The 57,671-nt window shown below is 32.5% G+C and carries 41 protein-coding genes and 1 tRNA gene (2 of these 42 only partly in view); 14 read left to right on the top strand and 28 right to left on the bottom strand.

Annotation, left to right across the window (positions count from 1 at the left end):
- The 9 genes from LJY17_RS11870 to LJY17_RS11830 form a co-directional block, all read right to left on the bottom strand.
- Positions 1–51, bottom strand: partial view of a GNAT family N-acetyltransferase gene (locus LJY17_RS11870; RefSeq protein WP_264544037.1) — the 5' end (the start) only. The gene continues 399 nt to the left of window position 1, outside the view; 51 of the gene's 450 nt are visible here — the first part of the coding sequence; its start codon is at positions 49–51; its stop codon lies beyond the left edge, outside the window.
- A gap of 61 nt (positions 52–112) precedes the next feature.
- Complete coding sequence (locus tag LJY17_RS11865) at positions 113–2,137, bottom strand: LysM peptidoglycan-binding domain-containing protein (RefSeq protein WP_264544036.1); 2,025 nt, start codon at positions 2,135–2,137, stop codon at positions 113–115.
- Between the two features lie 104 nt (positions 2,138–2,241).
- On the bottom strand, positions 2,242–3,429 hold the full coding sequence (locus tag LJY17_RS11860; RefSeq protein WP_264544035.1) for a phosphoglycerate kinase: 1,188 nt from the start codon (positions 3,427–3,429) through the stop codon (positions 2,242–2,244).
- Between the two features lie 24 nt (positions 3,430–3,453).
- Positions 3,454–4,446 (bottom strand): PorP/SprF family type IX secretion system membrane protein, encoded by a 993-nt coding sequence (locus LJY17_RS11855; RefSeq protein WP_264544034.1) that lies wholly within the window; start codon positions 4,444–4,446, stop codon positions 3,454–3,456.
- 19 nt (positions 4,447–4,465) lie between these two features.
- Positions 4,466–15,103, bottom strand: a complete 10,638-nt coding sequence (locus LJY17_RS11850) for a T9SS type B sorting domain-containing protein (protein WP_264544033.1) — start codon at positions 15,101–15,103, stop codon at positions 4,466–4,468.
- A 108-nt stretch (positions 15,104–15,211) separates the two neighbouring features.
- Positions 15,212–18,706, bottom strand: a complete 3,495-nt coding sequence (locus LJY17_RS11845) for a PorP/SprF family type IX secretion system membrane protein (RefSeq protein WP_264544032.1) — start codon at positions 18,704–18,706, stop codon at positions 15,212–15,214.
- Between the two features lie 3 nt (positions 18,707–18,709).
- Positions 18,710–20,206, bottom strand: coding sequence for a gliding motility-associated C-terminal domain-containing protein (locus tag LJY17_RS11840; protein ID WP_264544031.1), 1,497 nt, complete (start codon positions 20,204–20,206; stop codon positions 18,710–18,712).
- A gap of 118 nt (positions 20,207–20,324) precedes the next feature.
- A complete protein-coding gene (locus LJY17_RS11835; RefSeq protein WP_264544030.1) occupies positions 20,325–21,605 on the bottom strand; it encodes a hypothetical protein in 1,281 nt (426 codons plus the stop codon).
- A 49-nt stretch (positions 21,606–21,654) separates the two neighbouring features.
- Entirely contained in the window at positions 21,655–22,095 is a 441-nt protein-coding gene (locus tag LJY17_RS11830; protein ID WP_264544029.1) for a hypothetical protein, read from the bottom strand.
- A gap of 408 nt (positions 22,096–22,503) precedes the next feature.
- Between LJY17_RS11830 and LJY17_RS11825 the strand changes: the two genes are divergently transcribed.
- Together LJY17_RS11825 and LJY17_RS11820 are read left to right on the top strand one after the other, a co-directional pair.
- On the top strand, positions 22,504–23,652 hold the full coding sequence (locus LJY17_RS11825; RefSeq protein WP_264544028.1) for an ATP-binding protein: 1,149 nt from the start codon (positions 22,504–22,506) through the stop codon (positions 23,650–23,652).
- Positions 23,653–23,657: 5 nt separating this feature from the next.
- Complete coding sequence (locus tag LJY17_RS11820) at positions 23,658–24,041, top strand: DoxX family membrane protein (protein WP_264544027.1); 384 nt, start codon at positions 23,658–23,660, stop codon at positions 24,039–24,041.
- Positions 24,042–24,110: 69 nt separating this feature from the next.
- On the opposite strand, the gene LJY17_RS11815 is transcribed toward LJY17_RS11820, so the two are convergent.
- The 6 genes from LJY17_RS11815 to LJY17_RS11790 form a co-directional block, all read right to left on the bottom strand.
- Entirely contained in the window at positions 24,111–24,689 is a 579-nt protein-coding gene (locus tag LJY17_RS11815; RefSeq protein ID WP_264544026.1) for an OmpH family outer membrane protein, read from the bottom strand.
- A gap of 306 nt (positions 24,690–24,995) precedes the next feature.
- Positions 24,996–25,844, bottom strand: coding sequence for a class I SAM-dependent methyltransferase (locus LJY17_RS11810; protein WP_264544025.1), 849 nt, complete (start codon positions 25,842–25,844; stop codon positions 24,996–24,998).
- Between the two features lie 22 nt (positions 25,845–25,866).
- Positions 25,867–26,217 (bottom strand): SH3 domain-containing protein, encoded by a 351-nt coding sequence (locus tag LJY17_RS11805; RefSeq protein ID WP_264544024.1) that lies wholly within the window; start codon positions 26,215–26,217, stop codon positions 25,867–25,869.
- A gap of 30 nt (positions 26,218–26,247) precedes the next feature.
- Positions 26,248–28,119, bottom strand: coding sequence for a tRNA uridine-5-carboxymethylaminomethyl(34) synthesis enzyme MnmG (mnmG, locus tag LJY17_RS11800; protein ID WP_264544840.1), 1,872 nt, complete (start codon positions 28,117–28,119; stop codon positions 26,248–26,250).
- Positions 28,120–28,237: 118 nt separating this feature from the next.
- Complete coding sequence (gene ybeY / locus LJY17_RS11795) at positions 28,238–28,660, bottom strand: rRNA maturation RNase YbeY (RefSeq protein ID WP_264544023.1); 423 nt, start codon at positions 28,658–28,660, stop codon at positions 28,238–28,240.
- The gene (locus LJY17_RS11790; protein ID WP_264544022.1) at positions 28,653–32,003 is read right to left on the bottom strand and encodes a DUF4175 family protein; all 3,351 of its coding nucleotides are present in this window, start codon (positions 32,001–32,003) and stop codon (positions 28,653–28,655) included. The genes ybeY and LJY17_RS11790 overlap by 8 nt, the downstream gene beginning before the upstream one ends.
- Before the next feature lie 163 nt (positions 32,004–32,166).
- On the opposite strand from LJY17_RS11790, the gene gltX reads away from it, so the two are divergent.
- Entirely contained in the window at positions 32,167–33,669 is a 1,503-nt protein-coding gene (gltX, locus tag LJY17_RS11785) for a glutamate--tRNA ligase (protein WP_264544021.1), read from the top strand.
- A gap of 26 nt (positions 33,670–33,695) precedes the next feature.
- Here gltX and LJY17_RS11780 read toward each other — a convergent pair whose 3' ends face one another.
- Positions 33,696–34,283: a hypothetical protein gene (locus LJY17_RS11780; RefSeq protein WP_264544020.1), complete on the bottom strand. Its 588-nt coding sequence runs from the start codon at positions 34,281–34,283 to the stop codon at positions 33,696–33,698.
- Positions 34,284–34,416: 133 nt separating this feature from the next.
- Positions 34,417–35,058: a PorT family protein gene (locus LJY17_RS11775; protein WP_264544019.1), complete on the bottom strand. Its 642-nt coding sequence runs from the start codon at positions 35,056–35,058 to the stop codon at positions 34,417–34,419.
- 105 nt (positions 35,059–35,163) lie between these two features.
- Between LJY17_RS11775 and LJY17_RS11770 the strand changes: the two genes are divergently transcribed.
- On the top strand, positions 35,164–36,150 hold the full coding sequence (locus LJY17_RS11770; RefSeq protein WP_264544018.1) for an SPFH domain-containing protein: 987 nt from the start codon (positions 35,164–35,166) through the stop codon (positions 36,148–36,150).
- A 294-nt stretch (positions 36,151–36,444) separates the two neighbouring features.
- Here the strand turns inward: LJY17_RS11770 and LJY17_RS11765 are convergent, their stop codons facing one another.
- The 3 genes from LJY17_RS11765 to LJY17_RS11755 form a co-directional block, all read right to left on the bottom strand.
- Complete coding sequence (locus tag LJY17_RS11765) at positions 36,445–37,080, bottom strand: hypothetical protein (RefSeq protein WP_264544017.1); 636 nt, start codon at positions 37,078–37,080, stop codon at positions 36,445–36,447.
- Positions 37,081–37,096: 16 nt separating this feature from the next.
- On the bottom strand, positions 37,097–37,690 hold the full coding sequence (locus LJY17_RS11760; RefSeq protein WP_264544016.1) for a hypothetical protein: 594 nt from the start codon (positions 37,688–37,690) through the stop codon (positions 37,097–37,099).
- Between the two features lie 216 nt (positions 37,691–37,906).
- Positions 37,907–39,592, bottom strand: coding sequence for a glutamine--tRNA ligase/YqeY domain fusion protein (locus tag LJY17_RS11755; RefSeq protein ID WP_264544015.1), 1,686 nt, complete (start codon positions 39,590–39,592; stop codon positions 37,907–37,909).
- A gap of 119 nt (positions 39,593–39,711) precedes the next feature.
- Between LJY17_RS11755 and folB the strand changes: the two genes are divergently transcribed.
- A complete protein-coding gene (gene folB / locus LJY17_RS11750; protein ID WP_264544014.1) occupies positions 39,712–40,071 on the top strand; it encodes a dihydroneopterin aldolase in 360 nt (119 codons plus the stop codon).
- A gap of 33 nt (positions 40,072–40,104) precedes the next feature.
- Here folB and LJY17_RS11745 read toward each other — a convergent pair whose 3' ends face one another.
- Positions 40,105–42,054, bottom strand: coding sequence for an LTA synthase family protein (locus LJY17_RS11745; RefSeq protein WP_264544013.1), 1,950 nt, complete (start codon positions 42,052–42,054; stop codon positions 40,105–40,107).
- A 136-nt stretch (positions 42,055–42,190) separates the two neighbouring features.
- Between LJY17_RS11745 and LJY17_RS11740 the strand changes: the two genes are divergently transcribed.
- A tRNA-Cys gene (locus LJY17_RS11740) sits at positions 42,191–42,261 on the top strand.
- Between the two features lie 115 nt (positions 42,262–42,376).
- Here the strand turns inward: LJY17_RS11740 and LJY17_RS11735 are convergent.
- From LJY17_RS11735 to rnr, 5 genes are read right to left on the bottom strand one after another with little or no spacing between them, the layout of a single operon-like run.
- Positions 42,377–43,030, bottom strand: coding sequence for a GldM family protein (locus tag LJY17_RS11735; protein WP_264544012.1), 654 nt, complete (start codon positions 43,028–43,030; stop codon positions 42,377–42,379).
- A gap of 15 nt (positions 43,031–43,045) precedes the next feature.
- Positions 43,046–43,708, bottom strand: a complete 663-nt coding sequence (locus tag LJY17_RS11730) for a GldM family protein (protein ID WP_264544011.1) — start codon at positions 43,706–43,708, stop codon at positions 43,046–43,048.
- A 39-nt stretch (positions 43,709–43,747) separates the two neighbouring features.
- The gene (locus LJY17_RS11725; RefSeq protein WP_264544010.1) at positions 43,748–44,437 is read right to left on the bottom strand and encodes a LysE family translocator; all 690 of its coding nucleotides are present in this window, start codon (positions 44,435–44,437) and stop codon (positions 43,748–43,750) included.
- Between the two features lie 50 nt (positions 44,438–44,487).
- On the bottom strand, positions 44,488–45,159 hold the full coding sequence (locus LJY17_RS11720) for a head GIN domain-containing protein (protein WP_264544009.1): 672 nt from the start codon (positions 45,157–45,159) through the stop codon (positions 44,488–44,490).
- Between the two features lie 10 nt (positions 45,160–45,169).
- Positions 45,170–47,350, bottom strand: coding sequence for a ribonuclease R (rnr, locus tag LJY17_RS11715; protein ID WP_264544008.1), 2,181 nt, complete (start codon positions 47,348–47,350; stop codon positions 45,170–45,172).
- A gap of 801 nt (positions 47,351–48,151) precedes the next feature.
- On the opposite strand from rnr, the gene rpiB reads away from it, so the two are divergent.
- Both rpiB and LJY17_RS11705 read left to right on the top strand, forming a co-directional pair.
- A complete protein-coding gene (gene rpiB, locus LJY17_RS11710) occupies positions 48,152–48,583 on the top strand; it encodes a ribose 5-phosphate isomerase B (protein ID WP_264544007.1) in 432 nt (143 codons plus the stop codon).
- A 61-nt stretch (positions 48,584–48,644) separates the two neighbouring features.
- The gene (locus LJY17_RS11705; protein ID WP_264544006.1) at positions 48,645–49,559 is read left to right on the top strand and encodes a cation diffusion facilitator family transporter; all 915 of its coding nucleotides are present in this window, start codon (positions 48,645–48,647) and stop codon (positions 49,557–49,559) included.
- On the opposite strand, the gene LJY17_RS11700 is transcribed toward LJY17_RS11705, so the two are convergent.
- Positions 49,556–50,236: a trimeric intracellular cation channel family protein gene (locus tag LJY17_RS11700; protein WP_338441358.1), complete on the bottom strand. Its 681-nt coding sequence runs from the start codon at positions 50,234–50,236 to the stop codon at positions 49,556–49,558. The genes LJY17_RS11705 and LJY17_RS11700 overlap by 4 nt on opposite strands.
- Before the next feature lie 27 nt (positions 50,237–50,263).
- Here LJY17_RS11700 and LJY17_RS11695 point away from each other — a divergent pair, with 27 nt between their 5' ends.
- Positions 50,264–51,307: a hypothetical protein gene (locus LJY17_RS11695; protein WP_264544004.1), complete on the top strand. Its 1,044-nt coding sequence runs from the start codon at positions 50,264–50,266 to the stop codon at positions 51,305–51,307.
- On the opposite strand, the gene LJY17_RS11690 is transcribed toward LJY17_RS11695, so the two are convergent.
- On the bottom strand, positions 51,304–51,564 hold the full coding sequence (locus tag LJY17_RS11690; protein ID WP_264544003.1) for a DUF1294 domain-containing protein: 261 nt from the start codon (positions 51,562–51,564) through the stop codon (positions 51,304–51,306). The genes LJY17_RS11695 and LJY17_RS11690 overlap by 4 nt on opposite strands.
- 54 nt (positions 51,565–51,618) lie before the next feature.
- Between LJY17_RS11690 and LJY17_RS11685 the strand changes: the two genes are divergently transcribed.
- The 5 genes from LJY17_RS11685 to argG form a co-directional block, all read left to right on the top strand.
- Positions 51,619–53,742: a Tex family protein gene (locus tag LJY17_RS11685; RefSeq protein WP_264544002.1), complete on the top strand. Its 2,124-nt coding sequence runs from the start codon at positions 51,619–51,621 to the stop codon at positions 53,740–53,742.
- A 40-nt stretch (positions 53,743–53,782) separates the two neighbouring features.
- Positions 53,783–55,069 carry an AAA family ATPase gene (locus LJY17_RS11680; RefSeq protein ID WP_264544001.1) on the top strand — a complete coding sequence of 429 codons (1,287 nt, stop codon included), beginning with the start codon at positions 53,783–53,785 and terminating at the stop codon, positions 55,067–55,069.
- Between the two features lie 7 nt (positions 55,070–55,076).
- Entirely contained in the window at positions 55,077–55,910 is an 834-nt protein-coding gene (locus tag LJY17_RS11675) for a hypothetical protein (RefSeq protein WP_264544000.1), read from the top strand.
- Between the two features lie 203 nt (positions 55,911–56,113).
- Positions 56,114–56,686, top strand: coding sequence for a GNAT family N-acetyltransferase (locus tag LJY17_RS11670; RefSeq protein ID WP_264543999.1), 573 nt, complete (start codon positions 56,114–56,116; stop codon positions 56,684–56,686).
- Positions 56,655–57,671: the 5' portion of an argininosuccinate synthase gene (gene argG, locus LJY17_RS11665; protein ID WP_264543998.1), read on the top strand. It continues 195 nt past the right edge of the window; only the first 1,017 of its 1,212 coding nucleotides appear in the window; its start codon is at positions 56,655–56,657; its stop codon lies beyond the right edge, outside the window. The genes LJY17_RS11670 and argG overlap by 32 nt, the downstream gene beginning before the upstream one ends.

Genomic DNA, 57,671 nt, shown 5'->3' with positions numbered 1-57,671 from the left:
CTCAACTGTAGAAAGTGCCTCAAAAGACTTTATTTTAAATTCTATACTCATTGGGGATATATTTTAATCAAAGTTATAATAAAAAAGGGAATCTAAATAGATTCCCTTTTCTTTATCCTTTTATTTTAAGCTTCATTCCTGGCTTAATGTTTTCGTCTTGTAAATCATTTAACTTTTTAATTTCAGCAACCGTAGTTTTATGTTTTTGTGAAATTATAAATAATGAATCCCCTTTTTGTACTACATACATTTTTAGATCTTCAAAACGACTTTTCTTTTTAGTATTTTCTACCACTGTTTGAGTTGATCCTTTTACAACTTTCAATTTGTCTCCCACTTTTACGTTTGTTGAAACTAAATTGTTCCATTGTTTTAAATCTTCTACTGTAACATTATTATTGTTGGCAATTTCGATAAGGTTGTCTCCTTTTTTTACAACATATAGATCAGATGGTTTTTCAGTTTCAGTTGAAGCAACTTCATCTTCTGATGCTTTTAATCTTAACTTATCACCTAATTTAATGTTAGAATCTTTAAGATTGTTCCATTTCTTCAAGTCGGCTACATACAAATGATAAGTTTTAGCAATTGCAGTTAAAGTTTCACCTTGTTTTACAATGTGCTCTTCTGCTTTACCTTCAGTAACTGTGTTAGACTCAGATTTAGCAACTTTATCATTTTGAGCAATTGATTTATCTTGTTTTGTTGTTTTTGTTTTATCAGCTTTTGTATTTTCAGCTAAAACAGGATCAACATTCGAAACAATTTTCAATCTTTTCCCTAACTGAACATTATTTCCTTTCATTTTGTTCCATTTCTTAATATCAGCTATGGAAACATCATATTTTTCAGCTATATCACCCAAGACATCACCACGTCTAACCGTATGATATTTAGTTTTGGTTATGGTTTTAGTAGTTTCGACTTCAGCAACAGCCTCCTCTACTTTTTGCTCTACGCCAATAGAATCCCTAACAATTCTAACTCTTGGTTTTGGCGCATATTGTTTTTCGCGTTTGCTTTCTTCATAATCAACATAAGCATACATTTTATCTTCGTTTGAAGTAAAGACAGCAACTTTATCTTTAGGTAATGTTATAAAATTAGTTTGATTCGTTACATAAGGAACCACTTTCATTTTATATGACGGATTTAAAAACTCTATCTGTGAAACAGGCATATCTAATAAATCAGCTAATTGCTTGAAAGACATTTTCTTTTTAATTGCAATTGTATCTGTTGCTAAATGATTTACAATAGCTTTATTAGGCGTAATTCCGTGTTCTTTGTGATATTCGAAAATATACATTGTAGCTAAGAAAGCTGGAACATATCCTTGTGTTTCACGAGGTAAGAATTTTTTAATGTTCCAAAAATTTTGATGACCACCAGAACGACGAATCGCTTTTGAAACATTTCCTGCGCCCGAATTATATGAAGCAAGGACCAATTCCCAATCACCAAATATTTTATACATTCCACTCATATAGCGAGCAGCTGCATCACTAGCTTTTAAAGCATCACTTCTTTCGTCTAAATAAGAATCGATTTTTAAACCGTATTGCTTGCCTGTTTGAAACATAAATTGCCATAAACCAGTAGCTCCAACACGTGAAACGGCTTTTGAATTTAAAGCAGATTCTACAATGGCCAAATATTTAATTTCAAGAGGAACATTATACTTTGCTAATGCCTCTTCAAACATTGGAAAATAGTATTGCGAAATTCCCATTAATCTTTCAAACGATCGTTTACGATTTTTTAGGAAGTTTTTAACCAGATTTTCTAACTGAGGATTATACTCGATGTTAAACGGAGATTTCTCGTCCATCAAACGTAATCTTTCTTTGAAAACTTCAGTAGGAAGTTCATAATCGACTGGTGTATTTGTATCGATGTTTTTAACATCTGCATACATTTCGTCAAAATTTTGAAGACTAGTTACTTCTTTCAACCATAAACTATCCACACAAGTAGTCATATCGTCTACTACGAAAGTCGTTTTTAATGAGTCTAAGTAAGAAAGTTTTAAAACAGGCTTTACAGCATTATTTTCAGATTGAAAATTATCTTGCGCAGTTACTGATAAAGCCGGTAATGTAGATAGCAATGCTAGGTAAAAAATCTTTTTTATCATAAGCTGTGATTATAAGTTATTGACATTCAATGATTTGGGTCAGAAATGCAAACATATAGGCAAATAATTTAAAATTTGTTAAAAAAAAGTTAAAAGAGTAATTTTTAACTTAATATGGCAGCGATTCCAGGTAGTGTTTTTCCTTCCAACATTTCAAGCATTGCACCACCGCCAGTAGAAACGTAACTCATTTTTGGTTCAAAACCAAACTGTTTTACTGCTGCTACGCTATCACCTCCTCCAACTAATGAAAAAGCACCGTTTTGAGTTGCTTCTGCAATGAAATTACCTAATTCGATAGTTCCATTAGAGAAAGAATCTATTTCGAAAACACCCAAAGGTCCATTCCAAAGAATTGTTTTAGAATCTAAAATAACATTTTTAATTAATTCCAAAGATTTTGGTCCCACATCAAGTCCTTGCCATCCATCAGGAATTGAATTAACATCAATCACTTGAGTCTCTGCATCATTTGCAAACTTATTGGCAGCAATAACATCGACGGGTAAATGAATTTGAACTCCTTTGGCTTTAGCTTTATTAAGTATATCAAGTGCAAGCTCAAGTTTGTCATCTTCACATAATGAGTTACCGATTTTCCCACCCAATGCTTTGATAAAAGTAAAAGTCATACCTCCACCAATAATCATGTGGTCAATTTTATCTAAAACATTTTCGATAACTGTAATTTTAGAAGACACTTTACTACCTCCTAAAACTGCAGTGACTGGCTTAACACTGTTGTTTAAAACCTTGTTAAGACTTTCAATTTCTTTTGCTAATAATAATCCGAAACATTTATTTTCAGGAAAAAACTGAGCAATTATTGTAGTTGATGCGTGAGCTCTATGTGCTGTACCAAAGGCATCGTTAACATAAATATCACCTAGTGAAGCTAGCTTTTTAGAAAACTCAACATCACCAGCTTCTTCTTCATTATAAAATCTAAGATTTTCTAAAAGCAAAACTTCTCCTTGTTTTAAATGATGAGCTGCATTTTCAGCAACGTGTCCAATACAATCTGAAGCAAAAGTTACTGGCACCTGTAAAATTTGCGCTGTAGTATCAACAATATGTTGTAAGGAAAATTCCTCTTGTTTCCCTTTTGGCCTACCTAGATGCGACATCAAAATCACGCTGCCTCCTTCGTTAAGAATTTTATCGATAGTAGGTTTAGCAGCTTCAATACGTGTTGCATCAGTAACGTTATAGTTTTCATCTAATGGAACATTAAAATCAACACGGATTATTGCTTTTTTATTGTGAAAATTGAAATCGTTAATTGTTTTCATTAAGGTATTATTTATTTTAAAATATTAATCTACTGCAAGAGAAGATTGCGTACATGGACAATTACTTAATCCTTGGAAGAAGTCCCACCCTAGAGTAATCATGTGCGTCCCAGAATTGTAACTAGACAATTCATTTGTTGTGATTTGATAAGCATATCCAGCATAAAAACCACCTTTTTTAAGTCCAACCATTGGACCAACAGTCAAAGGTTTAAAAGGTTGGTCAATTAGCATACGATACGTTGCACCTAACCAGAAATAGCCAGTTCGTTGATTATCTAGATATCTGAATTTAGCATTTAAATCCAAGAATGAACGTCCATCACTTTCGAAATGTTGAAAATAAGCCGACGGTTCAATTTCTAATTTACTGTCACGGTAGCTTTTATATGTATAACCTGTATATACTTGATAAAAACGCAACAAATTTGGCTCTTCTTTAAAATAGTTTTTAATATCCTTATTTAATAAGTTACTTGCGTTGAAATTAACCCAAAATTCTTTATTACGGTATAGTAAACCAACGTCAAAGTTATCATTTGCAGTATATCTGTCGTTAAGAATTTTACTGTCAAAAGTTTTAATTTTATCAGTTTCTATTCTAAAATTATTTAAATTATATGATAAACCAAAAGATAAATATTGACGTGATGGATAATCTAAAATAATGTGATGCGCAAAGGTTAATTTACCACCTGTTTGTCTTGTGTATCCATTTTTATCATTATACAAAGATATCCCTAAACCAGATTGTTCAAAAACTCTAAAATCAGCATAAATAGCTTGGTTTTGGGGAGCATCTTTAATTCCTACCCATTGCGAAAAACCATTTACACGTATACGAATATTATCTCCTATACCTGCATAGGTAGGCGATAAAACAAAAGGGTTATCAGCAAGATATTGCGTTGCTACTGGTACATTAAATTCCTGAGCAAATAAATTGGAAGCTGTTAGCAGCGTCAATGCTGCTAACAGTTTTCCTTTTCTTAAAATATTATTTGGAGCTAATATCATAGTGTTATTCTATTATAAATTATCTGTACAACGTGAAGTGACCCACAAATTCTTGACCATCATTTCCGTCAACTTTAAGAACATACCAGTAATCACCAGTAGGTAATTCATTACCATGATATTTACCGTTCCATTTTTGATTCACATTAAGTTCAGCAACTAAACGACCGTATCTATCATAAATTTTTGTAATTAAATTAGGATAATTAAATTCATCTACGAAGTGTGGATACCATTCGTCATTCTCACCATCACCATTTGGAGTAAATACATCAGGAATTTCAATTGGATAAAATATAAATGGTTTAGTCATTGTTATGAAACAACCAGCCGCATCAGTTACTGTAACAGTATAAGGCCCTGTCGCATCGTAAATATAACTATTATCATTACCATTATTGTGACCATTAAAATCATATGTATAAGGAGGTGTACCACCTGTAACATTAGCAACAATTTCATTCAAACCACCTTGTACAAGACCAGGACCTTGCCACATTAAAGGATCAACATCAGTTGCATTAATTGTGAAAACTGCTGGCTTAGGTCCACATCCATTAGCATTCATAACATAAATTATGTGATTACCTGGTGTTAACAAAGCTGGATATGTAGCCGACGTAAATATATTACTAGCTTGTGCAGTAGCCATTGTTATGTCATCTAAAGCAAATTGATAATCAGATAGTGGTGTAAAGTTATTAGATGGTGTATTATCAGAATTAAACACCTCAACTACAACAGATGGGAAAGCACCATTATTATCACAAGGGAATGTTGGAATCGCAACTGGAGTAAACTGTACTCCCGGATCAATAAGCAATTGTGTAGAATAAGTACATCCATTTGCATCAGTAACAATTACTTCATACTCACCTCCTTGTAAACCAGTAAACGACCAAGAAGTAACACCTGAAGCTAAATTAATTACAGGACCATTTACAACTGTTGTTGTGCCAGAATATATTACATTGTAAGATACAGTGTATGGTGCAGTACCACCAACAATATTTACAACATCAAAGCTACCTGCATTATCCTCCGCGCAAACTTCAGGTATAATATTAGCAATACTTGCACCTAAAATTGTAGGTTCAGAAATTGTAAAGCTATATTGATCAAAACATCCGTTTTGATCTTGAACTATAATTGTATAATTACCAGCAGCTAAATTACCAACAAGACCATTTGCAGGAAGATCGATAAACTGATTTAAATTAGGACTAATAGCATACTTCACTATACCAGTTCCACCAGTTGTAGTAACTGTTATCGTACCATCACTACCGCCATTACACTTAACATTTTGTAAAGCATAATTAACTACAAACACAGGCGGCTCAGTAATTGTTACTGATCCTGACGTATATATACAACTACCAAAAGCGTTTGTACTTACTACATGAATATAATATGTACCAGCTGGTAAGTTTGTGAATACTCCCGGTGTTGCTTGTGTTCCAACAGCAATTGGATTTCCTACAGCATCTACAAGAGAATAGGTATAATTTCCTAAACCACCTTGAGCAACAGCTGTTATTGTACCAGTTGCACTTCCACCACAAAGTATATTTCCTTGTGTTAACGTAGATAATGTCATTGCTGGTATTGGATTAATTTGAATGTCGTTTGAAACAACGCTAACACATCCGTTTGCATCACGTACAAAATAATGGAATACTCCAGTAGTTCCAGCAGCAATGCTAATTGTAACGGAAGGGTTAAATGTCGCTGCGCTGTATGTTACACCATCAGCACTATACGTGTAAGGTGCTGTACCTCCAGTAGCAGTTAATGTCAACACAGTTGGATTGTTACAAGTAGGTGTGTTTGTTACAACTAATGAAGCATTAACTTCTGTTGGTTGATTGATTACAATATTAGCTGATGTAAATGTACAATTGAAACCGTCAGTAATTGTTACATTATACGTTCCAGCACCTAAACCTGTAATTGTTGCTCCAGCTAAAGGCATTGCAATAGGTCCAGATGAACTTGGATTTGAACCCAAAGTATTAAAATAATACGAATAGTTACTTCCTTGCCCACCTGTTGGGTAAGCGATTGTTATCGAAGCATTAGTATCACCATAACAAGCCAATAAAGTTGTACTTGGTGTTACAGTTGTATTAATTGGCACTGGAACAGACATTAGCACATTAACAGCAAATACACAACCTTTAGAATCTCTTACACTTACTGTGTAGTTTCCTGGGGCAAGCCCTGTAAAAAGATTATTTATACTATATGCTTGTATAATTGAAGCTCCTAACTCTAATTGATACTCATATATACTAGGCCAACCCCCTGTAGCCACAGCTGTAATGGTTCCATCATTACCAGGAGAACAAGTAATCGATGTAGTAGTGGTTGCTAAACTCAAAGCTATAGTTGGTTGGTTAATTGTAAAACTAGTACTAACCGTACAGTTTGGCGCATTATTTAAAGTAGCTGTTACTGTATAAAGTCCAGCATTTAAGCCCGAAATTACTGTTGGTCCAGCAGTCAAGCTAGTTCCTGAAGTAGATACGCCAGTAGTAGTATTAGTTACAATGTAACTAAAAGGGCCAGCATCGTTGTTTGGAACTAATTGATTATCTAGAAATGTTAAAGTCACACTTCCATTTGCTCCACCAAAACAACTTACATCTATTATAGAATTAGCATTTAAATCAAAAGTATTTGGATCAAACACATAGTGAATTTTTTCAATACTACAATTAGTTGTAGGATTAGTTATAGTTATCATGTAATCACCTACTGCTAAACCAGTGAATATTCCTGTTGTATTAGATTGAGTAAATCCAGCAGGTATTGAATTAATTGTATAATTGTATACAGGTGGAACGCCTCCAGTAGTAGTTACACTAACTGAGATAGTTTCTAAAGTAGTACAAGTGATAGGGTTAATTACTGTAATCACAGGATTAGAAATACTGATATATGGATTAACTACTGCAGTTGTGCTTCCAATACATCCATTAGAGTCATAAACATTAATAGAATATGTACCTCCAGCAGTATTTGCTGTATTATATACATTACTAGTTCCAGATTGTACAACAGTACCCGCAAGTATAAACTCGTAGATATTATATGTACCTGTACCGCCAGTAACACCATTAACGGTAATTGTTGCTAGATTATTAGTATTTGTGCCAGCGTTACACGCAAATTGAGTAACTGAAGGTGAAGGTATATTTATTATCGTTGGCTGTCCAACAATAACATTTGGAGTAGTTGTTGAACATCCTCTACCCGAAGTTACAATAACTGAATAACTTCCAGCTGCCAGGCCTGTAAACACGTTTGACGTTTGAGGTCCAGTACCTGGTATTATCTCGTAAGTATAAGCAGGATTATTGTTTCCAGCCGATAAATTAACTGTAATTGTTCCATTCGAATCACCAATACACACTACCGGAGTAGTTGTTGTTGTAAATGTAACTGGAACTGGGGCAGCTAAATTAGCTGGAGCTGTTGTAGTACAACCAGTTGTAGTATCTGTAACTGTTATAGTATATGATCCTGGAGGAACATTACTAAATACATTAGTTGATAAGGTAATAGTTCCACCTGGATTAGGTGAAATACTATAACTATAATTTCCAGAACCCCCAGTAGTAGTTACTGTAATTTGACCGTTAGGGTTATTACAAGTAGGTTGCGTTGTAAATGCTGCAGCAGCAGCTAATGGGTTTAAAATTGTCACACTAACTGTATTACCACAACCATTAAAGTCTCTAACTTGAACTGTATGTGTTCCAGAAGAAACACCTGTATATGTATAAGGTAAAGTATGGGTTACGAACGCACCACCATCTAAACTAAGTGTGTAAGGTCCAACACCAGCAGTTGGTAAAGTAACATTTATAGCATAAGTTCCTTGAGCCACACAAGCATTAACTAGAGTAGCTGCAATAACTGGTGTAGGATCAAGATTAACCGTTACGGTTGTTGATCTGACACATCCATTTGCATCTTGTATATAAACATTATAAGTGCCACTTTCAACATTTGCCGTGTTGACACCAGGAAGACCAAAAGGACCAGGACCCAAAGGTGACAATACAAAACTATAGCGATAAGGTGCCGTTCCACCTGTACCAGTAGCAGTAATTAAACCGCCATTTACATTACAATCATCATTAGTAGCTGTAGCAGTAACTGCTAAAGGAGTTGAAGATTGAGAAATTGTAAAAGGATTTGTTGTTATACCACAACCTCCATTTACACCACCATTTTCTGTTAATTGGATATAATAATTACCTGGTGCTAATGGTCCAGCAGTTATTGGGAAAACAAAAGGAGCTGGTATAACACCTGATACTGTAGTTGCAACATTTGTTGATGCATTATAAACTATATAAGAAACAGAAGTAGCTCCTGCTCCAATACCGCTTAGTGAGAAAGTTACACTACCATCTGCGGCACCTATACAAGTTACATTATTAGCCACTAATGAACTAACTGTCATTGTAGAATTAGTGGGAACAGTAGCAGTTGCTTGTTCAAAATAATAACAACCAGTTGTTGTATCATACACCACAAATGTATATAAAGCTCCTGGAGTTAAACCATTAAATGTTGATTGTAGAGGAAATCCAGCATCTGCAGATTGAAAAACAGCTGCATAAGGTGGAATATTCATAGTTAGAATCCCAAACATATATGGGCCACCAGCAACAATAGGTAAAACAGTAACAACAGCTGTACCACCAGCTGCACAAGATGCAATTGAAGTACTAATTTGAATATTTAAATCACTTGGTGGAGACGACATTATTAAATTAGTTCTAACTAATGTACAACCATTAGCATCTACTACGCTCAAGTTGTAAATACCAAAATCAATATTTATAAAACAGTGATTTACTGGTATTGGTGTAACAAAAGTTTGTGTACCAGTACCACCTGTTAAATCATCAAGTATATAAGTATATGGAGCTGTTCCACCTGTTAATCCATTTACACAAATAGATCCTAAAGATGTTCCAGTCGCTGTACAAGTCATAGGATTAACAACAGCTGTAAAGTTTAATGGAGCTGGTTGTGTAATGGTAATTGTTTCGGTATCTGTACATGATTTAGCATCAGTCAGGGTAATTAGGTAGTTGCCTACTGGTAAACCTGTAGTTTGTGTACCATAATTTGTTCCTGTTGTTGTATTTTGTACATTAATAACATAAGGAGCAGTACCTACTGATGTGTTAATAACTACATTAATAGCTGCTGTACTATCGCCATTACATAAAATTTGTTGTGTTTGCGTAACCGAAGTAATTTGAGGTAACGATAAAGGTGCAATTGTTACAGATGATGTTGCAGTTACACATCCTCTAGAGTCAGTAACTACAAAGTTATACGTACCAGGTGTTGCCGTAGAATATGTAAATATTCCAGACGCAGGAACTGGAACTGAACCACCGGCATTAACAGTGTAAGTATATCCTGGGTATCCTCCTGTAACTGTTCCTGTAATCACTGCATTTGGTGATACAGTACAATCAAGATCTTTAGTTAAGTTCGTACTTAAAGTAAGTTGAGGATTTATAGTCTGTGCAGGTAATGTAAATGTACATCCAAAAGAATCTCTAACTATAATTGTATAATTTCCTGGAGTTAAAGAGCCAAATGTATTATTTGAACCAAAAGGACCTCCATTAATATTGTACTGGTATGGAGCAGTACCTCCAGAAGCATTAACTACAAGTGTTGCTGAATTAACCGTATCATAACAAAAGTCAGAAGAGGCTGCAATCGTTGCAGATAATGTTGGTGGTGAAGAAATTGTAATAGGGAAATTAGTACTACATAAATTAAAATCTCTTACTACCACAATATAACTTCCAGGAGCAACATTGCTAAATACATTATTAGATTGATATGCAACTATTACTGTTCCTAAAGAATTAGTTAATTGATATTGGTAAGCTGGAGTACCACCAGAGGCAGCAGCTGTTATTGTTGCACCTATAACACATGTTGCTGGAGTTGCTGTTGCAGACAACACTAAAGGTGATGGAGTAATAATTGTTTGTGGTAAATTAAAACTACATGCGGCATTACCTGGTGTTGAATCATATCTAACCAAAACGAAACCTGGATATCCTGTTGCAGGAACTGGAATTGTTACTGGTGATGTGAAATAAGTTGTCCAAGTTGCTCCATTATTCATAGAAACTTGGTATCCATTAGTTGTATTAAAATTTTGAGCTGCAATAGTAATTGTTGCATCATTTGCACCTGCACAACTTACATCTCTGTGACCTGTAACTTGCGAAGTAAATGCTTGATTACAAGGAATGTTAATAGGGAAGTTTCTAGTTGTCAAACAAGCAACTGGCAATTGATAAACTTCAATATCATCAATAACTACATCATTTCCACTAGTAACTGCAATGTTAGAGCGAATTACAAAGCTCAAATTTGTATTTGGTCCAGGATTTAAAGTTAACTGGTAATTAATCCAAGCATTCGATTTTGGAATATTTCCAGTATTCGAAGTTGCAATAATAGTCTGTGAAGGTAAACCTAAATCTTTAACTAATTGAATAGTTAAGTCTGGCGGACTTTGTGTATTTGAAGGATCGATTTTTAATAAATTAGCTGCCCATAAAGATACTTTAATGTCTTGGTTTGGAATAATGTCAGCAATTGGCTTACTGTATAAAATTCCTCCAACACCAGCAACACCACCAATGTTGATAGCAAGGAATCTTCCGTTTGGATTTGTACCATTAGAAGTATGATCTAAGAAATTATACCATGCACCAAATGGGAATAATATTTTTTTAGTAACACTGTAATCACCGTCATTAATTTCAGGACCAGTTTTACAATAAATTGAAGCATTATTTATTTGTCTCTCAAAACAATATGCAGGATTAATTCCTGGTGAAGTGGTATCATCACCTTGTCCAAAATCTTCACGAAGTAGATTACTAAATGTTGGTGGTGAAACTAATGTATAATTTACTGTTACTACCGAATTACCACATGGAACATTTTGAAAAACATTAGATGTAGGATTATGCGGTGGTACTAAAGGTGGATTAATAGAATATGTGTAAGTATAACTACTTGTTCCGTTATTTACAGTAACTGTACTAGTTGCTGTACCATTACAGTTAAAAACTGGTGTACCAACATTTATAGTAGGATCAGCAGGGATAGGATCCAAAGTTACTGTCATAAAATATTCACACAAATTAGCATCTCTAACAGAAATAGTATACGTGCCAGGAGGTAAATTTGCTTGATTAGAATTTTGATATCCAGAGCCAAAGTTATATTGGTAAAAATTAGGTGCAGGATAAGGTGTACCACCTTGAACGTTTGTAATTCTTACAATACCATTACCTCCATTAGAAGCACAAGCAACAGCAGCTACTCCACCTGAAGCGGTTAATGCTTGAGTAGGTTGAGTTATTGTAATGGCTTGTGGAGTACTAAGACAAACTGATGTTCCTAAAGTGTATTGTACAATAGCTGTATAAGTACCTGGTGCTAAATTTGTAAAATTTGGCGTTGGGAAAAATGGAGCTGCTCCAGTAATACTATAACCTAAAGTATAACCATTAGCATTGGCAACATTAAAAGTAATACTTCCACTATTATTTCCATAACATAAAATATTAGAAGAGGTAACAGTAAATACTGGTGGAGGATTATTTGAAACAACTATTGATGTAGTAGCACTACAATTGTTAAAATCAACCACTTGAATGTTATAAGTACCTGCAACAGGTGCCACAATTACTGGTGATGATTGAGTTACTGAAACTGCTCCTGTAACTATGTAGTTGAATGGTGGTGTTCCACCAACTGGATATACTGTGATTTCTCCATCAGTACAAGTTAATGGCTTAGTTAAAGCCGCTGTTACAGTAAAAGTAGGAGGGTTGTTAATTGTAAAGTTTCCAGTTGCAATACATCCGTCTTGAGTAGTAACTTGATATGTATAATTCCCAGGATTTAAATTGTTAAACACATAATTATTGGCTACTATTGGACCTGCGGTTGAAATAACTGTAGCTCCTTGTAAAATAGTGTAAGTATATTGAGGCTCTCCATCATTGGCAGCAATATTTATACTTCCTTTACCTCCATTACATAATGGTTGTGTAAGAACAATAGAAGCTGTAAAGTTTCTTGCTCTAATACCAATATTAGGAATTGTAAATACACATCCTCCAGTAACACCAATTTGTTGAATATAAATTGTGTATGTTCCTGGTGTATTTATAGTAAATATGTTTGAAGGTACAAAAGATCCTGGCGCACCTGTTAAACTATACTCATACCCTGCTGGCACATTGTTAACAGTTATTTGACCTGGTGTACTACAAATAATATCTCTACTTACATAAGTAGGATTTAGTATGTTTTCGTAAACATTAAAATAGAATGTTCTATCACACCCTCCAGGAAATCTAACAATTAATTTAAACTGTCCAGCAAATGTTGCATTAAAATTTGGACCAGAAGACAACAAGTTCCAAGTACAACTTACATTTTCATTAGGGCAGTTAGCAGGAGGAAGTGGAGTACACGTTCCACTTAATTGATACCAATCAATTCCTGTTGCTCCAGTAATATTTGTTTGGATTAATTGAGAATCTCCTGTACCACACAAAAATATTAATGGTAATTGAGTTCCATTATTTGGACAAACAACTACTTGATCTGCATAAGGAATAACTGGATTTGTTAAGCCAGTACCAAAAGTTATCACATTAATTGTTTCAACGATGGATTTACATGGTGAAGTATTAATGATATCGTTAACAGTATATGTACCAGGTTGAGTAACGGTAACTGATTGTCCATTAGTTCCAGCTACAGGTGTAATTGTACCAGGACCACTCCATGTATAACTTTGATAACCATTAGCTGCTGTTAATACAATACTTCCTCCACAAAGAATCTCAGTTCTTGTAAAATTACAGTTATCAAGATTAACTAAGAAGTTACTAGGACTTGGATCCCCTAAATTACAAGCTACAAATGATGATAAACTTGGGTCATCAGTAATTTGAGCAGTATTTAAAACTCCTTGATAAGTTGCATACGCTTGATTTTGGATTAAATTAGAACAAGCATCATCCATTTCTATACAACTACAAACAACTTTTACTCTAAGTCTAATCTCAACCCTTGGATCTCCAATTTGCACTAAGCTATTATTAATAGCAAATACAACCTCTCTTGTCCCTGGGTTGTAAGACTGAATTGTTACACCAGCTGGTAAAGCTCCAGCGGTGGTAAGTTGATCAAAAGTTACATTTACTGGTAATACATCTCTAATTGTGAAATTTTGTGCGTCGTCATTTCCTATATTTTGAAAACCTATAACATATACAAGATCTTGACACAATTGTACTTCGGCATTTCCAATATTGTTTCCAGCAATATCTTGAACTACTTTAGTTAATGAAATTACAGGTTCTATAATTTCAACATCGAAAGTTGCTAGATATGTACCATAAGCATCCCCATTTGTAGTTACACGTAGTGTTGCACCTGTTTCTCCATTAGGAATAACAGTACCTCCAATAAAAGGAGCAACAGTTCCACCAGGGTTATTTACATTTACTATATCTAAATCAAAACCTAGGGTATTGGTACTATTTGGATTTCTTGTGGTTACAATTGCTCCATTATTACTTATGGAACCATTAAAAAAGTTGTTTGCTGGATTAACAGCATTCGATATGTCTGAGAACGTTGCAACAGAATTTGCTTTAATTCTAAATCTATCATTTGTTAAACTCACATCACCTTCTAATGAAGAAACACCGATACGAGCTCTAACTGGTAGTGGTGAAGGTAAAGTTTGAAAACCGTTAACAGTAAAATCTACAGCGTTTGCTGCGTTGATTCCGTCATAAATATTTGCATAACCATCAAAAACAGAAATATACTTACTAGGTAATGTTGGGCTTTCGTAAATAATTACTAATGACCATCCACTCGAAATACCATCTGGGCGAATACCTCTAGCTGCTCTTTGATTTGCAACTGCATAAGTTCCATTTGCATTTGCTAGAGCCTGTACTAAACTAGTAACATTTTTATAACAAACGTATGGCGCTGCATAAAAAGAATTATTTGGATTAGCTGCATTAAAGCCATCGAAAATAATACTATCCTCATCACCCACTGGGTCGGCAGCATTATCTGCGATTAAGTCAACATAGGCACCACCTGGTACTTTAAACTTTACTTGGTTCCAAGTATTATTTCTTGGAGAACCTGTATAATTTGAAGATGAACCATCTCCGTTAGAACCAGATCGTTCAAAAGGATAGGTTGCAGTCCAATATAAACCTGCATACACAATTCTTTTACAGCTTGTCGAAATATTTAAATTGGCAGTACTCGAACTAAATGTTGAGGGGTCTCCATCAACATCGATATACTCAAAATTTAAACCATTGTTGTTGGCAGTTCCATTGTAAGGAGTATTCGCATCCGAAGGAGAATTAGCAGGAGCTCTATTTGTAATGTTGTTTCCAACAAACACAATGTCTCCTTTTATTTTAATGCTTCCCCCTGCAAGCCTTTGCGAAAAAGGCACAGCAACTTGGGCGTAGGTACCTAAGCTGCCGAGAATAATCATTAAAACGATAAGTAAGTGCTGTTTTAATTTCATAAGGTTACGTTTTAGTTTTGGTGCAATAAATTTATTTATTTTTTACGTAGTTAACATTTTTTTATGATTATTTTTTAAAAGATAATTAAATGTTAACGTGTTTTTTTGTTATTTCTCGATTTTTACAATTACCATTTTAGCATTAATTGCTTTACTTCCTTTGTTTTCAAGTGCAGATGTTGCATCTTGAATTTCAGAGAATTTTTGGTAATAGATATAATATGTTCCTGTTGCTACATTATAGAAGAAATCAATATTAGTTTGACCTGCTTGAATTGCTTTCTTAATAAACGCATCACGTTTTGCTTCATCTTTGTGAGCTGCTACAACTAAATAGAATCCTCCTTCAGCGTTGTCAATATTTTTGATAATTTGCATATTGGCTTGATCCTCATCACCATAATCAAAATCTGCAGGTGTATATGTTTGTCCTGTTGGTGAAGTTGTTTCTTTAATTTGTTTTAACGTTGCTCTATCTTTTACATATTTAGTTTGGTTACTGTCAAATGTTGCACGTTTAATACGACGTTTTTTCTCAACTTCAATTTCACTCTTAATTTGATCTAATCGAGTTAACAATTGAGCATTTTGCTTATCAGAAGCTATTTTTTCTGCTTTTAATTGTTCTAATGTTCTAGCATATGATTGATTTAAAAGATCATTTTTACCTGGAACTTTTTTCAATCTTTCTGCTGCTAATGCTTCGAATTCTTTAATTCTTGCCGCCTGATTTTTAGCATTTTCATTAATTTCTGCTTTTAATGCTTCTAATGCTCTATTTGCTGCAGCACCACTTTGGAATTCAACTTCTTTTTGTGTTGTTGCTATACCTTGCTCTGATAAGTCATTTTCTTTACGTAATTCAGATAACTCTCTAGCTTTCTCATTAACCATATTCTCAAATTTATTTAATGATTCGGTTTGGTATTTTTTAGAGTCGTCAATTACTTGAGTTAAGTTGTCTAATTCTTTATCTTCTGCTGTCTTAGCGGCTTCAAGTCTTGCTTTTGCCTCTGCTTCTTTAAGTAGTCTTTCAGCTTCAGCATCTGCTTTAGCTTTAGCCTCGGCATCTGCTCTTTCTTTTGCTAATCGAGCTGCTTCTGCTTTTTCGTTTGCTAAACGGTCTTGTTCAGCTTTTAATCTAGCTGCTTCCTCTGCTTTTGCTTTGGCAGCTGCATCTGCTTGCTCCTTCGCTAATCTATCTGCTTCTAATTTAGCTTGAGCAGCAGCATCTGATTTCTCTTTAGCTAAACGAGCCGCTTCAGCTTTTTCATTTGCTATTCTTTCCGCTTCTGCTTTTGCTTTTGCATCAGATTCCGCTTTTAAACGAGCGGCTTCTTCTGCTTTGGTCTTAGCTTCCGCATCAGCTTGTTCTTTTGCTAATCTTGCAGCTTCTGCCTTAGCTCTAGCCTCTGCATCTGCCTTTTCTTTAGCTAAGCGAGCCGCTTCAGCTTTTTCATTTGCTATTCTTTCCGCTTCTGCTTTTGCTTTTGCATCAGATTCCGCTTTTAAACGAGCGGCTTCTTCTGCTTTTGCTTTTGCAGCAGCATCTGCTTGTTCTTTTGCCAATCTTGCAGCTTCTGCCTTAGCTCTAGCCTCTGCATCTGTCTTTTCTTTAGCTAAGCGAGCCGATTCTGCTTTTTCATTTGCTATTCTTTCCGCTTCTGCTTTTGCTTTTGCATCAGATTCCGCTTTTAAACGAGCGGCTTCTTCTGCTTTTGCTTTTGCAGCAGCATCTGCTTGTTCTTTTGCCAATCTTGCAGCTTCTGCCTTAGCTCTAGCCTCTGCATCTGTCTTTTCTTTAGCTAAGCGAGCCGCTTCTGCTTTTTCATTTGCTATTCTTTCCGCTTCTGCTTTTGCTTTTGCATCAGATTCCGCTTTTAAACGAGCAGCTTCTTCTGCTTTGGTCTTAGCTTCCGCATCAGCTTTTTCTTTCGCTAATCTGTCTGCCTCAGCTTTTTCCCTTGCTAAAGCATCTGCTTTCTCTTTAGCTAATCGGGCAACTTCAGCTTTCTCTTTTGCAATTCTTTCCGCCTCAGCTTTTGCTTTTGCATCAGATTCTGCTTTAGCTCTTGCTAGTGCATCTGCAGCTTCTTTTGCTAAACGGTCTTGTTCAGCTTTTAATCTAGCTGCAGCATCTGCTTTTTCTTTTGCTAATCTTTCTGCTTCTAATTTAGCTTGAGCAGCAGCATCTGCTTTAGCTCTAGCTTCTGCATCTGCCTTTTCTTTACGTAAACGCTCAGCTTCTAAACGAGCTCTTTCTTGTTCCGCTCTTAATCGTTCAGCTGCTTCTTTCGCTTTTGCATCGGCATCTAATTTAGCTTGTAATGCAGCTGCTTCTTTTTCTTTACGTAAACGTTCTGTCTCTGATATTGCATTAGCTTTATCTGCCTCTGCTTTAAGTCTTGCTTCTGCCTCTGCTTTCGCTCTTGCTTCTGCAAGAGCTTTATCTTGTTCTGCTTTTAATCTAGCTGCTGCTTCTGCTTTCGCTTTTGCTTCAGCTAATTCTTTTTCTTTACGTAGACGCTCTGCTTCTAAACGGTCTTTTTCTTGCTGTGCCTTTAATGCTAACTGAGCATCACGTTCTTTTTTAAGTTCTGCAGGAGATTTTTTCTTAACTGCAACTGGTTTTTTATAAGGATTTGTTTTATTACTGGCTTTAACAATAGGTCCTGCATCTTCATAATCTCCATACCCTCTGATTTTATAAGCTAAAGTAATTTCATGAGATAAACCAAAATTAGAGTAGCTACCTAATCCTTTTTCTACAACATAACCTAAAGAAATTTTCTTTGCTATAATTAAACCTAAACCACCAGAAACACCATATAAACCATTATAGCCAGCTTGAAACCAACCTGCTTTGGGAGCATTGACTAAAATTGAGCCAGAAAAAACAGTTTTTTCTTTACCCATTTCTCCTTTAATTAATGCAGTAAACTTGCCATTTTCAAAAAGGCCAGAATTATACATGTATCCTGTATACATAATATGTGCAGCAGCTCCTCTCATCGGATCATCTGGCACAACTTCTGAATTGTTAAAATTATAAGTAAAAATATTGTTAGCGCTCAAACCTAAATCTATAAAGCCTGTGCTATAATTTATTCCAGGATTAATTGTTACTAATGAATTTTTAGGAACGTTTTGTAATGAAAGATCTGTTTGATCATTAACTTTGACTTTTCCTGTATTTAAACCACTATTTACATAAGCTAAATTAAGACCAAAAGCGAAACTACTTTCATTTGACATTTCTATACTTCTGGCAAAGTTCGCAACAACTCCAAATGAAGTTAAGGAACCACGATTTCTTTGAAATGCTCCAATTGCAACACCATTTTGCTCTCTAAATCTACCTGAGTAGCTAAAAAAATAAGAAGTAGGAGCGTCTTGAAAACCTGTCCATTGCCTTTTGTTTAAAAAACTAATAAACGATTCATCTTCTCTTACAAACGAGAAAGTAGGATTAATTAAAAATTTATTAAATTTTAATGAATTTTTTGCTGGTACATCAAATGACATAACGCCGTCTCCTGTTTGTGCAAGAGCGGCATCAAATAAACATAACATCAAAACAAAACATAATAATCCTTTTCTCATACGTTATTTGATTATGGTAATCGATCCTTTTTTAACTGCGCTTCCGTCTTTTGAAATAATATAATAATAAACGGGATTTACAGATTTAAATTCGACAGTGGTTTGGGGCCAATTGTTCTCGTAATTTTTTGTTTTTAATACTTCTTTTCCAAAAGAGTCAACAATAAAAATCTCTATGTTATCCGCAATATATTCTTGTGGTATGATCCAAGTATCATTTACATCGTCATTATTAGGACTTATTGTATTAGGAACATCTGTAGGATCAATTCCAATTTTTATAGTAAACTTATATTCCAAAGGGAAATTACATGTTGCTCCAGTTTGTGTAACCTTCAATGTATATTTTCCTGGTAATGATGTTGTTAATGTATTTGTCGTAGATAAAGCTACTGGATTTCCCGCTAAATACCACTCAAATGTAGGAGATACCGCGTCTGTAGTAGCGGTTATTACTTTTATCTCGCCATCATCAATAAAATTAAATCCAGGGTCTAATACAACATCAAGAGTTGTATTAAAGGTTTCTGCTGTTAGTGTAATTGTATTTGATGTAGCAGCACAACTTCCTTGCCCGATAACTACTTTATAAGTTCCGGATTGTGCAGTAACATAAGTACTCGAAGTTGCACCAGCAATAGCAACGTCATTGCGATACCATTGATAAGTATAACCAGATTGAACACTCAATGTTGTTGGATTTGAAGGACATATACTAGTTCCACCACTTGATGTGATTGTAAATGTTTGACCTGTTGGACTTGGTACTACCTGAACTTTTTTTGAACAATAGAAAGAAGATAGGGTTGTACAAGGTCCGTATTCTATAAAAGCTTGATAAGTGCCTGGTGTATTTACTGTTAATGTTGATCCGGTTTGCCCTGCAACTACAACATCATCTTTATACCATCTGTATTTTAATGCTGGCGTAATATCTAAAGGAGATGGGTTTCCAGGCGTCGTAGGGTCTACAATTAGGTTTATGCTACCAGATCCACAAAGATAGAGTGTAGAAGCACCATTATTTATTGAAAAGTCATCTATAAACGCTTTATAATAAGCCGAAATACCTGTTCTACTAGGTAAATTTGGATCAGGGTTTGGTACAGCGCCACTTGATGGTCCAGCAGTAGCGGGACTTGTTGCTGTATTTTTAATCCTAAACTTATATTTATCACTTCCTACTAAATTACTTGGTAATCTAAAATTGAAACTTCCAGGGCTAGTTGTTGTTTGTGAAGATATTATTGTTAGAGATGGTAGTGGAGTTGTTAAAAAAGACCCATTAGCATCTGACATTTCTAATACGTAGGTTCCAGCACCAGAAAATGTAAAATTGATGGTAAAATCATTAAAATTTGTTGGATAGGGCGGTGGCTCTGCACACATTTGTGTAAACACAAAATTAGGGGCTCCTATTTGCGCAAAAACTTTGCCTTGAAGTAATATCAAAACAAAGACAAAAGTAAGCTGTAATTTAGATAGTATTTTTCTTTCCATAAACCCACAAATTTAGGTTATCAACATAGGTAAACTCATTTTTCTCCAACTTATTGTATAAAGACAAAGAAATCCATTAAAAGATTTTCTCTTAATGGATTATTTCTGTCTTTTCAAATTATTTTGAAGCTGTAATTTTACCGATTTTAACTCTAAAATCTGGGGTTTTGGCTTTTAAATCAATAAACATTTCCTGATTAGGAGTATGCTCATAAAGATTAGAAAATTGAGGATTTCCATAATAATCTTCTAAATCTTCATTATTAGTAGAGTTTTCAACAAAAATATTTCCTTTACAATTATTGAAATACATTTGCTCTAATTTAATTCTTTTCAGATTAGTATTATCCATTTTAATGTCATCATCAAGAATAACTGCTGGACTAAACCCTGAGATAACACTTCTCTTTAAGGCTAATGAAGCATTATCTGCAATAAAAACAGATTCTTTAACCAATCCACTCGCTTGATCTTGCGCTAAATTATCTGTAGTATTAACCAATGTACAGTTTGTAGCGACAACATTTGTCAAACCTTTTGAAAAATCTGCTTCATCTTTTTTATCGTAAGAAGTTACGTTTAAACATCTTGAACGAGTTGCTCCAGAATAATACGAATGTCTTATTGCTAAAGAATTATCCATTCTTACTTGAGCTCCTTGAGTAAATTTAAAATCATCTCCTGTTGATCTCAAAGAAACCATGTTTTTAACAGACATATCTCCACCTAAAATCTCTACTGCGTTTCCCTGAGGGAAGCTACACATTACATTTTCGATAACTGTTTTATTACCTACACCAGCTAAAGAAAGTGCATTATAATCTTTGTAACCTTTTATTTTTTTTCCAGCAAATTCAATTCTTAAGAATCTCATAATTCCTGAATTTGCCATTGGATTAGTACCTCCATAAATAGTTTGAGAAGGGTCTAATTCGAAAGCTATAGAAGATGTTCCTCCAAATTTATTGATTGGCGCATCACCTAGAATAACAACACCTCCCCAGTCTCCTGGTTTTCTTTGAGGTCTATTTGATGTAAATACAATTGGATCTGTTTCTGTTCCGTTTGCAATAATTTGAGCGCCTTTAGTGATAACCAACGCACCATTTGTTTCATAATCTCCCTTGATTACAGTTCCTGGTTCAATCGTTAAGACAGCGTTATTTGTAACATATACTGGTCCTTGTAAAAGGTAGGTATTCTTTTTTAACAAAGTTGTATTAGTTGTAATCTTACCATACAAAATCTGATTTGTTTCGTTGTATTCAGTATTTTGTGGTTTAAATTCTGTCCAGTTATTTAACCAGTTACTAGAACCAATTATTCCCTTCTCTTGTTGTGCAGTAGCTGAAGTAGCTACAAGCATAGCCATTACTGTGATGTTGAATACTTTTCTCATGGGGATTTGGGTTAGAGTGTTAGTACTAATTTACTCAAATAATTATTTTTTATTGTTCATTCAACTGATTTAGCTCTCTAAGCATTGATTCATAATACAAGATAGAAATAACTAAGTTTCCTTTGTCTGCATAAGGAGTCATTTGTCTTTGAAAAGCTACAGTTGTATTTAAAAAGTTTGCTGTATTTTCTTTTTGTGCTTCAAGATATTTGTTATTGTCAGCATTTTCTGGTATACCTACATCTTGCATTGTAACTCCTGGTTTAGTTGTTAATGCGATGTAAGGAAGGTAATTTACTAGAGTATTAATTCGCTCGATATACAAATCTAGAAGTTGTCCTTTTTGCATAGTTTCAAGTTCACTTTTTTCGTGGAATTTTTTAATACCAGCTCCAGTACTAATAATACTTTTAGGTTTTCCTTTAGCTTGAGCGTTAACATTTCCAATTGCAAAAATCATAAAAAGTCCAAAAAAGATAATTTTCTTCATGTGGTTCTAATTTTAATTAGTTATTTCTAATAGTTCAAAAATAGGCCTTTAAATTGAATAAACAAGTTTTTGACAACTTTTTTATAAAAAAAACAGAATCTACTTGTTTATCTCATTTTAAAGGTTTATAAAAAACAATGCATTTATTTTTTAAACTACATAACCAAAAGCGTGCCAAAAATTTTTGTTTTGTTAAAAATATATAAAAAAATCTAAAAATGTGCATTTCGTCGATTTTTTTTTATTTAGTCGGGCGCAAAATTATATATTTTTTTTTATAACTATCTAATTTTGAGTAATTTTTATTTTAAAAAAACTTTAAGTAAAAATTAAATCACTATTTTTTCTCAATGCAAACATTACTTTTTAATTTCTTATCTACATTTACAAAATTAAAGATAATTCATAATGTTGTTTAAAAATATTGTAGGGCAAGAACATATAAAAAGCCACCTTTTAACAAGTGCAAAAAATGGCAGAGTGCCTCATGCTCAGCTATTTGTAGGTCATGAAGGAAGTGGTGTATTACTAACGGCTATTGCTTATGCGCAATATGTTTTGTGCAAAAATATTAATTTAGAAAACAGTGGAGGAAATGAATCTTGTAATCTAAAATTTGAAAATTTTTCTCATCCTGATTTACATTTTGTATATCCTACAGTAACAACCGAAGATGTGAAATCTAAACCAAAAAGTTTAGATTTTCTGACCTTATGGAGAGATTTTTTAACAGAAAAACCATATGGAAGTCTTTTTGATTGGTATGACAAACTTGGAGTAGGAAACAAGCAAGGTGAAATTAGAGTAGAAGATGCTTCTGAAATTTTAAAGTCTTTATCTTTAAAATCTTATGAAGGTGGCTACAAGATAATGATTATTTGGATGGCTGATAAAATGAATATAGCCGCTTCAAATAAATTATTAAAACTTTTAGAAGAACCTACAGACAAAACTCTCTTTATATTAATATCTGAAAATGAAGAAGATATACTTCAAACCATTCGTTCAAGATGTCAAGTAATTCATTTTCCTAAGCTGAGTGAATCGGCAATTTCAAAACATTTAATTGAATTCGAAGGAATAGGAGAGAAGGAAGCTATGACAATTGCTCACAAATCTCAAGGTAATTACAATAAGGCTTTACAATTGTGTCACAAAATTAATGAAGATACACCATTTGAGGAATGGTTTGTAAACTGGGTTCGTGCTGCTTTTAGAGCAAAAGGTAATGCCGCTGCCATCCAAGATTTAATTAATTGGAGCGAAGAAATTGCTAAATTAGGACGTGAAACTCAGAAGAAATTTTTACACTTTTGTACCGATATGTTTCGCCAGGCTTTGCTATATAATTATCAAGCCGAACCTTTAGTATATTATGAATCTGGAATTCAGGGATTTGACATGAAAAAATTCGCGCCTTTTATTACTGGTAATAACATTTCAGAAATATATAAAGAACTCAATGATGCCGTTTACCACATTGAACGTAACGGAAATGCCAAAATTATTTTAACCGATTTATCTATAAAACTAACCCGTTTAATCCATAAAAACTAAAACTTATGCACAATTTATCTTCACTTTTAGTTCTATTATTTTTAGCAATAACATTTTTACAATCAGGATACGATAAATTCACTGATTATCAAGGAAATTTAGGATGGTTGAAAGAACATTTTAAAGGTACTTTTTTTGATGGAAAAGTAGATTTTTCTTTAAAAATCATTTTAATTTTAGAATTAATTGCTGGTTTACTTTGTATAGTAGGAATGATTGAATTAGTAGTCAATAACGGAAATACATTTGCTAAATATGGAGCAATTGTTTCATGTGTAACATTGGTAATGCTTTTATTTGGTCAGCGAGTTGCAAAAGATTACGACGGCGCTAGAACAATAGCTATTTATTTTATTGTAGCAGTTTTTGGTCTCTATTTACTTGAATAACTTAGTTTAACTTTTCAATAAAAAAAGCGCTCAAAATGAGCGCTTTTTTTATTCGTAAATAGTAAAAATTTACTTTTTCTCTTCTTTCTTAGTTTCTTCTTTAGCATCAGATTTTTTAGCTTTGCTTTCGTACTTTTCGTTTAATGCCTTTGTGATTTCTCCAGTAATATCATAGCTGTCTTTTGCATATAAAACTGTAGCAGCGTCACCTGTTCCATAGATATAATCATATCCTTTTTGCTTTCCGTAATCTTTAATAAAGACTTTTACTTGCTTAACAATAGTGTCTAATTCTTTACCACTTTCTTGTTGTAATTGTTGAAGCATAGCTTGTTGAGCATATCCTAATTGTTGTTCTCTTTGTTGTAGTTCGGCTCCTTTTTGTTGCGCCCACATTTGACCTTTAGCCATAGCATTCTTTTGGAAACCATCCATTTCAACTTTAAGCTTTTTTGCGGCAACTTCTAGCTCACGACCCATAACTTCACCTTTAGTTTTGTACTTTTCGTCTAATTCTTTAGCCTCTGTATAATCTTCCATTAATTTTTGGGTATCAATATAGGCTGTTTTAAATTCTTTAGCATCCGGAGTTTTGTTACACGCCACTGCTGAAACTATTACAGCAACCATTACTACAATCTTCTTCATTTTATTTGTTTATTAATTTTTTTAAATTTTGGTAAAAATAGAGTTTTTATTTTAATATGGAAGTTAAGTCAAAAAGATTGAAGAACACATTTTTTAGTCAAACTTAAAAAATTGAAATTTTATTAAAAATGTTGGTTTTGCAGATAAAAAGAATATATAATAAAAAACTATAATTTTTTTTAAAACTATAGTTAATTCTAATTAAAACACAATTAAATAGTTTGCTTTTAAGGTATTTTTAAAAACAAGAAAGGTATTTCAATATGAAACACCTTAAACCTTCTTTAAATCGCTTAAAAATACGTTTTACTTGTTTTTAACCACGTAAATGTGCGACGAATATTCTTTGCTAGCATTCGCTTTTAAATTTGAACGTAAACCAATCCAAAAAGCACTAAAAAAATTCATTTTCCCTGTTTTGTATTTTTCTGATAGAAGAGAAACATAAAAACTATCAAAAATCATTGGAAGGGTTTTTTCCAATTTCATATTTTCACGTGAAACAAGTTTTTCAATACTCGTTCTTGAAAAATGCCAAAGGTGTCTTGGAACATCATAGGCCGCCCAAAATTTTCCATAATGTTGTGCATCAAATGATTTATAATTGGGAACAGCAATAATCAAAGTACCATTGGGTTTCAATAATCGTTTTAATTGTTTGATTTGATATTCTACATCTGGTACATGTTCCATAACATGCCACATAGTAATGACGTTAAATTGCTCATTTTCAATGCTTTCAATTGAATTTTGAAAAGAAATACCTTTAGAAATAGCTAATTTTTTAGCATTTTCATTAGGTTCTACACCTGTAGTTTGCCAACCAGATGCTTTAGCTGCTACAAGAAAGTCGCCAGTTCCCGCACCAATGTCTAATAAACTCCCTTTTTCACGATGATAAGAATTAATTAATCCTACTTTCTTTTTTAAAGAGTAGGATTTAACCAAGTGGTACATTTTCTCAAATAAAGAACGTTTTGAATCTGTATGTGAAATGTAATCTTCACTTTCATAATACGAACCCAAATTTTCTAAAGCCGGCTGGGGATGGGTTTTTAATAATTGCAGATCAGAATCTAAAAGCAATTCGAAATTTTCTTTTGAAACTGAATGATCTTGTACTTTGATGTAAACGTTATCTGTTGAGAAATTCATTTTAATTTCTTACTGTTTATATTTAATTAATTTTGATACATTCTGAAGGAATCCAACCTTCTTCTTTTGTTTGTAGATTTTTAAGCCACAACCATCCATTTAAAGATTTTAAAACTTGAAGTTCATCGCCTAAATCAACACTTAGTTCTAAGGCCGAATAATCTTCTAAAATAACACCTGTTTTTTTATCATCCGAAAAGGAAATAATTTGAATAGGAATCCAACCTGAATTATTTTTGGATTCAGCCCAAATCCAACCTTTCCATTTTTCTTCAGTTTCCTCTTTACCCAAAACAACAGTATCACCAATACTAAGTTGAATAGGATTTAAATATTGTTTTTGATAAGATTTTATAACTGTCGCAATTTCCATTCTCGTTCCACGTGAAACAAATTGAAAAAATTATCGCCCCATAAAAACTAACAACACCGAAATGTCATTTGGTGAAACACCACTGATACGAGATGCTTGTGAAATAGTAACAGGACGAATCTTTTTTAGTTTTTCTCGAGCTTCATAAGAAAGTGATTTTAACTGATCATAGTCAAAATTATCTGGAATACGGATATTTTCTAAACGGTGAAGCTTTTCGGCATTAGTTCTTTCCTTTTCTATATAACCCGAATATTTCACTTGAATTTCGGCTTGTTCTAAAACTTCTTTATCCAAAGTATTATTAGAAATGTATTCTTCAACTTTTTCGAATTTACGCATATCATCCATATCAATTTGCGGACGTGAGAAAATTTTAAACATTTTATCACCTTGCGAAATAGAAGTACTTTCTTTAGCTTCTAAAACCGGATTTGCTTCTGCAACAGAAACGGAAGTTTCTTTGAAAAAGTTAACCATTTTATCAGCCTCGTTAAATTTATATTCCATACGACGCATACGTTCATCTGAAGCTAACCCAATTTTATTCGACATTGGAGTCAAACGATAATCGGCATTATCTTGACGAAGTAACGTACGATACTCGGCACGAGAGGTAAACATACGATATGGTTCTTCCGTTCCTTTTGTAATTAAATCATCTATAAGAACTCCTATATATGCCTCATCACGTTTTAATGTAAACTCATCACGTTCTTGCGCTTTCAATGCAGCATTTATCCCCGCCATTAATCCTTGAGAAGCCGCTTCTTCATATCCGGTAGTTCCATTAATTTGTCCTGCGAAAAACAAACCAGAAATTAATTTAGTTTCTAACGTATGTTTTAACTGCGTAGGAGGGAAGTAGTCATATTCGATTGCATAACCTGCACGGAAGAATTTTACATTTTCAAAACCTTCTACAGAACGCAATGCTTTAAATTGAACATCTTCTGGCAACGAAGTAGAAAATCCGTTCACATACACTTCAACAGTATTCCATCCTTCTGGCTCTACAAAAAGCTGATGACGGTCTTTATCTGCAAAACGATTTATTTTATCTTCTATAGAAGGACAATATCTTGGACCCAATGATTTTATTCGACCGTTAAACATTGGAGAACGATCAAATCCTTCGCGCAATAAATCATGCACCAAAGGAGAAGTATAAGTCATATGACAATCGCGTTGGATTTTCAATGGTTTTGTAATATCAGAATAAGAGAATTTAGCAGGATTAACATCTCCTGGTTCAACTCTCATTTTAGAATAATCTAACGAACGACCATCTACACGTGGTGGAGTTCCAGTTTTCATTCTTCCTGATTGAAAACCTAATTTAATCAAATCTTCGGTAATTCCGTACGAAGCACTTTCACCAGCACGACCACCACCAAATTGTTTATCTCCAATATGAATCAACCCATTCAAAAAAGTACCGTTGGTTAGTACAACGGTTTTAGCATATATGTTTAAACCAATCGCTGTTTTAACACCTGTAATTTTATCACCTTCTGTAATCACTCCAGTAACCATTTCTTGGTAAAAATCAAGGTTAGGAGTTTGCTCCAACATCAATCTCCATTCTTCAGAAAAACGCATACGATCACTTTGACAACGTGGCGACCACATAGCAGGTCCTTTAGACTGATTCAACATCTTGAATTGAATCGCGGTCTTATCTGAAACAATTCCAGAATAACCACCAAGCGCATCAATCTCACGAACAATTTGTCCTTTTGCAATTCCGCCCATAGCAGGATTACATGACATTTGCGCAATATTTTGCAAACTCATTGTAATCAATAATGTTTTACAACCCAAATTTGCAGCAGATGCTGCAGCCTCACAACCTGCGTGACCAGCACCAACTACAATTACATCATACTTCTCTAAAAACATAATTCCTTTAAGGAGTTTTGAATTCATATTGTTTCACCTGAAACAATATGAATGTTTATTATTTTTTTGTAAAAATTTAATTTCTGTTCCACGTGGAACAGAAATTAATATAAATTGTTTAAAAATGTTTCACGTGAAACATTTTAATTTTTTCTTCTTCTTTAGAACGCATTAATAATTCATCCGATTCAGATTTGTCTTTGTATCCACAATAGTGAAGTACACCATGGATAATAACACGTTTTAATTCATCTTCAAAAGAAACATTAAAATCTAAAGCATTATCTTTTACACGTTCAACAGAGATAAATATGTCTCCAGAAATAATATCACCCTCGGTATAATCAAAACTAATTATATCCGTAAGTGTATCATGATCTAAATACTGTTGATTTATTTCAAGTAAATACTCATCATCACAGAAAATATAAGACAGTTCTCCTAAGGTTTTTCCTTCTGATTTGACAACATTTTCTATCCAAGAAGTGTATTCTTCTTCGTTAGAAATTAAAAAATCTATTTCATAATTGTAACTAATCATTCTCTTTGAAATAATCTTGAACGCGTTTATTAAATTGCGAGCGCAAAGGTAGTGTTTGTCTATTTAATATTTCAATACTATTCAAATAATCTTGAAGCTTTTGCGGAAGGGCAGGAGCAGTGTTTTGAAACTCTCTTTTATTAGTTATCCCTTCTCTTTTATTATCTTGATTTTGTTTTTGTACTGCTTCTTCAAGATTTAATAAATCATATTTTAAATTCAATGCTTTTTGAACTACGTCTTGGGTAAAACCTTTATTAATAAGTTGCTTTTCTATTTGCTTCATTTTACTTAAAGCATCTTGACCAGCACCTGTTAATCCGTGTTTCTTTAATTCGTTTTCTAAACTTTCACGAAGCTGTCTCTGTTCTTTTAAAATGTCAAGAACTTGCTTTGCATTTCCTTCTCCATCACTATCGCTTCCTTCAGCATTTTGTGATTGTCCTGATTGTCCAGACTTACCACCGTTTTGACCACCCGACATTCCTTCACCAGGTTTTTGTCCTGGCTTCTGTCCTGGTTTTTCTCCTTGCTTATCACCACCTTCTTTATTTCCTTCTTGCATTTTTTCACCCAGACCTTGTTGCTTTTTAATAATATCTGGCAATTGCATTCCACTACCTTGTCCTTTTCCTGGTTTGGGAGAACCCTGACCTTGGCCAGACATTTGCATTTGCATGCTGTTTAAAATATCAGCCAATAAATTAGCTAGAGTGTTAGCGCCGGTTAATGCAAATTGTTGACTTGAAGTACCTCTTCCGATTTGATTTTCGGTAAAAGAAACAATGCTTTTATCCATATTGTAATGAATATTTCCAATCTCAATTATAACCTTGTCTCCAATTTTAGGATTACGTAATGACATTGCAAACAAACTATCATCGACATAACGAAATTGATTTTTTAAATCTTGCTGGCGTTTTAAATTCTTGGCAAAAGACGCATTATTTCCATTGACCTCTTTTACACTTTTAATTAAATTTTCTTGAGAAAAGGAAACCTCTACTAAATTATCTAAAATCTGACGTAGCATTTTTACATCTTCTTCCAATTGTTCTTGCTCACCACCTTGCATATCCATTTGCATAGACTGCCCCATTTGTTGCATTTTCTTTGCAGCACTCTTTTGTTTAGGAGAAGCTGAAGAAGGAGAATTCTTCTTTAATTGATCTGAAGCATTTTTTAAATCATTGTCAATACTTTCTTTTTTATCCTTATCATTAGGTATATCCATTGGTTTTTTCAATTCCTTATTTTCTTTATCAAGAGCGTCAAGTTGCTTTTTTAAATCATCGAATTCTTTGTTAATTTCATTTTGCTTCTCTGTTGAATTTTCTTTACTATCAGATAATTTTTCTTGTTTCTCGGCAAGCTTTTCTAATTTATCAGCAATTTGACTGGCCTTCTTTTCTACATAATAACGTTTGGTGAGCTCAACCAATTGCTCCAAACTTTTAGTTTGGTTTTTACTTTTTTGCTGGAACTTTTCAATACGATCAAACAACTCTTCTTGTTCTAACTTATTATTTAGTTCCTTCAACTCATCCAAAAGTTTTTGGTTTTTCTCAGCATCTTTTTGTACTTTTTCAAGACGTTCTTTTAAAAGTTCTTTATCTGGATCTTTCTCAGTAGGGTTGAATTTCTCTAAATTCTCTTTCATCTTATCAGAGAATTCTTTGAACATTTCTTCTTGTTGTTTTTGACGTTTCAAAAAGTCATTCATTTTCTGCTGATCTTTATAATCAAGATCTTTTTTTTCTTTACTATTTTGCTGAAGCTTTTCTAACTCGTTAATTTGTTTGTCTTGGCTTTTTAAAGTTTTTTCCAAACCTTGAATACTCTGATTTTGATTTTCTAAAAACTGTTCTTGCTTTTCAGATTCGGTATCTTCTCTATGTGAAAAAACAGAAGACTTAACACTTTTAAAATGATGGATTGCATCATTATCATAAACCTCAAAATAGTATTCATAGGCAATTCCTTCCTCTATAGGTAAGTTACTAGGAAAAGCAAAAACAAATTGGTCATACACATCATTCTTAACCTTCAACGTTCCTCGATGCGTTTTAGCAGGATTGTTCTTAGGATAATAAACAACCTGAAGTTTTGAAAGTCCATAATCATCTGAAAGTTGACCTAACAAATAGCTTTTTCCTAGTTTAAGGGTATCAGGAGCGACATCAACTTTAATTGTTGGGTATTGATCTTTTAAAACATTGATTGAATACGACAACTTTTCATAGTTTTGTACCTTACTATTTGAAGTAACTATCTGATAATCTGAATTTTCATAAATATTTTTTGATAAACTAAACGCTTTTTGGCTCCTAGAAAAAGGGAAAGAGTTATTCTTTTCAATTAATGAAACTTTATCAGTAGCCACAGTATTCATAACCCATGACACTTGAGTCCCTTCTGGTACAATAGCATTACCTGTTCCTTTAATAACTTCAGTCTTTTTATGTAAATATGCCGGAAAATTAAGTTTCATTTCGAAGTATACAATAGCGGGTACCGTAGTAACATTCAAAACATAATTAGAGGAAGAAACTTCATTGGCTTCAATATGAAAATCTATATTAGAAACTGGCTTTTCAAACGTATATTGAAATTCACCAGGTTTACTACTTTCCATAAAATAGCTTTCATCATTAATGTAGATAAGTGCTTTTTCAGGAACAACTTTTCCAGTGGTTTTAACCTTCAGAACAAAATCTTTGTTTTGTTCAGTTACAAGATTATTAACTACAACAAAACTAAATGGAGCAGGAGGTGTGTATTGTTGCTTGAAGTTAACAACTCTACTCATGCTTTCAGTTATATAATCTTTCCTTCCAGAAATTGCAAGGAATATAATAAAGAGAATAGGAATAGCTGCTAAAGGAATAAACTTTTTGTTCTTATTAAAATCAATCGCATTTGTAAAAGGAATTGGTTGTAAAGAATTAGCTTTTTGTTCTATAGAAGCGAGAAGCAATTCTGATTGGTTTCTATCATTGGCTAATTGTAAAAAATTAATCAACTTATCATTTACATTAGAAAAATGACTTCCAATGATTTTAGATGCATCTTCATAAGTAATACCCTTTTGAATTCTAAATAATTTTGTTAGAGGAAAAATGATAAATCTTCCTAGCAGAAATAATTCGACCAAGACAAATAACCAAAACAATACAGTTCTTCCTGTTGGTTTTAACCAAAGGAAATACTCTACAAAACTTGTAAAAAGAAAATATAACAAGCCTAATCCAACAAAAAATATACTACCACGAATAAGTTCATTCGTATAAAACTTTTTGATGAATTGTTCTAGTTTACCAAAAATTACTTCGGAAGCGTTCATAAATGCTTACAATTGTTAATAACCTATAAAATTATGAAATTTCCAATTACAAAAACTTTAAAAAATTTCGGAGACTGTTAATAAATACATAAAATAAATTTATTTGAAAGACACATTATTAACTCCTGAGTAACAATTATCTTTGTAGTCAAATTTTAATAAAATGTCAAAGCCCGTTAGAGTGCGATTTGCACCAAGTCCAACAGGACCTTTACACATAGGTGGTGTTAGAACTGCTTTATTTAACTACTTGTTTGCTAAGAAAAACAATGGAACTTTTTATTTACGTATAGAAGATACTGATCAAACTAGATTTGTACCAGGTGCGGAAGCTTATATTTTTGAAGCTTTAGAATGGTTAGGTATTGCTCCAGATGAAACTGTAGGTAAAAATGAAAAGTTTGGTCCTTATAGACAAAGTGAACGCAAAGAGATGTATAAACAATATGCAGATAAACTTATAGAAAATGGTTGGGCATATTATGCTTTTGATTCAGCAGAAAAACTAGATGAATTAAGAAAGCAGGCGGAAGCAGAAGGTAAAACATTTATCTACAATCATTCGGTTAGAGAGCAACTTGATAACTCGTTAACTGTTTCACGTGAAGAAGTTGAAAAAAGAATTTCCAATGGTGATGCTTTTGTCGTTCGTTTTAAAACTCCAATAAATGAAACTTTAATCATAAATGATATTATTCGTGGAGATGTAAAGTTTGATACTAACTTATTAGATGATAAAGTACTTTACAAAAGCGATGGTATGCCAACATATCATTTAGCAAATATTGTAGATGATCATTTAATGGAAACATCACACGTAATTCGTGGTGAGGAATGGTTGCCATCGTTACCACTTCATAAATTATTATACAAAGCCTTTGATTGGGAAGCACCAGAATTTGCACATTTACCACTAATTTTAAAACCAATTGGAAACGGAAAACTTTCTAAAAGAGATGGTGATAAAATGGGATTTCCTGTATTTCCTTTAGAATGGAAAACCGAAGAAGGAACATCTATGGGGTATCGTGAAAACGGATTTTTCCCGGAAGCTGTCGTAAACTTTCTAGCATTATTGGGTTGGAATGATGGGACTGAACAAGAAATATTCTCACTTGAGGAATTAGTTCAGAAATTTGATTTAGCTCGTGTTAACAAGTCGGGTGCCAAATTTGATCCAGAAAAAAACAAATGGTTTAACCACCAATATTTAATTAAAAAAGAAGACTCAGAATTGGCTGAAATGTTCAAAAAAGAACTAAATGCTAAAGGTATTTCTACAGATTTGGATTTAACAAGAGTTGTAAGTTTGGTAAAAGAAAGAGCTAATTTTATTACTGAATTATATGACTTATCAGATTACTTCTTTGTTGCTCCAAGTTCATATGACGAAAAAGCCGCTAAAAACTGGAAGGAAGAAACTCCAGAATTAATGAAACAATTAATTGCAGTTTTAGAAGGTATTTCAGACTTTACATCTGTCAACATAGAAGCAGTTGTAAAAGACTGGTTAACGACAAACGAGATAGGAATGGGTAAAGTTATGCAACCTTTCAGGTTAAGCCTTGTAGGAGCTTTAAAAGGACCTCATTTATTTGATATAGTTGAAATGTTAGGTAAAGAAGAAAGCATAGAAAGAATTGAAACCGCCATTCAAACATTATAAAAAAAAGCCCCATTTAAGGGGCTTTTTTATTTACACTCAGTAAAAACAGGAGCATTAAAAAAACCTAATATAGATAAGTTGTCAATACTATGCATATTCTTGTCATAACTAGAAAGTCTACTAATTAAAGAAGTACAATTAGAAAAATAAAAAGAAATCTTAGAATAAATTTCTGAACGAGCGTTAGAACTCTTTTGGTTTCTAAGATTATTGAAAGTATGAGTTTCAATGATATTGTAGTTCTTATCAATAACATGAAATACGTAGTTAACCTTATTGTTATCAGATTCAGGATCAGCTGTTGGAATAGCAATCAACATTTTGTCATCTGTCTCTGTTAAAACAAAAAAACCAGTAATTTCTTTTGAATTATTTAGCCTAAAAGTTTTAAACTTATTAACCCCAAAAACAACATAATCAAAGTCTTTAAAATTCAATTTTATCTCTTTATCACTATCAATTAGTTTGTAATAGATGATCTTTTCCAGACTATTAACTCTAAAGGAGTTACTTTTAATTTGAGATTTACTTCCGTCAAGTTTAATAATAAAGGAATCTGCAAATGTTAGATTAAAGGTCAAAAAGAAAAAGAAAAATAAGTATAGTTTTTTCATGATTTGGTTTTTAAAATTTACATAGTAAAATTAAAACCCGACCAGTTAAAGCTTGGTTATCTAAACATCATAAAAAAATAAGATACATTAATCTTTAAGTTAAGAATGTAAAAAAACCTGCATTAAGCAGGTTTTATAGATTAAATAGTATTTGGCCACTTAGAATTCCTAAATTTCCCTTAAACTTTTGATTGTTATTTTGAAGTACTTTTATATCATCATTGTTAAGCTTATTCAAGAAATTATTAAGCCCATATTGATAAAAACCAACAACTCTTACACGTCTTCCACCAGCAGAAAATCCTAAATAAATATTTCCATTGATTTTAGTAACATCTATAATATCATTAGCTGTTAGCAGCGTTCCATTTATTATACGATTTTCATCATCTTGATCAATTTTTAACTTGTCATTTATCTGTAAAACAGGTCCAAAATCAATAGAAAGATGGTTCTTTACCAAATTAGCACTCAACAATAATCTAATCTGTACAGCTGGCAATTTATATTCTACATCTTTGGTAAGGGTTTCAACAGAAAATTTATTTTCCATAAACTGCATCCCGAAAATCGCACTCCAGTCATTATAATAATTTCCTCTAACTGAAAATCCTCCAATCCAACCTGTTCCTGGCTTGGTGTTAAAATTAGATGTAATTAAACTCGTATGAGTTAGACCTCCAGAAATTCCAATTCTATTTCCATCTCTTCTTCCATGTTGAGCAAAGGTTACAACTGAGATGATGCACATTAAAACAACTACTAACTTCTTCATTTTCAAAAATTTTGACGAAAATACATATAATATTCAAATATTTGTTTGTAACTTTTAAAATAAACCTCCGTATAAATATTATATCAACAAACAAATCTAAAAATCATGAGTATTCCATTTTTAGCCTTTTTATTTATAGGCTTATTTTTATTGTTAGCTTCATTCTTTACCGTTAAGCAACAAACAGCTGTAGTAATAGAACGTTTTGGAAAGTTCCAAAGTATTAGAAATTCTGGTTTACAGCTAAAAATTCCAGTTATTGATAGAATTGCTGGAAAAGTTAACCTTAGAATTCAACAATTAGATGTAATTATTGAAACACAAACAAAAGACAACGTGTTTGTTAAAATGAAAGTTTCTGTTCAATTTAAAGTTATACAAGAACATGTTTATGAAGCTTTTTACAAATTAGAATATCCACACGATCAAATCACAGCTTATGTATTTGACGTAGTTCGTGCCGAAGTTCCAAAATTAATCTTAGATGATGTTTTTGTTCGTAAAGATGATATTGCTATTGCTGTAAAACGTGAATTGAACGAAGCAATGTTAGCTTATGGATATGATATCATTAATACCTTAGTAACTGATATTGATCCTGATATTCAAGTAAAAAATGCTATGAATCGTATTAATGCTGCTGAGAGAGAAAAAACAGCTGCAATGTTTGAATCTGAAGCTCAACGTATTAGAATTGTAGCAAAAGCAAAAGCTGAAGCTGAAAGTAAAAAATTACAAGGTCAAGGTATTGCTGATCAACGTCGAGAAATTGCACGTGGTTTAGTAGAGAGTGTTGGTGTTTTAAGCGAAGTGGGAATAAATTCGCAAGAAGCATCTGCATTAATTGTTATTACACAGCATTATGATACCTTACAAGCGATTGGAGCAGATACAAATTCAAATTTAATTTTGTTACCTAATTCTCCTCAAGCTGCAAACGATATGTTAAACAATATGGTAACAAGTTTTGCAGCATCAAACTTAATTGGTGAACAAATGAAAACTCAACCAAAGAAAATAAAAAAATCAGGAGATCATACTTCAACTGATTATAATCCATCTGATACTTCAAATCCAACAGAAGAAGTTTAAAAAAAATATTTTGAAAAATGAAGGGTGCTTTTAAGCACTCTTTTTTTTGTCACATGAAAAAAAGTGGCTTTTTTGAGTAATTTTTACTAAAACTTAAAATAAAGCGATTTAAGGAACTTTTGATCTTATAAAAGTAAAATCACATTGGTTAAATTTTAAATTCGATTAAAATTAATTTATTAAAGTCTATTTTTTAATTAAAATCTATCAATTTTATTTTTTAAATAGATTTTTATAATAATAAATAAAACCTACAAAAAAGTAGGCTTTAATCAGATAAATTTATTATTTAGATTATTTCACTAATTTTCCTCTTTTCAATTCTTCTCCAAATTCAGCTTGAAAAGCTCTAGCATCAATTTGCAGTTGTCTAGTAATTTCTGAAACACTTGTTCCTTCTCTTAAACTCCTTCCATTATAACTTGTGTAACATTTATCTCCAAAAATATATAAAGAAGCTTCAATATTTGGTACCTGAACAAATTTTAATCCTCTGAAATTAGCTCTTTTAATATCATCAGGAAGATCATTTAATTCAGATTTATACTGCTGACTAACAAGTTCAACAACTTTTGTTTCTTTGCTATTTGATGCAACACTAATCGTCGTAATTACTTTATTATCAGAAACAAGAGGTACAATATGTAAATTTTCACTTCTAGAAATTGTTGCAATATTTCCGCTGTTATCATTCAATAAACTATTAAATTCTGTACTGAATGATTCAATAGAATTGGAAACTTGAGCAGCTTCTACATCACTTGCTGATACTCCAAAATTAAAGTCCTTGTTTTCTGAAAGAAGCTTTAATAGATCCGATTTACCTTTTGCAGCAGCTTCTTTAATTCCGTTATTCGCAGTTGTTTGAGCCATTAAACCAGTAGAAACTACCGCTAAAAGAACAGTTATAATTGATTTTATATTTTTCATAATTGTGTTTTTAAAGTTATTTTTTACTGATATTATACCATGTATTCCAATGTGTTTTAGCCCCTGATGGATCAACATATTCATCATAAGTAATTAAGCGTTCTTGACCAACACACGGTCCCCAAGGATCATTTAATACCACATAATTTGTGCCATTTACTGTTACATAACCCTTAACAGCAACTACATGACCTACCACACCACTTTGACCGTAAGCAAAACCTAGCACATCTTTACTACAATAAATACTCTTTTTTAACTGATCCCAACTTAAAGCTGTTGCAGATTCAGAGAATTTAAGTCCGCAATAATCAAGTTCTAACCATCCCGGTTTATTACAGTCATTAGTTTTTCTACAAGTGTTGTCTGTAGGTTCATCGTTACAACAGTTTGTTCTACCAAATCTGTGGTTTGCAAGTTCACATTGTGTTTTGCTAACTCCTTCATTTTGAGCAATCATCTGAGTAGTTGCAGCCCAACACCAATTGTTTGTTTCTTGTGGGCGAAGTGTATTATTTACACTTCCAATTAAACCAGGTTTACAACAACTTTGAGTTAAAAATAACAACCCAGTAATTAGTCCTAGAATAATGATTCTTTTTGTTTTCATAATTAGTTTGTTTATTGATTATACTTATCACAATCCTTATGATTATGATTATTAACAAAGCAAAACTATGATATGTAGTTGATTGGGACTTGAGGAGAATTCCTGATTATTAAAAGGGAAATGAATGAAAAATGTAGGGTGCTTTTCCTGTGAAACACAAAAAAAACCCTTTCATACTATGAATATGAAAGGGTAAATATCAAATATTTAAAAAAATTATTCTTTGCTTTCTACTTTAGCCCAAGTATCTCTAAGGCCTACCGTTTTATTAAAAACTAATTTTTGTGATGTCGAATCTCTGTCTGTACAAAAGTATCCCAAACGTTGAAACTGAAAATGATCTAACTCTTTTGTGGTTTGTAAACTTGGTTCAACATAACCAGTAATAACCTTTAATGAATCAGGATTTATGAATTCTTTAAAGTCAATTTCTTTATTTCCATCAGGGCTTTCGTGGGTAAATAAACGGTCATATATACGCACTTCAGCTTCTAAAGCATGTTGAGTTGAAACCCAATGAATTGTTCCTTTTACTTTACGTTTACTTGCTTCTGTACCACTTCCTGAGCGAGAATCTGGATCATAAGTCGCGTGAATTTCAGTAATATTTCCATTAGCGTCTTTTACAACAGATTCACCCTTAATGATATAAGCATTTTTTAAACGAACTTCAGAACCTAAAGTCAATCTAAAGAACTTTTTATCGGCTTCTTCTTTAAAATCCTCTCTTTCAATATAAATTTCTTTAGCAAAAGGAACTTTTCTAAAAGTTAATACTTCTTCTTCAGGATTGTTTTCTGCTTCCAACCATTCTTCTTGACCTTCAGGATAATTAGTTATAACTAACTTTATTGGATCTAAAACTGCCATTACACGTGGTGCAGTTTTGTTTAAGTCTTCACGGACACAAAAATCCAATAACGAAACATCAATTAGATTTTCACGTTTTGCAATACCAATTGTATTAGCAAAATTACGGATTGAAGCAGGTGTATACCCACGGCGTCTCATCCCTGAAATAGTACTCATACGAGGATCATCCCAACCTGTAACATGCTTTTCTTCAACTAATTGTAATAGTTTACGCTTAGAAACAACTGTATGTGATAAATTACGACGTGCAAATTCACGTTGTTTAGGACGTACTTTGCTTTCATCATAAATTTGATTCAAAAACCAATCGTATAATTCTCTGTGTGGTAAGAATTCTAACGTACAAAAAGAATGTGAAATTTGCTCTAAATAGTCACTTTCGCCATGTGCCCAATCGTACATTGGATAAATACACCAATCATTTCCGGTACGGTGGTGGTGTGCATGCATAATACGATACATGATAGGATCACGCATTAGCATATTGTTTGCACCCATAGAAATTTTAGCACGTAAAACATGAGTTCCTTTTTCAAACTCTCCATTTTTCATACGTGTAAAAAGATCTAAATTTTCTTCAATAGAACGATTTCTAAAAGGAGAATCTGTTCCTGGAGTGGTAGGTGTTCCTTTTTGAATAGCCATATCTTCAGAAGATTGACTATCAACATACGCTTTTCCTTTCTTAATTAACTCTACAGCCCAATCGTATAATTGTTGGAAATAATCAGAAGCATAACATTCATTATCCCATTGATAACCTAACCATTCTACATCTCTCTTAATAGCATCAACATATTCTTGCTCTTCTTTTGATGGATTGGTATCATCAAAACGCAGGTTCACAGGTGCTTGATAATCAATTCCTAAACCAAAATTTAAACAGATAGCACTTGCATGACCTACATGCAAATATCCATTAGGTTCTGGTGGAAAACGAAAACGTAATTTATCTTTTGACAAACCATTTTTTAAATCTTCTTCAATGATTTGCTCTATAAAATTCAATGATTTTTCTTTAGTAGACATTTTTCTAAAATTGAGAGAACAAAGTTATCAAAAATGTTGGTTATTTGGTTATTCGTTTATTTGGTTATTAGCAAAATTTGTACTTTTATCCAACATAAAAATTAGCAAATCCACAAATAATGGGAATAATAAAACTTAAAAATATACGCACATTTTCTTATCATGGTTGTTTAGTTGAAGAAAGTAAAATAGGGAGTGATTATAGAGTTGATTTAGAGATTGAAGCTGATTTAGCAAAATCAGCACAAACAGATAAACTTGCTGACACTGTAGATTATGTGCACTTAAACAAAATTGTGGTAGAAGAAATGGCTATTCGATCTGAACTGTTAGAACATGTAGCACAACGAATTATAGACAGAACTCTAAAAGATTTGAATCCTGTTTCAAGAGTTTTAGTTGAAGTTTCTAAGCTAAATCCACCTATTGGTGGTGATGTTGAAGCTGTAACAATCATCTTAGAAAAAAGTAGATTTTAATAAAAAAGCCGAAGTTAATCTTCGGCTTTTCTTTTATTTAGATTTTTTACTATCTCTTAATTTATACTTTCTCGATTTATATAAATCTGTTGCAGTAACTATATGTGCTAAAGCATCTTTTGCTAATTCTGGATCTAATTTTACAGGTTTAAATATAGTATCCTTAGTCACTTCAAATTGCACAGGTTCCTTAAAGGGTTGCAAAATAACAACCTGATTTTCAACTCTAAATGCATTTATATCATGAAATTGCATGATTGATCTTCCTTTTGTTTCAGCAGGGATTTTAAAAATATTTCTTCCAGGCATTGGAGTTTCTGATTTAACTCCAATTAAACTCAATAATGTTGGCGGAATATCTATTTGACTCGCTAATTTATCATAGGTTTTTCCTTTAGCCACTTTAGGACCAATGATTAAAGCTGGAATATGAAATTTATGAACAGGAACCAAATGTTTACCATACGTTCTGGTGTTATGATCGGCAATAACAATGAAAACTGTATTTTTAAAATAATCTTCTTTTTTAGCTAATTCGAAGAACTTACCAATTGAAAAATCGGCATATTTCATAGCATTTTTAACCGTATTCTTTTGTTTGTCATAAAGCTTGATTCTTCCGTCAGGGAATTCAAAAGGCTCGTGATTTGAAGTAGAGAACATTAATGAAAAGAATGGTTTATCACCTTTTGATTTAAAATATTCATTGGCTTTTTCGGCTAAATCTTCATCAGAATATCCCCAAGTTCCTTTGAAAGCATGCTTTTTACCATCGCTATCAAAATCAGACTCATCAATGATATTATCAAAACCATTTCCATTGAAAAATGAAGCCATATTATCAAAATTAGCCATACCTCCGTAAATAAAACTAGTGTCAAAACCATCTCTTTTTAAGCCATCGGCCAACGTATAAAAACCAGATTGTGAATTACTTAATTTAACAACACTTTCTGATGGTGAAGGTAAAAAACCAGTAACTACTGCTTCAATTCCTCTAACACTTCTAGTACCTGTACAATACAAATTAGTAAATAAAGTTCCTTCTTTAGTCAATTTATCAAGCTCAGGTGTTAAAGGATAACCTCCAAGACTTCCAACAAATTCAGCACCTAGACTTTCCTGAAGAAAAATTACCAAGTTATAAGGTCTTTTTAAAACTGTATCAGGCTGTTGAATGTGTAATAAAGGTAAATCAGGATCCGTAAAATCTTCAGGTTTTGCAGTCATATACTTTTTAACACGACTGTAGGCTTCGTTAATATCCATCTTACCATACATTTTCTCTGCGTTTCCTTCATTTTTTATAGAATAAGCAGCAAAAGCAACTGTATATAATGAATTAAGTCCTACACAATTTGTTAATTGATTTACCGAAAAAACCGCATTAGAGGCGTTTATAGGTCTTTTTGAAGTTAAACTTGAGCGAGCTCCCAAAAATAAAAGAAAAGCCACTGGAAGGAATAAAATAAGCTTATTTTTATAATCATTAGCTACTGGATAAAATAGTTTCTTTCCATGTTTAAAAGCAAAATACAAACCTGTACCTAAAACGATGAAAGTTACAATCATTGATGTTAGATAACTTTTAATCAGTGTACCAATAACTTCTTTAGGATAAATTAAATAATCTAAGAAAAGTCGATTAGGTCGAGTATCATATTGCTTTATGAAATCAGGAGTACTCATTTCCATTAAAAGCAGTAAAAACAAAAAGAGAATGAAATAAATATTTAAAAACTTTTTGAAAAAATTAAGCCATTTATCCGGTAATAAACAAATTAATACTGCTGGTAAAAACGATAAATAGCAAAGTAGAATTAAATCGAAACGCAAACCAATAGGGAAGATGTACCAATAATTTTCGGTTTCCTGAATACGTTCTTTAAACATAAAGAAGATGATTATTCTACTTAATGTATTGATTAACAATCCTATTATAATAAAATAGAAAATAGGTTTTAGATGTTGAATCTTTTTCATTGGGTTTAAAAGTTTTAAAAAAGTATTCCAAAAGTATAATTAAAACATGAAGAATTTTTTAGAAACAAATAAAATTTAATTGGATTTTCTTGTTTGAGAGTAAATATTATGTAAATTTGCCGTCCATACTAGTAATGGCGTCGTGGCCGAGCGGCTAGGCACCGGTCTGCAAAACCGTCTACCCCGGTTCGAATCCGGGCGATGCCTCTAAAAGAGTTACTTGAAAAAGTAGCTCTTTTTTTATTTCTAAATTTTTAAGAAAAATTAATTAAATATATTGGGCGATGCTTTAACAAAAAAGAGCAACTAAATGTTGCTCTTTTTAATCTCCCATCATAACAATTATAGGGAATGCTCTTCTCTTTAATGCATCAGTTGGTGGACCGTAGTCTAAGTGATTTATTTCAAAAAAATCTCCTCTTTTAAGTTTTGCTATTTCTTTAAAAGATTCACTATCAAATTTATTTCCTACAACCTTAATTACTTTACTTTCTGAAAACTTAACTTCAAATGAATTGACTTTAAAAAAATCAGAATCATCAAAAACATCATATAAGAACCCTATCATTTCAGTTGAAATTATAGCTTCTTTTACTTCATTTCTTTTTAAAATTACTTCTCCTTCTTTTCCTTTTAAAGTTCCGCAAATTCTTGGAAGTCCTTTTATTCTAAAAGTATATTCTTCAGTACTTTTAGAACCATCAAGTTTTTCAATTTCAACAAAAACTTTGGTTTCTTTACCCGCTCCTGGTCTAATTATATATTTACCATCTTCATTTTGTGAAACTCCATCGCCAATAATTTTATATGATTTAGTATTATTTACCGCAATAGAAATAGGATTAGGAACTCCTCTATAAACCACATTCATCCTATCTAAACCAATTACAGATTGTCTAGATGCAACATTTTTTATTGTATCATTTTGAGCAAAATCTAAAAAAGGAAGTAGTAATAATACAAGTATTCTTTTCATGGATTAAATACAGTTTTACAATTTCCTAATCTTAACAACTGGTGTTTTTGCTATAGATAAATTTAAGTCTGATTCAAAGATAAACTTATGTAAAATAATTAAAGATATCTTGGTATTAGCCATAATCTCTTCATAAACATCTTGAGGAATTTTGTTGCCTTTTATTTCAAAACTATCTAAAAAATCACCTTTACTGTTAGTTAAATTAATTCGAAAACCTGTAACAGCAATGTTTCCTTCTAATAAGTAGTCAATAAGTTTTACTGAAATTTCAGCATTTAAAATTTCTTTGCTAGGCATTTCAATTACACAATCACCATTGATACATCCTTTTTGATTCACTAATATAGCTGCATAAGGTAAATCTTTTACCCTAAAAATATGTTCTTCAACAACCTTTGTACTATCTGAAGTTTCTATTTCTAATAAAACTTTACTTTCTTTTTCTGCTTTTGGTTTAATGAAATATTTGCCTTCATCATTTATAAAAATATTATCTCCTTTTATTTTATAAGGCTTTGCATTACTAACCGCTATAGAAATTGGATTAGGAATTCCTCTGTATGCAATATTTAAATTGTTTAAACCAATCACTGAAAGATTAGGTTTTGAAATAGAATCATTTTGAGCATAAAACGATAAAGGAATCAGTACTAAAAGTAGTAGAAGTTTTTTCATAAAAATTGATTGGTTTTAGGTGTTTGGGTTAACTTTTAATTATTCTTTTAACTGTTCAATTTTCCTTTCAATCATTTCTTTTTCATTAGGAAAAAATCCTTGGGCAATTAAAAAGAAACCAAAAATCATCAAAATGACACTTATTACGCGTTTAATTTTATGAATGTTGTGTTTATTTAAACGTGATTTTAATTGTTTGGCTACCAGTATCTTTAAAATATCGATTGCAATATAAGATAAAATAATTGTAGTTATAAAAGTTATGATTCGACTTGTTTCCATATTAAGTTTGGGCGCAAAAACAATAATAACTCCCATCCAAAAAGCAAGAACACCAATGTTTATAAAGTTTAAAAAGAAACCTTTAAAAAATAACCCTAAATAGTTCTTTTTATTAATATCGTCTACAACATCATCCATTTCTTCTTTTTGTTTTTTTTCATACTTCTTTTTTTCATTGATGTATGAAATTAAACCATAACCAAACATTAAAATGCCTCCAAAAATGAAAAGTCTAGGATTATCTTTTAATTTTTCTAGAATTTGATTGGTACTAAAATAAGCTATTAGAATAAAAACTAAATCTCCAAAAACTACTCCTGCATCTAGAATCATTGCAGCTCTAAATCCCTTAGTTATACTTGTTTCAAGTAGTACAAAAAACACTGGACCAATAGTAAAAGCTAATAAAAATCCCCAAGGAATTGCAGAAAGTATATCGTTTATCATGTATAGTTTTTTAGAACTTGCAAGTTAAAATTTATGCTTTACAAATAAAATTATCTTTTACTCATAATAACATCACCTCCAAGGATTGTTTTTTGATTGACTTGTTTTGGGTTTCCAAAAATAGTTATGGTTCCCCCAGCACGTATTTTTGCATCAACAAATTCAGAAGCTCTTACATCGATACTACCTCCAGCATTAATAGAAGCTGTTGCTTGAGTAGTTTGACATTTATCGGCTTCAATTTTTCCACCAGAACTTACTACAAATTCAAGATTTTGAGCATTACCGGAAATCTTTAAAATAGAGCCGCTTGATGCTTTTGCAGCAATTCTTGTTGCTTCAATTTGTGCTCTAATTTGACCTCCTTCTTTTGCTATCAAATTAAAATTAATTGCTTTTAAAATAGAATCACATGAAATATAACTTCCTTCATTTGCCTCTAAAGCTTCTATTTTTTTGAAATATACTTTTGCTACAATGTCTTCTCCTTTTAGTAATTTTCCAAATGGCATTCGTATTTTCAATTCATCTTTAACAGTAACAATTTCAACTTCTTGAGATCTATTTCCTGTAATTTCAATTTTGTTCTCTGCAGATGGAATAAGTTGTACTGAAATTTTGTCAAAAGCAGTTACTTTATCAAAATCTCCTAAAGTTTTATTTACTTGTGATGAAGCTAAAGTACTCACCAAAAAGATTGTACTTAGAATTACTTTTCTCATAATGAATAATTTATTCGTTTCTTCTAATGAAATGAAAGTCAAGTTGTTTTTTTACCAAGTCGGCGTTTTTTACTTTTACCCAAACTTCATCACCTAACTGCAATAAACTCTTAGTCATTTCACCCACTAAAGCATATTGTTTTTCATCAAACGTATAGTAATCGTCTTTTATTTCGCGAATACGTACCATTCCTTCACATTTGTTTTCAACAATCTCCACATAAATTCCCCATTCGGTAACACCAGAAATTACACCAAGGAATTCTTGATCTTTATGATCCTGCATGTATTTTACTTGCATGTATTTAATAGAATCACGTTCTGCACTAGTAGCACTGTTTTCCATATTGGATGAGTGAACACATTTTTCTTCATATACATCTTCATCTGCACTTTTACCTCCATCAAGATAATGTTGTAATAATCGATGTACCATTACATCTGGGTAACGACGAATAGGTGAAGTAAAGTGTGAATAATAATCGAACGCTAATCCGTAATGACCAATGTTTTCGGTAGAATATTTAGCTTTACTCATAGTACGTATCGCTAAAGTATCGACCATATTTTGTTCTTTCTTTCCAACAACATCTTCCAATAAAGTATTCAATGATTTAGAAATAGCTTCTTTTGATTTGAAATTTAAACTATAACCAAATTTTGAAATTACTCCTTGAAGGTTCATCAATTTATTTTCATCTGGTTCATCGTGAATACGATACACAAATGTTTTCTTTTGTTTACCTATGAATTCAGCTACTTTTCTATTGGCTAAAAGCATAAATTCTTCAATCAAATGATTGGCATCTTTGGCAATTTTAAAATATACTCCAACTGGTTCGTCATTTTCGTCTAATTTGAATTTCACTTCAACTTTATCAAAAGAAATCGCTCCGTTATTCATACGGTTTCTTCGTAAAATCTTAGCCAATTCATCTAACATCAAAGTAGCTTCTTTGATTTCATCTTTTACAACATATTCATTTCCAGTCAATGAAATTTCAGCAGGAATTGTATTTGATTTTGTTTCAATAATGTACTGTGCTTCTTCATAAGCAAATCGTTGGTCAGAATAAATTACTGTTCTACCAAACCATTGATTGATTACTTGCGCTTTTGGACTAATTTCAAATATTGCAGAGAAGGTATATTTTTCTTCATTTGGTCGTAATGAACAAGCAAAATTTGAAAGTACTTCTGGTAACATTGGCACCACTCGATCTACTAAATATACTGAAGTAGCACGTTTAAAAGCTTCGTCATCAAGAATAGTTCCTTCTTGAACATAATGAGAAACATCGGCAATATGAATACCTATTTCAAAATTTCCATTTTCTAATCTTTGAAATGAAAGCGCATCGTCAAAATCTTTTGCATCTTTAGGGTCAATGGTGAACGTTAAAACGTTACGCATATCACGACGTTTGGCTATTTCATCTGCTTGAATAGAAGTATCTAACTTTTTTGCATACGCTTCAACTTCAAGAGGGAAATCATAAGGCAAACCATATTCTGCTAGAATAGCATGAATTTCAGTATCATGTTCACCAGGACGACCTAGAACTTTTAGTACAGTTCCAAAAGGTGAATCGGCTTTTTTAGGCCAATCTTCAATTTTTACTAAAACTACATCACCATCAGTTGCTTCACCAATTTTATCTTTAGGAATAAAAATATCCGTATACATTTTAGCATTGGCAGTAGTTACAAAAGCAAAATTCTTTTGTACATCAATAACTCCAACAAATTCAGTACGATTGCGTTCAAGTATTTCAATTACTTCAGCTTCAGGTCTTTTTCCTTTACGACGATTGTATACATACACTTTTACTTTGTCTCCATCTAGTGCATGATTCAAATTATTAGTAGGTATAAAAACATCCTCTTCAAATTCTTCACAAATAAAATAGGCTGTTTTACGTGAAGTCATATCGATAGTTCCTTCAAAATAATCTTGGCTTTGTGCTTTTACTAAATACTTTCCAGGTTCTAACTCGATAATTTGTTTTTTTGAAGCTAAAATTTTAAGGTCTTTAATAATTTCATTTCGACTTTTGGTATCGTCAACTTCTAATTTAGCCGCTATCTGTTTATAGTTAAAGGTTTTATTAGGTTCTTTAGAAAGTAATTTTAAAATTTTTCCAGAAAAATCTTTTACTCCTTTACTAAACTTTTTAGGTTTTTTACTCATCTTCATTTTAATTACAGCTGAAAATTACAAAATAGTTTACAGTTATAAGTAAACGATAATCAGTTTTAAAATAAATATAACTTTTCAACTTCTATTTTAAATTTAACATTTTTAATTTTTTTAAAATTCAAGAGTTTTCAACAATAACTAAAAAAACAAAAAAATCTTTTTTAAAATTTTAAATTTATGATGGTTATGATAGGGTGTTAATAAGGCTTAAAACTTTTTTGATTTTGCCATTGTTCTTTAGTTTTCCAAAGTTATACAAAGATATTAACAATGACTTTTTATACTAATTGATTGAAAACAAAAGAAATGATTTTCGTTATTAACAATTGTCAATAATTGATTTTTGATTTCTTTTTTTGAAAACTTAACTTGTTAATTTATGTTAATAACTGTCAATTTTGTTGGGATAATTTTTCAAAAAGTTGACAAAACTTTTCTTGGATTTTAAATCTAGGTTTTGGATTACAATTTTTATTAATACAAACAAAAAATAGTTCTTATTTTCTTTCCAAAATTATTAACAATTCTTGTTGGTTTTTAATTAACTAAAAATCAGTGTTTTGTAAAATTACATTAACACTGTTTAATAAAACCATTAAAACTTTGCGTATTTTATTGATTTTCAACAGTTTTATTGGATATAAATTATTGTAAAAATTAGCTTTATATTGATTATAAGAGAGTTAGGTAATTAGACAGATATAAAATCTTGATTATTTATAGTAAAGTTCCTTTTTAGGCTTTATTTTATTCTTTATTTTTGCAGAATAAACCACAATATAACTTCATATTATGACAATCTCTATTGGAAACGATCATGCAGGACCAGAGTACAAAAATGCAATCGTAAAATACTTAGAAGCAAACGGACATACAGTTATTAACCACGGGACAGATACTTTTGATAGTGTTGATTATCCAGATTTTGGACATCCAGTAGCGTATGACGTAGAAAGCAAAAAAGCTGATTTTGGTATTGTTATCTGCGGAAGCGGTAACGGAATTGCTATGACAGCAAACAAACACCAAGATATTCGTTGTGCTTTATGTTGGACAGTAGAAATTGCTGAATTAGCTCGTCAACATAACAATGCTAATGTGATTAGTATTCCTGCTAGATATACATCAATACAACAAGCAATAGAAATGGTGGAAGTTTTCCTTATTACTGAGTTTGAGGGAGGAAGACACTCTAACCGAGTGAATAAAATAGCTTGTAAATAAAAACACTAAAGACTTCTGAAATTAAAGAAGTCTTTTTTCTTTAAAAACTTTAAGAAATCATATGTCCCATAATCATAACCACGTCCATATTCATAAACATGAAGTAGAAGGAAAGAATTTAGTTTTTTCTATTTTTTTGAACTTGTTAATAACTGTGGCACAGGTAGTGGGAGGAATTATTTCTGGAAGTTTAGCATTGGTATCTGATGCACTACATAATTTTTCAGATGTATTGTCATTAGTATTTAGTTATGTGGCTCATAAATTATCTAGAAAGAAAGCTTCAATAAATAATACTTTTGGATATAAACGTGCTGAATTAATTGCTGCTTTTGTAAATGCGTTTACGCTTCTTTTGGTTGCTATTTATTTAGGTTATGAAGCGATTCATAGGTTTTTTCATCCTGAACCAATAAAATCAGGAATGGTGATTTGGTTGGCTTTATTAGGAATTATAGCTAATGGACTTTCGGTTTTGTTGTTAAAAAAGGATGCTGAACATAATTTAAACATGAAATCGGCTTATTTGCATCTATTAACAGACATGATGGCATCTGTAGCAGTGCTGACTGGAGGTTTGTTGATGAAATTTTTTGAATGGTTTTGGGTAGACAGCGTAATGACTTTACTAATATCAATTTACTTGATTTATGTGGGGTATGACTTATTAATCAGTTCAACCAAAATGCTAATGTTGTTCACTCCTGAAGAAATTGATATCAAAGAAATTGTTCGTGAAGTACATAAAATTCCTGGAGTAGGCAAATTACATCACATCCATGTTTGGCATTTAAACGAAGAGGAATTACATCTAGAAGCACATTTAGATTGCGCAGAAAATATCCTAATGAGTGAATTTAACGATTTACTTCATGAATTAGAAATTGTATTATTTCATAAATTCGGAATCAATCACATTAATATTCAACCCGAATTCAAAAAAGAAGATCCTAAAGAATTCATCGTTCAGGATTAAATCCTAGGAAGTTGTAGTTTTTTTCGAATGGCATAAATTCGAATGGAAGCCGTAATCAAAATCCCTATAATCATACTGGTTTCACTTTGTAGGTGGTATTTTACCATTAGTAAATACAAACTGCCGCCAATCAAACAAGCGGTTGCATATAATTCACCTGGTTTCAATAGTCCTGGTACTTTATTGCACAATACATCGGCCAACAACCCACCAAAAGTGGCTGTTATGATCCCCATTACTAATGAATACCCACTTGAAATTCCTGCTTGCAGTGCAATTTGAATTCCCGCAACAGTAAATAGCCCAATCCCAAAGGCATCAACCAAAAAAATTAATTTTTTGATAAGGGTCGTATTCAGTTTAAAAAAGAAAGTAATAATCGTTGAAAATAAGACAATTACAATAGCCAAATTATCATTCACCCAGTTTACAGGTCTAACACCTATTAATAAATCTCTTATGGTTCCTCCACCATAAGCAGTGACAAACGCCAAAACAACTGCACCAAAAATATCAAAACGTTTGGTTCTAGACTTTAAAACACCCGTTACGGCAAACACAAAAACACCTGTATAAGTTATGACTTGTAAAGCATCCATATCATCAATTATGAATACAAAAGTAATACGTAATTCTTTTGATGAACATAAAATAATTGAAGTAACTTTACTTTTCACAAATTTGTTACAAACTGTCATTTATTTATGAATGAAGAAGCTCCATTGTTTAAAAAACAATATTATCCCATAACCGAAAAGTTATTTCAGTATCTTGAAAAATACAAAAGGGTCACAAAAACCAATGTGTTTTATGATGACTTATTGCGTTTTCAAGGCTCGATTGTGGTGTATGATCAAAAAGGAGAAGATACGCTTTGGTTACGTGTTTTTTACAATGAGTTCGACAGAAAAGAAATCGATTTGAGTCTGAATAAAATTTACACTTTACTCCATTCTGATGGTGACGAACGAGTGTTGAAACACCTCACAGTCGATTATATCGATTACTGCGGATTTGGAAACTCTAAACCTTTTAGAGTAAAAGTTAGAAACATCCTCAACGACAACTATACTCATTTTTACATCAAAAAAGCCGATGCTTCGCGTATTTTCGGTTTGGAATTAGAACATATTTTGTCACCCAACCGAATCAATTTCTTAGTCTATGAAAGTACTTTAATTGAAGAGCATATTGTTGGAATTCCTGGTGATGTTTTTCTAAAAGAACATTTACAAAAATGTACCGAAGCCGAAAAAGCACAAATTGCCAAAGAGTTTGTCAAATTCAACGAGCGTTGCATGATAGGGCTTTTGGGTGATATGCGATCGTATAATTTTGTGGTGATTCCTACCTATGATTATGATCACATCGTGTATAAAATTCGCGCTATCGATTTCGACCAACAATGTTATGAAGGAAGTTTTAAATTGTACAAACCACATTTGTTTAAAGAGAATTTTCAGTTTACCGAATTGGTCAAAGAAAAACTAGAACCCGATTCTATCGATCAATATCAAAATGAAGAAAGGTCTTTATTAGTGAAGCGTTTAGCAGATTCTGAAGAGCGCTTAACCGATTTATTAGCTGTGATGAAATCGATGATGTTATCCCCAACACTTCATTTGGAACAATTGAAAAAAGAAACCTACGAATTCACCAAAGATAAAAACTTCAAAAATGCCAAATCAATGGGTGAAGTCATGGAGGCGGCTTTAAACTTTATGAAACGGAATTACAAATCAAATTAGATGCGCATAAAAACGAAAAGAATGATTTGAGCGATTAAAACGAACGCAAATTTCCACAAAAAACTTCCTTTTGAAACTTTATGATTGAACATAAACATACCCAATAAACCACCTATTGCGCCCCCTACAAAACTAAAGACTAACAAATCTTTTTCGGGTATTCTTCGTTTACTTTTAATGGCCAAAAGCTTATCAACACCAAACAATGATAAGGTTAAGATATTAATACAAATAAGATAAAGTAATACGATTTTCATTCTTCAAAATTGCGACAAAGATACTATTTTAGCATCCTTATTTTATTTTACAAAATGACAAATTTAGAATACATTTTAAAAACGGTTTCGACCGCTTCCAAAAACATAGAAGCAACCTTACAATTGCTTTCCGAAGACTGCACGATTCCTTTCATTGCCCGTTACCGTAAGGATAAAACCGGAAATTTAGATGAGGTGGTGATTGAGCAAATTGCGAAATTGAATAAGCAATACGACGAAATTGTAAAGCGTAAAGAAAGTATTTTAAAATCAATCGAAGAACAAAATGCTTTAACTCCTGAACTAAAATCAAAAATTGAAAACAGCTTCGACTTACAGGAAATAGAAGATTTATACCTTCCCTATAAAAAGAAAAAGAAAACTAAAGCCGATACGGCACGTGAAAATGGATTGGAACCTTTAGCTAAAATCATTATGTCACAACGCAATGATGATATCGAATTTTTGGCATCCAAATATCTTAATGATAAGGTAGCCAACGAAGACGAAGTGTTACAAGGCGCTCGTGATATCATTGCCGAATGGATTAATGAAAATATTTACATCCGTAAAAATTTGCGTCGCATGTTTCAACGCAAAGCGGAAATCACTACCAAAGTGGTAAAAACCAAAAAGGATGATGAAGCAGCCCAAAAATTTTCACAGTATTTCGACTGGGCCGAACCAATAAGTAAAGCACCTTCACACCGTTTATTGGCAATGATGAGAGCTGAAGCAGAAGGATTTGTGAAACTGAATGTGGAAATTGAAAAAGAAGAAGCAATTGCATTCATCGAGGATAACATTATCAAATCGAATAACGATACCACTCAACATTTGGAACTGGCCATCAAAGACAGTTACAAACGATTGTTGGAACCGGCAATTTCGAATGAAACCTTACAGGAAGCTAAAGAAAAAGCAGATATCAAGGCGATTGATGTTTTTGCAGGGAATTTAAGCCAGTTGTTATTGGCACCGCCTTTGGGTGAAAAACGTATTCTGGCGATCGACCCCGGATTCAGAACGGGTTGTAAAGTAGTTTGTCTAGATGAAAAAGGGGATTTGTTATATAATGAAACCATTTTTCCGCATGCGCCACAAAACGAAACTACGATGGCTATGAAAAAGATAAAATCGATGGTAAATGCCTATAACATTGAAGCAATTTCCATTGGTAACGGAACGGCAAGTCGTGAAACTGAATTTTTTATCAAGAAGATAGCGTTTGACAAACCAGTTCAAGTTTTTGTGGTATCCGAAGCCGGTGCATCGGTATATTCAGCATCAAAAATTGCCCGTGAGGAATTCGGAAGTTACGATGTGACGGTTCGTGGAGCGGTTTCCATCGGAAGACGTTTGTCAGATCCATTGGCCGAATTGGTTAAAATCGACCCAAAATCCATCGGTGTGGGACAATACCAGCACGATGTGGACCAATCAAAATTGAAAGAGGAATTGGATACGACTGTTGTCAGATGTGTGAATTCGGTGGGAATCAATATCAATACGGCAAGTAAATCGCTCTTAAGTTATGTATCCGGAATTGGTGAAAAAATGGCCGAAAATATTGTGGCGTACCGAAGTGAAAACGGCGCATTTGAAGAAAGAAGCCAATTGAAAAAAGTACCGCGTCTGGGGGATAAAGCGTTTCAACAGGCGGCAGCTTTTATCCGTATCAAGGATGGAAAAAATCCTTTAGATAATTCGGCTGTGCATCCTGAATCATACAAAATGGTCGAAAAAATGGCCAAAGATTTGGGTGTAAAAGTCAATGAATTAATTGGGAACAAAGAAAAAATCAGCCAAATTAAACCAGAGAATTACATTACCGAAAATGTTGGAATTCTGGGTATTAAAGATATTCTGAAAGAATTGGAAAAACCAGGATTGGATCCGCGTAAAGCTGCTAAAATTTTCGAATTCGACCCGAATGTAAAAACCATTGCCGATGTCCGCAGTGGAATGATTCTACCCGGAATTGTGAATAACATAACGGCTTTTGGTTGTTTTGTTGACATAGGAATCAAGGAAAGCGGATTGGTTCACATTTCCCAACTCAAAGACGGTTATGTAAGCGATGTAAACGAAGTTGTGAAATTACATCAACATGTGCAAGTGAAAGTCGTTGAGGTGGATGAAGCCAGAAAACGTATTCAGTTGACGATGATTATTTAATTATTCGTATTTTTGATAATAATATTACAAAATAAAATAAATGGAAAAAGTTCCTTTTTCTTACTATGCTTCTTTGGAAGTGGGTGGAGTTAACTGTTTTAAGGATAATCAAAAATTAGAATTATCTAATCAAAGCGATTATTATAAATGGACTATTATTCTAGGAGATAATGGAACAGGCAAAACTACACTATTAAAAATATTAGATAAATTACAACCTGATCCCAAATCGGTTGACAATAATGGAATAGAGATTTTTATTCCAAAATATTTCATTGGTGGCATTACAAATGATAATAAATTAATATTAGAAGATTTAAAAGCTAAAAAAATTGATCTTATTTTAGAATTAATTAGTAGTAAAAAAAAGAGTAAAATAACAATCTCATCAAAAACTAATAATTATTCACTATACAATAGTGATTTTAAAGAAACGTTTATTTTATCTTATGGAGCTTCAAGGAGAATGAGTAAAAACCAAAGCTTACAAACCAGTGTTAGAAGCTTTACAAATTCATTATTTGACGATTCAATTGAACTTATCAACGCTGAAGAATGGTTTTTACAAAAGGAATATGCAGTTTTAAAATCGAGTAGAAGTTCGAAACCAAAATTTGAAAGAGAATTTAATTTAGTTAAAGAATTATTAATTGATATTCTTCCCGATGTGACAGATATTCATTCAAGAACATTTGATGAGGAAATTTCTAAACCTTCTATCGAAGTAGAAACTTCTTTTGGATGGATAAATATAAGAAACTTAAGTTTTGGTTATCAAACATTATCTGCATTAATTGTTGATATTGCAGCTAATATGATGGAAAAGTACCCAGATAGTAATAATCCGTTAGGCGAACCAGTTATTATTTTAATAGATGAAATAGACTTGCATTTACACCCTAAATGGCAGAGGGAGGTACTAGATAAATTTTCAACTTATTTTCCTAATGCACAATTTATTGTTACTGCTCATAGCCCGTTGATTGCTCAAGCAGCACAGGATAAAAACGCGAATATTGTTGTTTGCCGAAAAGAGGGAGATAAAGTTGTTATAGATAATAAACCAGAAAACGTTAAAGGATGGAGAATTGATCAGATCTTGACTTCAGATTTATTTGAAGTTTCAAGTTCTCAATCAAATAAGATAGAAAAACTAAGAGATGAAAAAATTTCATTTTTGTTAAAAAATAAACTTACAAAACAAGAAAAAGAAAGATTAAGTTTAATAAACGAAGAATTATTATCAGTGCCATCATTTGATGATAAAGAAAGTAATGATGCAGAGAGTTTAATTAGAAAAGCAGCATCGATCATAAGAAAAAAATAATTATCAGATGATTAGGATTTTAAAGGGAGATGCGCCTAATAAATTAGTAAATTCTGGCTCAAAGAAGACTAAAAAAGACTTTGAAGAATATTATAAACATGTTGCTGAATATAATTCTGGGAAGAAAACAATAGAGGCAGATGGTGCAATTTATAACTCTGATGAGGTTAGAGAAGCATTAGAAGGTATTCAAAAGAATAAATGCTGTTATTGTGAAACAAAAAGTACAAGAAGCAATTGTGACATTGAACATTATAGACCTAAAAAGGCATATTCCAAATCTTATGGAGGAACAAGTCTTTATCCAGGTTATTTTTGGTTAGCCTATGATTGGGATAATTTATTTTTAGCATGTCAAGTTTGTAATCAAATATTTAAAAATGATTTTTTTCCAATTGAAGATGAAAATCATCGAGCTCAAATTAATTCTTTTTCAATAGCTAAGGAAGAATGCCATATAGTTCATCCTTCTTTTGATGCACCTGAAAATGAAATAGAGTATTTGGAAAGTTTTCCAAAGGGGAAAACCAAAAAAGGAAAATTATCTATAGCTTACTTAGGTTTTGGTTCTATTGAACACGGTAAACAAGAAGGAATAGAATATAGCGACAAACATAAAATTAGAATTCGTAGATTAGTTGAGGAAAGAGATAGGTATTATCATATTATGAAAAACATATATGATGCAATTAAAGTTTTAGAGAGAAAAAAATTAGATTCTGATGAAACTCAAATTCTAAATAATTTGAAAGATGAACTTCATAAAGCTCAACAAAAAGATGCAGTCTGGTCATCAATGATTATATGTGCAGTTAAGAATGATTTTAAAATTGTAGAATAAGTAGAGTTAAATTGATAAATAATAAAAAAACCCTGATTTCAAATCGAAATCAGGGTTTTTTATTTGGATAAAATATCTGATAATCAAAAATAAACAGGTCATTAGAATTGTTGTATCAATTTATAAAGATAAAATATCTGTTAAAATTTATTAAAAAAAGATATTATATCTATTTGTTTGTATATTTGCGCAAAAATTAATCTATGTTTAGTATTCAAATTGCAAATAATAACCAAATTCACTTCGCACAAACGATATGCGATGAGATGGAAGCGTCTGCGAAAGTGAGAGGTACGGGTATTGCAAAAAGATCGGCTGAATATATTGTTGAAAAAATCCAAGAAGGAAAAGCAGTTATTGCTTTAACAAACAATGAGGAATGGGCAGGATTTTGTTACATCGAAACTTGGCAAAATGAAGAATATGTGGCAAATTCCGGATTGATTGTGTCACCAGAATTCCGTCATAGTGGATTAGCAAGACAGATAAAAGCTAAAATCTTTGAATTGTCACGAACTAAATACCCTAATTCCAAAATTTTTGGATTGACCACTGGTTTAGCCGTGATGCGTATTAATTCGGAATTAGGCTATGAGCCAGTAACGTATTCGGAATTAACTACCGATGAAAAATTCTGGAAAGGATGCCAAAGCTGTGTGAATTTCGAAATTCTGCAAAGTAAAAATTATAAAAATTGTTTGTGTACGGCCATGCTGTACGATACTGATAAAAAAGAACAGAAAAATGCAAAAGAAGAAAATAGTATTAGCGTATAGTGGTGGTTTGGACACGACTTATTGTGCTGTGTATCTGAGTAAAGTTCAAAATTACGAAGTGCATGCCGTAACTATTAACACCGGAGCTTTCGATCAGGAAGAAATCGAGATACTGGAAGAAAAAGCCCTGCAATGCGGAGCGGTTTCTTACACTTGCATTGACGTACGCAAAGAATATTATGATGACTGCATCAAATACTTAATCTACGGTAACGTATTGAAAAACGGAACCTATCCTTTAAGCGTTAGTGCCGAAAGAGCGGTTCAGGCAAAAAGTATCGCCGAATATGCCATCCAATTGGGAATTAACACGATTGCTCACGGAAGTACCGGCGCCGGAAACGATCAGGTGCGTTTTGATATGATTTTCAATCATCTTTTGCCAAATGTTGAAATCATTACGCCCATCAGAGATAAAAAACTGAGCAGAGAAGAAGAAATCGAATTTCTCAAATCGCATGGTGTCAGTTTCAATTTTGAAAAAGCAGTATACAGTATCAACAAAGGATTATGGGGAACTTCGGTAGGAGGAAAAGAAACTTTGACGTCTTATCAGAATTTACCCGAAGAAGCTTGGCCAACAACAGTTTCAGCAACCGAATCGTTGGATATTACATTGGGTTTTGAAGCAGGAGAATTGATTTCAATTAATGGAGAATCATTTGAACATCCGTCAGTTGCTATTGAGCATTTGCAACAAATCACGCAACCATTCGGAATAGGCAGACATATCCATGTGGGTGATACCATTATTGGTATTAAAGGAAGAGTCGGTTTTGAAGCCGCAGCTCCGGAATTGATTATCAAAGCCCACCATTTATTAGAAAAACATACTTTGACTAAATGGCAATTGTTCTGGAAAGAGCAACTTTCAGGCTGGTACGGCAACTGGCTGCATGAAGGCCAGATGCTGGATCCAACGATGAGAGATATAGAAGCTTTTTTGACCAATACCCAAAAAACCGTAAGCGGAGAGGTTTATATC

It is taken from the genome of Flavobacterium hankyongi (assembly GCF_036840915.1).
GTDB lineage: Bacteria > Bacteroidota > Bacteroidia > Flavobacteriales > Flavobacteriaceae > Flavobacterium > Flavobacterium hankyongi.
The sequence above is the reverse complement of the archived record's forward strand: the minus strand, read 5'-3'. Positions and strand labels throughout refer to the sequence as shown.

Coding starts and splice junctions, on each gene's coding strand:
- LJY17_RS11820 (WP_264544027.1), top strand. CDS start 23,658: ATGCACAATTTATCTTCACTTTTAGTTCTATTATTTTTAGCAATAACA.
- rnr (WP_264544008.1), bottom strand. CDS start 47,350: ATGAGTAAAAAACCTAAAAAGTTTAGTAAAGGAGTAAAAGATTTTTCT.
- LJY17_RS11850 (WP_264544033.1), bottom strand. CDS start 15,103: ATGAAATTAAAACAGCACTTACTTATCGTTTTAATGATTATTCTCGGC.
- ybeY (WP_264544023.1), bottom strand. CDS start 28,660: ATGATTAGTTACAATTATGAAATAGATTTTTTAATTTCTAACGAAGAA.
- gltX (WP_264544021.1), top strand. CDS start 32,167: ATGTCAAAGCCCGTTAGAGTGCGATTTGCACCAAGTCCAACAGGACCT.
- LJY17_RS11695 (WP_264544004.1), top strand. CDS start 50,264: ATGAATGAAGAAGCTCCATTGTTTAAAAAACAATATTATCCCATAACC.
- rpiB (WP_264544007.1), top strand. CDS start 48,152: ATGACAATCTCTATTGGAAACGATCATGCAGGACCAGAGTACAAAAAT.
- LJY17_RS11775 (WP_264544019.1), bottom strand. CDS start 35,058: ATGAAGAAGTTAGTAGTTGTTTTAATGTGCATCATCTCAGTTGTAACC.
- LJY17_RS11830 (WP_264544029.1), bottom strand. CDS start 22,095: ATGAAGAAAATTATCTTTTTTGGACTTTTTATGATTTTTGCAATTGGA.
- LJY17_RS11770 (WP_264544018.1), top strand. CDS start 35,164: ATGAGTATTCCATTTTTAGCCTTTTTATTTATAGGCTTATTTTTATTG.
- LJY17_RS11810 (WP_264544025.1), bottom strand. CDS start 25,844: ATGAATTTCTCAACAGATAACGTTTACATCAAAGTACAAGATCATTCA.
- LJY17_RS11865 (WP_264544036.1), bottom strand. CDS start 2,137: ATGATAAAAAAGATTTTTTACCTAGCATTGCTATCTACATTACCGGCT.
- LJY17_RS11685 (WP_264544002.1), top strand. CDS start 51,619: ATGACAAATTTAGAATACATTTTAAAAACGGTTTCGACCGCTTCCAAA.
- LJY17_RS11835 (WP_264544030.1), bottom strand. CDS start 21,605: ATGAGAAAAGTATTCAACATCACAGTAATGGCTATGCTTGTAGCTACT.
- LJY17_RS11855 (WP_264544034.1), bottom strand. CDS start 4,446: ATGATATTAGCTCCAAATAATATTTTAAGAAAAGGAAAACTGTTAGCA.
- LJY17_RS11760 (WP_264544016.1), bottom strand. CDS start 37,690: ATGAAAACAAAAAGAATCATTATTCTAGGACTAATTACTGGGTTGTTA.
- LJY17_RS11780 (WP_264544020.1), bottom strand. CDS start 34,283: ATGAAAAAACTATACTTATTTTTCTTTTTCTTTTTGACCTTTAATCTA.
- folB (WP_264544014.1), top strand. CDS start 39,712: ATGGGAATAATAAAACTTAAAAATATACGCACATTTTCTTATCATGGT.
- LJY17_RS11815 (WP_264544026.1), bottom strand. CDS start 24,689: ATGAAGAAGATTGTAGTAATGGTTGCTGTAATAGTTTCAGCAGTGGCG.
- LJY17_RS11730 (WP_264544011.1), bottom strand. CDS start 43,708: ATGAAAAAACTTCTACTACTTTTAGTACTGATTCCTTTATCGTTTTAT.
- LJY17_RS11705 (WP_264544006.1), top strand. CDS start 48,645: ATGTCCCATAATCATAACCACGTCCATATTCATAAACATGAAGTAGAA.
- LJY17_RS11765 (WP_264544017.1), bottom strand. CDS start 37,080: ATGAAAAATATAAAATCAATTATAACTGTTCTTTTAGCGGTAGTTTCT.
- LJY17_RS11845 (WP_264544032.1), bottom strand. CDS start 18,706: ATGAGAAAAGGATTATTATGTTTTGTTTTGATGTTATGTTTATTTGAT.
- LJY17_RS11755 (WP_264544015.1), bottom strand. CDS start 39,592: ATGTCTACTAAAGAAAAATCATTGAATTTTATAGAGCAAATCATTGAA.
- LJY17_RS11825 (WP_264544028.1), top strand. CDS start 22,504: ATGTTGTTTAAAAATATTGTAGGGCAAGAACATATAAAAAGCCACCTT.
- mnmG (WP_264544840.1), bottom strand. CDS start 28,119: ATGTTTTTAGAGAAGTATGATGTAATTGTAGTTGGTGCTGGTCACGCA.
- LJY17_RS11690 (WP_264544003.1), bottom strand. CDS start 51,564: ATGAAAATCGTATTACTTTATCTTATTTGTATTAATATCTTAACCTTA.
- LJY17_RS11805 (WP_264544024.1), bottom strand. CDS start 26,217: ATGGAAATTGCGACAGTTATAAAATCTTATCAAAAACAATATTTAAAT.
- LJY17_RS11745 (WP_264544013.1), bottom strand. CDS start 42,054: ATGAAAAAGATTCAACATCTAAAACCTATTTTCTATTTTATTATAATA.
- LJY17_RS11725 (WP_264544010.1), bottom strand. CDS start 44,437: ATGATAAACGATATACTTTCTGCAATTCCTTGGGGATTTTTATTAGCT.
- LJY17_RS11790 (WP_264544022.1), bottom strand. CDS start 32,003: ATGAACGCTTCCGAAGTAATTTTTGGTAAACTAGAACAATTCATCAAA.
- LJY17_RS11735 (WP_264544012.1), bottom strand. CDS start 43,030: ATGAAAAGAATACTTGTATTATTACTACTTCCTTTTTTAGATTTTGCT.
- LJY17_RS11680 (WP_264544001.1), top strand. CDS start 53,783: ATGGAAAAAGTTCCTTTTTCTTACTATGCTTCTTTGGAAGTGGGTGGA.
- LJY17_RS11860 (WP_264544035.1), bottom strand. CDS start 3,429: ATGAAAACAATTAACGATTTCAATTTTCACAATAAAAAAGCAATAATC.
- LJY17_RS11670 (WP_264543999.1), top strand. CDS start 56,114: ATGTTTAGTATTCAAATTGCAAATAATAACCAAATTCACTTCGCACAA.
- LJY17_RS11840 (WP_264544031.1), bottom strand. CDS start 20,206: ATGGAAAGAAAAATACTATCTAAATTACAGCTTACTTTTGTCTTTGTT.
- LJY17_RS11675 (WP_264544000.1), top strand. CDS start 55,077: ATGATTAGGATTTTAAAGGGAGATGCGCCTAATAAATTAGTAAATTCT.
- LJY17_RS11720 (WP_264544009.1), bottom strand. CDS start 45,159: ATGAGAAAAGTAATTCTAAGTACAATCTTTTTGGTGAGTACTTTAGCT.